This window comes from Niallia sp. WK069_GA_01 (genome assembly GCF_983173855.1).
Map to the genome: position 1 here is coordinate 230,686 of NZ_OZ470138.1, position 57,671 is coordinate 288,356.

A 57,671-nucleotide genomic window follows, 5' to 3' on the forward strand; every position below is an offset into this window, starting at 1 on the left:
GGATTGTTCTTTTATTTTGAAAGAGGATATTTTTTTAAAAGAGCTGCTAGTTCTACTGACTTATATAATGGTCAATAGAACTGACGGCTCTTAATCTAGAAAAGATTATTTGCTACTCCTTTATTACCTTTCAGAGCAAATACCATCCCACTTAGAATGATGAAAACTATACTACTCTAAAGGGTAATCAAATAATTTAATAAGTATATCCTTTCTAGACTACAGTTAGTTCAATAAACCTTTCTCCATAAAATGTAAGACCATTAGGCGAAAAAAATTGTTAATTATTCACTTCTAAAAGTCTCCTGTATAATGAAGCTCTTGGAACACTTGTAATTTCACAAATTTGATTTACAGTCATATTTCCATCCATATATAGCTTTACTGCATAATTCATTCCTGCGTGATTTTTATGATCCTTTTTTAACCGGCCTTTAAACTTTCCTTCTTTCTTAGCCAACTCAATTCCTTCACGCTGGCGCATCCGAATAAGATCTCTCTCTAATTGGTTAACACTAGCCATTACCGTAATTAAGAATTGGCTGTATGGATTATCTTCTGATAAATCGAGCCAAGTTTCCTTTAAGGATTTTAAGCTTGCCTTTTTATTTCGTATTTCATCGATTAATTCAAATAAATCCCGCGTACTAGGAGGTGAATCGGATTTAGTCTGTGACATAAATAATGTCACCTTCTTGTAAATCCTCTAACATTTTTTAAGTTGTTCGCAACCCTTTGCTACAGCGGATACTTTTCCTTCATATATAATATCCATTCCAATTTCGATCAGTTGCTAAAATTGCCTTGAAGGATTTTAGCTAGCCGAACTGACACGCCAATATCCATTAATCGGGCGATTTAAAGTTATAGGGATCACAGAAATGTTTAGACCTTCTTATAAAAATAATTCGTTTGAAAAATCTCTGGGAAAGGTCACTTAATACTGACATTAGAACTAGATTTAGACATAAGTAGCAAGGGATATATGATTAGAACATGATAGGATTGGAATTTGACAGTTTTGAACTGTTGTAATTACCATTCTAAAATAATCTAATCTTAAAATAAAAAGGAGGAAATCTCATGGCAATGGGCGGACGCAGAGGTGGACGTGCTAAACGTCGTAAAGTTTGTTTCTTTACAGCTAATGGCATTACAAACATCGATTATAAAGATGTAGATCTTCTTAAAAAATTCATTTCAGAACGTGGTAAAATTTTACCTCGTCGTGTAACGGGCACAAGTGCTAAATATCAACGTAAATTAACGATTGCTATTAAACGTTCACGTACTATGGCTTTACTACCATACGTAACTGGCGAATAATAAACAGCCAAAAACACTCATTGATTAATGGGTGTTTTTTTTATACGAAATGATAATGGACAAAATAACTCTTCAAGAAGTTCTATCTATATTAGACCTATCCTCCGCTTGTTTGAAGAAAGTGCCCTTGAAGTTTTCAACCAATAGATAGAGTAAATACCCATGCAAACAAAATTGGCACCAGAGTACATGAAAAGAAGCAGATTTAACTATTTTAGCAGGCAGAATACACGAAGATTCCTATGTGATTTGTGGGACAGGCGAAATCCCACAAAAAGCGAAGTGTATACTGACTACGGATCCATTTGAGAGCACCATTTTTTAGGTTAGCCTTAAAAAAGAAGGAAAGATTGAATGAACAGGCATTAGATAGTAGAATGTTTATATAACAGAGGGGAAGGTGTAAATGAGGAAAACAAAAATAATAACTGAAGGTGCAGTACTATTATCTATTTATGTTATACTGCTTTTAATTACGCTTTACATACCGATTGTTAATAACATAACAAACTTATTTTTAGCTTTACCATTTATTTTATTTAGAAGCAGGTTTGATAGAAAGGCAACAGCCTTATTTTTTGTTGCTGCAATTTTGCTTTCTTGTATTGTTGGTTCTATATATGCTGTTCCGCTAACGGTCTTATATGGGATAACAGGAGCGATATTAGGGGATTATATTATAAGCAATAAAAGCAGGATTCACATGATATTAGTTGCATCTATAGCGTTTTTTATTAATCTTGTTTTGTTCTATTGGGTTTCTGTTCTATTTTTTCAAGTGGACTATATAGACGAAATGCTTCAATTACTAAAAACAGCAGTGGATCAAAGTGAATCCATTATGAAAATGTTTAATCAAAATGAATCGCAAAAAGCGATCGACCAATTAGATGCTGCTGTTAAAGCGATTAAGTTTATTATTCCAAGTGCTATAATGATAGGTTCTCTTCTTTCTGTTTTCGTGATTCAAGCCGTTTCAGTTCCAATTATTAAACGATTTGGCATTCAAACAGAGCCTTGGCTGCCTATTCGATTATGGAGATTGCCTCATTACATACTATGGATTTTCTTAGGTGCAATTGGAATTTCTTTTTTTGTTCCTATGGAGGAAAACACAATTATGTACACGGTGTTTATAAATGTTTTTTACATACTACAATTGCTGATCGTTTTACAGGGAATATCTTTTCTTTTTTTCATATGCTTTCAATATGATGTACCAAAAGGTATTACAATCATTATAACGATCTTTCTATTTTTGAACCCTACCTTTTCATTTTTGTTAAAAATACTTGGTATTATTGATTTAGGTTTAGATTGGCGAAAATTTTTCTATCGTAAACGAATGAAGTAATTAAAAATGACATTTTATTAGGAGTTGAAAAAAATGCCTGCGTTTTTAGAAAAAGGATCACTTAGATATCCATTAATTTGTTTAATTGGTATAACAATGATCCTTCTTGGTATCCTCTCCTATTATAATTGGTTTTTTTCCTTAATTGGATTAGTTTTTTCTGTTCTTCCTTTTTATTTTATTTTAAGAATGGATATACGACAAAGGAAAGAAACGGAAGAATATATAACCACTCTTTCTTACCGGGTAAAGAAGGTAGGAGAAGAGGCATTAATGGAAATGCCAATAGGGATCATGCTGATAAATGATGAATATTATATCGAATGGACAAATCCCTTTTTAGCATCCTGTTTTACCGAGGATACCCTTGTTGGGAGATCATTGTATGATGTAGCTCCATCCGTCATACCATTAATAAAGCAAGAAGTAGAAACAGAAATTATTACGTTGCATGAGCGTAAATTTCGTGTCATTCATAAACGGGAAGAACGACTTCTTTACTTTTTTGATGTGACCGAGCAAACAGAAATTGAAAAGTTATATGAAGATGAACGATCTGCAATCGCTATTATATTTCTAGATAATTATGATGATTTAACACAAGGTATGGATGATCAAACAAGGAGCAGTATAAATAACAGCGTAACTTCTATTTTAAACAAATGGGCAACAGATAATGGTGTGCTGTTAAAAAGAATATCTTCTGATCGTTTTATAGCAATATTTAATGAGCATATATTGCAAAACCTTGAAAAGGGCAAGTTTACCATATTAGATGATGTCAGAGAAATGACGTCGAAACAGAATGTGCCTTTAACATTAAGTATAGGCGTTGGTTCTGGGGTATCTTCTTTGCCAGAGCTTGGAACGATTGCTCAATCCAGTCTTGACTTAGCTTTAGGAAGAGGCGGAGATCAAGTTGCTATTAAGCAAACAAATGGAAAAGTCAAATTTTATGGCGGCAAAACGAATCCTGTCGAGAAACGAACAAGGGTAAGGGCACGAGTCATTTCACACGCCCTTAAGGAGTTAATTATAGCGAGCGATAAGGTTATTATCATGGGGCATAAAAACCCTGATATGGACGCAATAGGCGCAGCTATAGGGATACAAAAAGTGGCGCAGATGAATCAAAAGGAAGGATTTATTGTCGTAAACTTCCAAGAAATTGATAATAGCGTAAAACGGCTTGTAGGAGAAATAAAAAGACAAGAAACATTATTTAAAAAATTTATTACACCAGAACAAGCGCTAGAAATGGCAACAGAAGATACATTATTAGTGATTGTGGATACACATAAACCGTCATTGGTTATTGATGAACGATTGCTAAATAAAATTGAAGATGTTGTGGTAATAGATCATCATAGACGAGCGGAAGAGTTTATTGAGAACCCGTTACTAGTCTATATGGAGCCATATGCATCATCTACTGCTGAGCTTGTGACCGAATTACTAGAATATCAACCGAAAAATGTTAAAATTGAGATGTTAGAGGCTACGGCATTATTAGCTGGAATTATAGTGGATACGAAAAGTTTTACTCTAAGGACTGGAGCAAGAACGTTTGATGCAGCTTCTTATTTAAGAGGTCAAGGAGCAGATACCGTTCTAGTACAAAAGTTTTTAAAAGAAGATATTGATAATTATGTCAAGCGTGCAAAACTAATCCAAAGCGTAAAGTTCTATAAGCCTGGTATTGCCATAGCAAAAGCAAAAAACAACGAAATTTATGATGGCGTACTAATTGCACAAACAGCAGACACCTTGCTCACTATGGATGGAATCATTGCAAGCTTTGTTATTTCTCATCGAGGAGACGGACTGATTAGTATAAGCGCTCGTTCCTTAGGAGATATAAATGTGCAATTAATTATGGAAAGTTTGGAAGGCGGAGGACATTTAACCAATGCCGCAACACAACTAACCAATATGACAATAGAAGAAGTAGAATCAATGCTTGAAGGCGCCATTGATGAATACTTTGAAGGGAGAAAATCAGAATGAAAGTAATATTTTTAAAAGATGTTAAAGGAAGAGGCAAAAAGGGAGAAGTAAAAAATGTTGCAGATGGATATGCCAATAATTTTTTACTGAAACAAGGATTAGCAGTGGAAGCAAATACAAGTGCGGTTAGTACGTTAAATGCGCAAAAGAAAAAGGAAGAAAAACTGGCAATTGAAGAATTAGAGGAAGCAAAACAATTAAAAGAAAAGCTTGAAGAGATTACAGTAGAGCTTACTGCTAAATCTGGTGAAGGCGGTCGGTTATTTGGCTCTATTACAAGTAAACAAATTGCCGAAGAGTTAAATAAAAAAAATAAAATTAAAGTAGATAAACGTAAGATTGAACTGCCAGATGCTATTCGTTCATTAGGCTATACAAAAGTACCTGTGAAACTTCATCAAGAAGTAACAGCAACACTTAATGTACATGTGAAAGAATTAAGCTAATATTGGAAGTACCATTTCTCTATAAAAATGTTAGAATAGAATAGTTCCGAAAAAATGTGATGCAGGTAAAACTGGTCACATTTTTTCATTTAAGCGTAATAAGTAGAATGAATGATTTGACGAAGAGTTTCCTTTTCTAAATAACGTCATTGGAGAATGATTCTTCACTAATATATACAAATGAGTAAACATCTACAGATAGATATCCATACAAACAAATTTGCTCGATGAAGAATGAAAATAAACAGGTTCCAATTTTTTAAAGCGCGTGTTTTTTCAATAAGGTTGGCGCAACTCTGACCCTTTTCCATATAAAGGAGGTTTTCTAGGATGAGTGAAGTATTAACAGATAGAGTTCCACCGCAAAATATTGAGGCAGAGCAAGCAGTGCTTGGAGCGATTTTTTTAGAACCACAAAGCTTAACAATGGCTTCTGAAATCCTTATACCTGAAGATTTTTACCGTGGTTCGCATCAACGTATCTTCTCTGTTATGCTCAAGCTTAATGATCAAGGCAAAGCAGTGGATTTAATTACGGTAACAGAAGAATTGGCTGCAGGGAATAATTTAGAGGATACTGGGGGAGTTAGTTATCTAAGTGAACTGGCAGGTTCTGTCCCAACGGCTGCCAATATAGAATATTATGCAAAAATCGTCGAAGAAAAATCATTGCTTCGCAGATTGATTCGCACGGCGACAGGAATTGCACAAGATGGGTTTACCCGGGAAGACGAAGTGGAAGCTTTGCTGGGGGAAGCAGAAAAAAGCATCTTAGAAGTAGCACAGCGTAAAAATGCCGGTGCCTTTCATAACATAAAGGATGTATTGGTCCGCACATATGATAATATTGAGGAAATGCATAATCGCAGTGGAGATATTACTGGTATTGCAACAGGCTTTGCAGAGCTTGATAAGATGACCGCAGGATTCCAGCGAAATGACCTTATCATTGTTGGAGCTCGTCCATCTGTTGGTAAAACAGCATTTGCTTTAAATATTGCACAAAATGTAGCTGTAAAGACGCAGGAAAATGTTGCGATATTCAGTTTAGAGATGGGAGCGGAGCAGCTTGTTATGCGTATGCTTTGTGCAGAGGGAAATATTGATGCACAGCGTCTTCGTACAGGCTCCTTAACGGACGAGGACTGGGGAAAATTAACGATGGCAATGGGAAGTTTATCAAACGCTGGAATATTTATTGATGATACTCCAGGGGTTAAAATTAACGATATTCGTTCAAAATGCCGTCGCTTAAAACAAGAGCATGGGCTAGGAATGATCTTAATCGATTATTTGCAATTGATTCTAGGGAGCGGCAGATCAGGAGAAAATAGACAACAGGAAGTATCGGAAATCTCCCGTTCTTTAAAAGCGCTAGCTAGGGAATTACAGGTTCCTGTTATCGCATTATCCCAGCTATCTCGTGGCGTAGAGCAGCGCCAAGATAAACGCCCAATGATGTCAGATATTCGTGAATCGGGAAGTATTGAGCAGGATGCAGATATTGTGGCCTTCTTATATCGTGACGATTATTATGATAAAGAATCGGAAAGCAAAAATATCATTGAAATAATAATTGCCAAGCAGCGTAATGGACCAACTGGAACTGTTCAGCTTGCTTTTGTGAAAGAATATAATAAATTTGTTAATTTAGAACGGCGCTTTGATGATGCAGGCATGCCACCTGGCGCATAATTCATTAAAATATGCAATTGGCCCCTCTTCTCTCTCTTTAAAGGAGAGGGGAGGGCTAGTTAAAATTTGATTTAAGATTCTTTATAAGGATAAAAAACGATTTGGTTTTTCTAATCAAAGTGGATACAATTGGTCCCTCTTTTTTATGCAGGAGAACATTTTTCTACGAGGCTAAATAAGGCGCCCTGTGCTTCGCTTTAAAATATGTGAATATTTTGTCTTTACAAACCCTTTGCTATATAACTATATTAGTAGAGTAATTACGAACATAAAATACAGTATTAAATTGATTGTTCGTGTTTTATTGACTTTTGCCTTAAAATTTTGATAAAATAGTTATGTTTGATAAAGAATATAAAATATAATAGTAACCTTTGGAGGTGCTTGGATATGTCATCAGTAGTGGTGGTAGGAACTCAATGGGGAGACGAAGGAAAAGGAAAGATTACAGACTTTTTATCTGAGAATGCGGAAATGATTGCACGTTACCAAGGCGGTAATAATGCAGGACATACAATTAAGTTTAATGGTGAAACATACAAATTGCATTTAATTCCTTCTGGAATTTTTTATAGTGAAAAAATCTGTGTAGTTGGTAATGGAATGGTTGTTGATCCAAAGGCAATTATCACAGAATTAAAGTATTTACATGATCGTGGTATTACAACGGACAATCTTCGAATCAGCAATCGTGCACATGTTATCTTGCCATATCATCTGAAATTAGATGAAGTGGAAGAAGAAAGCAAAGGCGCTAATAAAATTGGCACAACGAAAAAGGGAATTGGCCCTGCATATATGGACAAGGCTGCAAGAATTGGAATTCGTATGGCTGATTTATTAGACAGAGAAGTGTTTGAAGAAAAATTAATTCGAAACTTAGCAGAGAAAAACCGATTATTAGAACGCATTTATGAAACAGATGGTTTTAAAATAGAGGATATTCTTGATGAATACTATGAATATGGCCAACAAATTAAACAATATGTTTGCGATACATCTGTTGTATTAAATGATGCACTAGATGATGGCCGCCGTGTTCTTTTTGAAGGTGCACAAGGAGTTATGCTAGATATTGATCAAGGTACTTATCCATTTGTTACCTCTTCTAACCCAGTAGCGGGTGGAGTAACAATTGGTTCTGGTGTTGGACCTTCTAAAATCAAACATGTTGTTGGTGTATCAAAAGCTTATACAACAAGAGTGGGAGACGGACCTTTTCCAACAGAATTAGTGAATGAAATTGGAAATCAAATAAGAGAAGTTGGCCGCGAATATGGAACAACCACTGGCAGACCAAGACGTGTTGGCTGGTTTGATAGTGTTGTAGTTCGTCACGCACGCCGTGTTAGTGGAATAACAGATCTTTCTTTAAATTCAATTGATGTATTAACTGGAATTGAAACATTAAAAATTTGTGTAGCATACAAGTTTAATGGAGAAATAATCGAGGAGTTCCCTGCTAGTTTAAAAACGTTGGCGCAGTGTGAACCTGTGTATGAAGAGCTTCCAGGCTGGACTGAAGACATCACGAACTGCAAGTCTTTAAATGAGCTTCCGGCAAATGCTCGTCACTACTTAGAAAGAGTAGCACAGCTTACTGGTATCCCGCTTTCTATTTTCTCTGTTGGACCGGATCGTACACAAACAAATGTTGTGCATAGTCCTTGGAGACAATATTAATTTAAACGGATAGGATGTCTAAATAAGGGATGTTCTCCTTTATTTAGACATTTTTTTACGGGCTTTAAAAATATTATTTTAAAGCTCATAAAAAAAATATGCTAGTTTGATAAAAAAATCAAATTAACTATTGCTTTTTATTTGAAACCTATGATATTATAAAAAGCGTCGCAAATGACAATTTAACAAAGCAAATAACGAGCCATTAGCTCAGTTGGTAGAGCATCTGACTTTTAATCAGAGGGTCGGAGGTTCGAATCCTCCATGGCTCACCATTTCATGGCCCATTGGTCAAGCGGTTAAGACACCGCCCTTTCACGGCGGTAACACGGGTTCGAATCCCGTATGGGTCATTTTAAAAATATCTGGTCCGGTAGTTCAGTTGGTTAGAATGCCTGCCTGTCACGCAGGAGGTCGCGGGTTCGAGTCCCGTCCGGACCGCCATATTTTTTCTATATGCTTCGAGCATATTTTACATATATTTTTTTTAGTTTACAACAGACAAAAATAATAATATGGCTCAGCAGCTCAGTCGATAGATTATATTTGATTAAGTTGTGAAGCAAAGCAGCAACCTGATTTTTAGCTTTGAAGGAATACATCCAAAAGAAGAATCAGCTTGAAGGAAAAATCATAAATACAGAATAAATATCTTATTATGGCTCAGTAGCTCAGTCGGTAGAGCAAAGGACTGAAAATCCTTGTGTCGGCGGTTCGATTCCGTCCTGAGCCACTCTCAAAAATGACTATGAATATTCATAGTCATTTTTTTATATTTTTCACAAGATGTGTGTAAATAGCTGCTATTATGCTTTTTTATTCGGTCTCACCTTTACTCGGATTATACAAATCTATTACAAAATCAAGACAAAGGTTTTTTTTAAGATAACTTATGATAAAGTAAATTAGTATGGATTAAATAGTAAATTTTCATCCTTCATTTGTAATTGGGATAACCGTTTTGTTGTACAAAAAAGTATCCATGTTTTAAAATATAACAATAAGATATAAAAAAGCTACTATCTATTTTGAAGCGGAAAGGGGTATCTCTTTATGCTGGTAGATAAAAAAATATTAAATGATAAAACCCTCGCTTGTGAGGGTTTTTATACGTTTGATAAGGTGCTTGCGCTTTTCTTAGCGAACGTTCATTCATCAGTCTAACATGTACTGGAATTCGTTCAGATATACGAAAAAAGTGAATATATACAATTAAAATGGTAAAGTAGACTGTAGTAGTAAACAATAATAAATACATTGATATAGATACATTTAACCTAAAGGAGCAAAATGGTATGAACAAAAAGATTCTAGTCGTAGATGATGAGAAACCAATTGCGGATATATTACAATTTAATTTAAAAAAAGAAGGTTTCGAAGTTTATTGTGCATATGATGGCAATGCCGCTATTGAAAAGGTGGAGGAAATTAAGCCGGATTTAGTTTTGCTTGATATTATGCTCCCGCAACGTGATGGAATGGAAGTTTGTAGGGAAATAAGAAAAAAATACGAAATGCCAATTATCATGTTGACTGCAAAGGATTCTGAAATTGATAAAGTACTTGGTCTTGAACTTGGTGCAGATGATTATGTAACAAAACCATTTAGCACAAGAGAGTTAATTGCACGAGTTAAAGCGAATTTGCGCAGGCATCAACAAGTTCCATCGGCAGCTGAAGAAGAAAATGAAACAAACGAAATAGAAGTGGGATCCTTAATCATTCATCCAGACGCATATATTGTTTCTAAACGTGGGGATATGATTGAGTTGACACATCGTGAATTTGAGTTGCTTCACTATTTAGCGAAGCATATTGGACAAGTCATGACAAGGGAGCATTTACTGCAAACGGTATGGGGTTATGATTATTACGGAGATGTAAGAACAGTAGATGTAACAGTGCGGAGATTAAGAGAGAAAATAGAAGATAATCCTAGTCATCCAACATGGATTGTGACTAGAAGAGGTGTTGGCTACTATTTAAGAAACCCTGAACAGGAGTAATAATAAAGTGATGAAAAAAGTAAGTTTTTTTCGATCTATTCATTTAAAGCTAGTGATGATCATTGTCCTGCTTATTTTGATCTCGATTCAAATAATTGGAGTATATTTTGTACAAACGCTGCAGAGGACATTAAATAATAACTTTGAAGCATCTATTCAAGATAGAGTAAATATTTTATCTATTTATTTAGAAGAACAATTTACAAAAGAGCGATCGGTAGAAAACGGAGATCCTACGTTAGAGGATGATGTAAAAAGACTTTTAAGTGATGATAATAATTCCAATGATATTCAAGAGATTAGAGTGCTTGACCGTAATTCGATTATCATAGGAACATCCGATCCAGAAAATCAACATTTAATCGGGCAAAAAATGGTGGATAAGGAAGTAAGGAGAGTCATGACCAATCCTTCCACATCCGCTCTTAAGCCGATTAAATCAATTGATAATAACACAAAAAAGAGAATATCTGTATCGATTATTCCTATCAGACCTCAAGGTGGAGAAGCGATAGGAGCAATCTATTTAGTCGGAAAAATTGAAAATGTATTTACTCAAATGGATGAAATCAACCAAATCTTTCAAAGAGGTACCATTATCACACTAGTAGTGACCGCTTTATTAGGTGTATTGCTTGCTAGAACGATAACAAGGCCGATATCTGATATGCAAAAGCATGCATTTGCTTTATCAAAAGGGAACTTCTCTAGGAAAGTAAAAGTATATGGATTTGATGAAATTGGACAGTTGGCGATTACTTTTAATAATTTAACAAAGAAGCTTCAAGAGTCACAAGCTACAACGGAAAGTGAACGAAGAAAGCTGTCATCCGTACTTTCCTATATGACAGATGGAGTTATTGCAACAGATAGAAGAGGACGTATTATATTAATAAACGAACCGGCAGCCAAGATGTTGGATGTTTCACGTGAAACAGTATTATCCGAATCGATTATTAAGCTGTTAGGATTAGAGGAAAAGTATACGTTTGAAGAGCTATTGGACGAAAGAGATTCGGTTATTTTGGATTATAGCACGCATTACGAGCCATATATACTACGGGCAAATATATCTGTTATTCAAAAAGAAACAGGGTTTGTCAACGGTCTTATTACTGTACTGCATGATATTACAGAGCAGGAAAAAATAGATATGGAGCGAAAGGAATTTGTTGCGAACGTATCTCATGAGCTGCGCACACCATTAACAACGATGAGAAGCTATGTAGAGGCATTATCCGAAGGTGCGTGGAAGGATGAAGAATTGGCTCCTAACTTTTTAGAGGTAACGCAAAATGAAACAGAGCGGATGATACGTTTAGTAAATGATCTTCTGCAATTATCTAAATTAGATAGTAGGGATTATCAGCTAAATAGAGAATTAGTTGATTTTATTGTGTTCTATAATCGTATTATCGATCGTTTTGAACTGACAAAAGAGCAAAATGTGACATTTGAACGGAGGCTTCCTAAGCAGGCTGCTTTTGTGGAAATAGATGAAGACAAGCTAACACAAGTTTTAGATAATATTATCTCTAATGCACTGAAATATTCTCCTGAAGGCGGAAAAGTAACGTTCTCCATTAAAGACCAAGAGAAGCAAATCATTGTAAGTGTTTCTGATAATGGGGTAGGAATTCCAAAAGAAAATCTCGACAAAGTATTTGAGCGTTTTTATCGTGTAGATAAAGCAAGGACTCGAAAACTTGGCGGTACTGGACTTGGACTTGCTATTGCTAAAGAAATGGTAGAAGCACATGGAGGCAGAATATGGGCAACAAGTAAAGAAGGAAAGGGTACAAAGGTTTCATTTACTCTTCCCTATATTCAATCGGAAGAGGATGATGATTGGGTATGAGATATGAAAATATAAAGACAATGATATTATCCGTTCTTGTTTTATCAAGTATCCTTTTATATTATGTTTTATGGACACACCAAGGTAACTATGAACAATCAACAGATTCGTCCACAATAGCACCTGAGAAAATTGGTTTAACAAAGGAAGTTGGCGAGATCGTTAAGCCAGACAGTATTTATCAGCATTTAAACGGGGAGAACTATGGGGCGATTTCTTTAAAGGAAATAAATGATATAGTGAGTACCATAAAAAAATGGGAATTTACTAACTTAAAGAAAATAGATACAGAAAATATAGCTTCTTTTATTCAGCAGCAAGACCATAGTATGGAAATTCGATTTCCTGCCGAAGTACCTTTTAGTTTATATAAAAATATTTTAAATATAAAAGAAAATAACAATTTTGATTTTAATACGATTCTTATTTCTTATGATCTTTCAAAGAATCAAGAGGGGTCTGTCTATTTTATCTCCAGAACAAATGGAAAGGTATATAGAAGTACGGTTTCTGCAGCCTATATTGATGATTTGAAAAAATTCACAAATCATGTAACAGCAGAAAATAGTAGTTATACAACTTATTTTTCCTATAAAGTAACAGAAAATAACCTTATTTACTTGCCGAACAATAAAACGGATATGAAAAAGTATAAATATTTATACAAGACGATTGACTCGGCTAAATTAAAAAGGGCTCTTTTCAATGAGCCAAGTATTGTGCAGAAAAGCTTGTTTGCTAATCGGGAAGAATTTACTGATGATACAGGTCTGCTAAGAATCGATAAAGATACACATGTAGTATCCTTTTTAAAGCCATCTGGGGTTACGGCAAATTCAACTGTAGATAACCAGTTAATAAAAAATAGTATTGATTATGTGAATCAGCATGGCGGCTGGATCAATCAATTAAATCAATATCGCTACGTGGACAAAAATGACCGTCTTAGAAAAGCGCTATTTCGCTTGTATAATCCGGCAGGCTACCCGATTTTTAATTTAGAGAATAATGTATCAGAAATTCAAGTAATATGGGAAAACAATGATGTAAAAACATTTAGTACAAGCAATCTCTATACTTCTGGAACAGACTTTGATCCGGCTGAGACAAAATTAATGGAAGGAGAGGCTGTTTTAGATTATTTAGAGAATATAAAGGACTATAATAAAGAGAAGCTGCAGAATGTTTTGATTGGTTATGAGATGGTGGTAGAATCGCAACGTATTGTTAACTTAAAGCCATGCTGGTTTTATAAGTACAACGATAAATGGTATCAATTGAATGCAAGTGATGTAGGAGGCAAACACATTGGATTGGAGTAAAATTAAAACCATCTTTATTCTTGCCTTTTTAGCTCTTGATATATATTTAATCTATGAATATACAGGTCTGAAGGAATCGCAAAATTACTCTTTAGAAGAGGAAATTCCTGTTGAAAATACACTAGCCTCTTATGGAGTAACCTACCCACAGAATTCATCAAGGGATATACAAAAAGATCAGTACTTATCTGCTAAATCGAAAACCTTTAGTCAGGAAGAAGTGAAAAAGTGGGAAAAGGGACTTTTAAAAGGCCAAACGATCAGAATTGTTGGAAGTAATATTTTACAAGCAGAGTTGGAGAAACCACTAAGTCTTAGTGATTCATTTAAACAAGAGGATTTAACTGATTTTATCCAAACGCATATTTTAAATGGGGATCAATATCGTTATTGGAATAAAACAGACAATATCATTACGTATTATCAACAATATGATGGGAAAATATTGTATCAAAATGCAAATGCAAAATTGACCCTAATTTTAAATGAACAGAATAAAGTAGTTTCCTATCGACAAACATATCTGGATAATATTAAAGAAATTGAAGATAAAGAAGCCATTATTCGACCAGTGAATGCTGTATATACGCTATTTATGAATAGCTATATTAATAATGACAGCGAAGTGAAAAAGTTCGAGCTTGGTTATTATTCACCACAGTATGCTTCTACTATGCAGTATTCCTCTACACAAGTACTGACGCCTACATGGCGCATTGTAATGGACGATGGAGGAAGTCTGTTTGTAAATGCTTTTGATAACCAAATTATAAAAATAGATAGCGATCCTAGTAAATTGGAGTGAGAGAAAATGCATTTTAGTGTTCTCGCAAGTGGGAGTACAGGGAATGCAATTTATGTGGAAAGTGGGGAATATTCATTTTTAGTGGATGCTGGATTAAGTGGCAAACAAATGGAGTCATTGTTTCAACACATTGACCGGAAAATGAATACATTAACAGGAATTTTAGTAACCCATGAGCATAGTGACCATATTAAAGGGGTTGGAATCGTTGCTCGTAAATATAAATTGCCCATATACGCAAATGAAAAAACATGGAATGCGATGGATCCTTTAATTGGGGAAATTCCACTAGAACAGAAATTTCATTTTGATATGGAAACAGTAAAATCATTCGGCAATCTTTCTATCGAATCATTTGGCGTATCACATGATGCTGCAGAGCCAATGTTTTATGTTTTTCATGAAGGAGATAAAAAATTTGTGCTGATTACAGATACGGGATATGTCAGCGATCGAATGAAAGGCATCATTCACAATGCAGATTCTTATGTATTTGAAAGCAATCATGATGTTCAAATGCTACGCATGGGAAGATATCCTTGGAATATTAAAAGACGGATATTAAGCGATGTTGGACATGTCTGTAATGAAGATGCAGCAATTGCAATGAGTGAAGTAATTGGTGATCGAACAAAACATATTTACTTGGCTCACTTAAGCCAAGATAATAATATGAAAGATTTAGCAAGAATGTCTGTTAGTCAGACGTTGGAGAACCGGGGAATTTTGTTAGATGATAAGCTAGCATTAAAGGATACAGATCCGAAAATTCCTACGATATTGACGGCAATTTAACCGTTAAGATTTGGCCGAACATTTGGAAAAATAATCAGATGAAACCGAGACGATGGGATGAATCCTGTCGTTTTTTTATTGAGGAAATAATAAATGAAAGTGGAGAGTGGATAACATGGCGGTTTTGTCTGCATCTAGTCTTCGATGTACAGAACGTACTAGTGGCGATGAAGATATAAAAATGTGGCGTTTTTAACTGGCAATCGGCTAGCTCTTGTGAGTATTGTCTCATGCCTTTAAAAGTGCTTTTTGGATCTGGATACATTTTTTTTAAGCTGTTCAAGTCACTTGCACTTTTGTTCTGCAAGGAAGAGAACAGGAAGGCTTGGTTCTTATTTCTACTCTATCAAATTGGAAACCTTAAAATATTTCCATATTATTGCTTATGAAGGACAAAAAGAGCGGGAAAGAAGAAGAAAAAGTGCCTCATACGGCTTATGAAGGACAAAAAGAGCGGGAAAGAAGAAGAAAAAGTGCCTCATACGGCTTATGAAGGACAAAAAGAGCGGGAAAGAAGAAGAAAAAGTGCCTCATACGGCTTATGAAGGACAAAAAAAGCGGGAAAGTAAGAGAAAAAGTGCGTCATACGGTTTGTGAAGGACAAAAAGAGCGGGAAAGTAAGAGAAAAAGTGCGTCATGCGGCTTATGAAGGACAAAAAGAGCGGAAAAGAAGAAGAAAAAGTGCCTCATACGGCTTATGAAGGACAAAAAGAGCGGGAAAGAGGAAGAAAAAGTGCCTCATACGGTTTGTGAAGGACAAAAAAAGCGGAAAAGAGGAAGAAAAAGTGCCTCATACGGTTTGTGAAGGACAAAATAGCGGGAAAGAGGAAGAAAAAGTGCGTCACGCGACTTTTAATGATTATTTTATTTGTTAGCAATTATCGTGTTTGTTTTTTCGAAAATAAGGAAAAATAGATTAATGAACTTATTCCGTCGTTACGTAAACGGTAAGGATTAGGATAGATAATGTAAGCAGAAAGGAATGATGTGCATGCCTTACGGTGATTACGATGAGGATAATCGTCGGGAGAAACCAGTGAAAAAAAGAGGAGGTTACTTCTTTTCAGGACTTATTGGAGCTGTTATAGGAGCATTGCTTGTACTGTTGTTAATACCGCGGTTATCAGATTATGGTTTTCTTTCTGATGGGAAAGAAGCTGATCATGCTATTACAACAAATGAAAATGGCACAAAAAATGTATCGATAAATGTAGAGACAAATGTAACAAAAGCGGTCGATAAAGCGGCGGATACGGTTGTTGGAATCAGCAATTTGCAATCATCTAACTTTTGGAAAGATACAACGGCCCAAGAAGCAGGCACTGGTTCTGGTGTTATTTATAAAAAAAGCGGTGATAAGGCCTATATCGTAACCAATAATCATGTTGTCGAAGGTGCCACGGAATTAGAGGTAACCTTAGCAGACGGGCAAAAGATAAGCGCCAAACTCGTCGGCAGCGATGTATGGACTGATTTAGCGGTTGTAGAGGTCGATGCAAAAGAAATCAGCAAGATCGCTGAATTTGGCAACTCTGATGTGCTGAAAACAGGAGAACCAGTCATAGCGATTGGGAATCCGCTTGGGATTACATTCTCAGGGTCTGTTACACAAGGAATTGTTTCTGGATTACAACGGACGATTCCTGTTGATATAAATGAAGATGGGATAGAAGATTGGCAGTCTGAAGTTATTCAAACAGATGCTGCCATCAACCCTGGAAATAGTGGCGGGGCACTAGTTAATATTGAAGGGCAGCTTATCGGGATAAACAGCATGAAGATTGCTGAATCATCGGTAGAAGGAATTGGGCTGGCGATCCCAATTAATGCTGCCGAACCAATTATCGAGGATTTAGAACAATATGGAGAAGTAAAAAGACCATATATGGGAGTAGAACTACAATCAGTAAGCGATATTCCAGGATATTATCAGAAAGAAGCATTAAAGCTGCCGGATAAAGTCACAACAGGGGTAGCGATTAAAGCGGTAACTCCTAATTCTCCCGCCCAAAAAGCCGGATTAAAAGAATTGGATGTTATTGAAGAGTTAGATGGACAAAAAATAAGTGATTTAATGGGTTTACGAAAATATCTTTATAACAAGAAAAAAATCGGCGACACATTAACCATTAAATATTATCGAGAAGGAAAGCTGCAAACAGCAGATGTAGTGCTTTCAGAAGATAAGATGTAAAATGGATAGTTGCTGAAAAAATGATTTGTTTATATTCTGCAGGCAGGAAGGGATGATCCTTCCTGTTTTTTTAAAAGATAAGAAAGTATAAAATTTTTCAACTTAGATTAATGTCTAGCGCAAGCAGCCTAGCCCCAGTGAGTATTGCCTCCTGACTCTAAAAGTAAAAAGCCCTTTTGGAGTCAGGAGAACATTTTTCTTCTGGGCTTACCAAGGCGCTTGCGCTTTTCTTATTTGTTTTTTAAAAAAGTATTAATATGTAAAAACAGAAGAATAAAGAGGTTGTGCTAAGAAATTGCAAAGGAATAGTTGCAGTTTTTATTTGGAATGATAAGATGAAGTGTGGATAAGTTTAATCTTATAGAAAAAAGATGTTATCCACATAAAATAAAAGAAAAAGAAATGCAGTGGAAGCAAAAAGGAGTAGGGAAAATGATTTATAGTTGTGAAGAACATATAGATATAGCAATAGATACGGTAGTAAATGAGTACGAAACTTTTCCGATTTTAGAGAAAATTCAGGAAGAAGAAAAGTTATCAACAACCTGTGAATATTGTAAAAATAACGCAGTATATATGGTGGCAAACAAGTGATCTGCCACTAGATGTGGATTAAAAATGTGGATATGTGGATAAGTTTTGTGGATATGTTGTTCGTAAAGTGAGGAATACATGTGAATATCTCAATTATAACGGTTGGAAAACTAAAAGAAAAATATTTAAAGCAAGGAATAGCTGAATATACAAAAAGGCTGTCAAGCTATTCTAAAATAGAAATTATCGAAGTACCAGATGAAAAAGCCCCAGAAATATTAAGCGATGCTGAAATGATTCAAGTAAAGAAAAAAGAGGGAGAAAGAATCCTAGCCAAAGTTGCAGCCGATGCCCACGTTATTGCTTTAGCTATAGAAGGCAAACAAAAATCGTCGGAGGAATTAGCAGACACATTGGATAAACTCGCCACATACGGCAAAAGCAAGGTTGCTTTTATTATTGGCGGATCGTTAGGGTTAAGTGATGATGTATTAAAGCGTGCAGATGAGAAGTTATCATTCAGCAAGATGACTTTTCCTCATCAGTTGATGCGGTTGGTGTTGGTGGAGCAGGTTTATCGGGCGTTTCGGATTATTAGGGGGGAACCGTATCATAAGTAAATGAGGTTCTACCTACTGATGATTAATTGTTAATAAAACTAATCAGTTGTGATGGCAGTCAAGCTAAGAAATTAGTTTGGCTGTTTTTCTTTTTTGCTATGTATATAGATTTGGGAAATTGTTTCATCATTTGCTAATATAGAAGATAACAGGGAGTTCTTCAATGGAGGGAAGGAGTTAGCACCTTAACTGGGGAGATCTCACGGAATTCTAAAATTATACAGTTGTATAGGGTTTATAAGGCTGGTCAGTGGGAAGTCGCTTCGAGGCGTCCCTGCGACCAAGTACATGAATAGGAAGGAAGGGAACAACGATGGATTTCGGAACAGTTATGCAGGAGCTTGAAGCCCTCGGCAAGGAACGAACGAAAAAAATATACCTATCTAATGGTGCGCACGAGCCGCTTTTTGGTGTGGCTACAGGTGCTATGAAACCAGTTGCAAAGAAAATAAAAATAAATCAACGGTTAGCTGAAGAGCTTTACGCCACAGGTAACTACGATGCCATGTACTTTGCAGGCATTATAGCAGACCCAAAAGCTATGAATGAATCGGATTTTAATCGTTGGATGGATGGAGCATATTTTTATATGCTAGGTGATTTTGTAGTGGCAGTAACATTATCAGAGTCAGAAATAGCACAAGACGTTGCTGATAAATGGATTGTAAGTGGTAATGAACTGAGTATGTCAGCGGGGTGGAGTTGCTATTGTTGGCTATTAGGGAATCGCCATGACCATGAATTTTCTGAAAGTAAGATTTCCAATATGCTTGATATGGTGAAAAATACGATTCATGACTCGCCAGAAAGAACGAAATCTTCCATGAATAATTTTCTATACACCGTAGGGATTTCCTATTTACCACTTCATGAAAAAGCAGTCGAAACAGCCATAAAAGTGGGAATAGTGGAAGTCAAACGGGACAAGAAAAAAAGCAGTTTCCTAAACGCGTATGAAAGTATTCAAAAAGAAGTGGATAGAGGAAAGCTTGGTTTTAAACGTAAACATGTAAGATGTTAATAAGTAGTAGCAGCGCGAACTATGGAATCTGTTCCCCGCTACCAATTAAATGGAAATTCGTCTAGAAAGTGTTCTTTACTAATATAAGAGGAGGTATAATATGAAGCAACTTTATATAAAGCAGAAGGTATTCAGTCTAAGTGGAAAATTTACCGTAAAGGATCAGCAGGAGAAGGATATTTATTACGTAGAGGGCAGTTTTATGCAAATTCCAAAATCTTTCTCCATTATGAATACAACAAGAGAAGAAGTTGCGCTCATTACCAAAAAGGTGTTCAGCTTTTTACCGAAGTTTTTTGTTGAGGTTAATGGTCGAGAGGTGTTAACGATTAAGAAGGAGTTTTCTCTCTTTAAAGCACGATATACGATTGATGCGGCAGGCATTGAAGTACAAGGTAATTGGTGGGACATGGATTTTCAGATAGTACAGCATGGTAAAGTTGTCGGTAAAGTGAGCAAGGAGTGGTTCACTTGGGGAGATAGCTATAAGGTTCAAATAGTAGATGAAGAGATGGAACCCATCATCATTGCGCTCGTTGTCGCAATTGATTGTGTGAAGGCTGACCAAGCAGCTGCTTCCTCAGCAACGACTTAACGTAAGGATGTACAACATAAAATACTGACGGGTTTCTTTTAGAAAGTCAAAATGAAAAATAGTAGTTGAATGAACATCAAAAAGCAGGGAAACATGAACAAGAATCCTGCTTTTCATTATAGAGATTCTATGTAAATATTTCTTGGGGAAAATCAATTTACAAAACACTAGAAGCTTATTGAAAGTACATTTTGAGGTGATCGTATGAAAGAATATAAAAAATGCCAAAGCTGTGCCATGCCATTAAAAAAAGAGGAAGATCGTGGCACGGAGAAGAATTTAGATAAAAGTTTGATGTATTGTAAGCATTGCTATCAAGAAGGAGAATTTACGCAAAAGGATATTTCTGTAGATGATATGAAACAATTTGTAAAAGGTAAATGCATCGAAATGGGGTTTCCCAAGTTTTTATCAGCGATGTTTGTTAAGAACCTTCATAAATTGGAGAGGTGGAAATAGATATTTAATCTAATTTAAAAGAGTAGTTTACTTCATCTTGGTACTAAAATAGACAACTAGCGATGGTTTGTTTCTTCCAAACCATCGCTAGTTGTCCATTTTTATTTTCCCCACTCTTTAACCACTAACAATCACCAAACACAACCCTCGCTTGCTCTTTAATTGCTTCTATAACAATCTGTATGGAACGAATGGTTGTTTGGGATCTGCGAGCAACAAGATATATATGGCGTGTCGATTCTGGTTGGAGATCTAGCAGATGAACGCCTTCTACCTGCTCTGATACGGCTAGTTTCGGCAGAATTCCAATAGCAAGGTTTTGTGCAACCACTGTTTGTATGGTCGAATAGCTCTGAAAGATGTTCATAATATTTGGTTGAAATCCTGCAGTATGACACAGGTTTTTTGTATATTCTGCAAGATAGGTACCATCAGGCTCTAGTACCCAGTTCTCCTCCATAAGTTCCTCGATAGTGACGTGAGGATGGTCTGTCAGTGGATTTTCCTCACCGGCCAGTACCATCAGACGGTCCATTCCAAGTTCAATGAGGTTTCGATCGTTTTGCTTAAGCGAATGAGGCTTTTGAAAATAACCAACAACTGCTAGATCAAATTGATGGGAGTCAATTGCAGGAAGACTTGCATCAGGTTCCATTTCGGTTAATCGGATCTGAAGTTGAGGGAATATCTTTGATAATTTTGATACTGCTGGAATAACAATTGTACGCAAAGCACTTGAGAAGGAGGCAATCCTAACAGTTCCCTGAATGATGTCAGAAGTGTCATTTAAAGAGTTTTCAATTTGTTCCAGTTGATTAAGCACAGGTCTAACCTGTTTCACTAGAGCATGTCCTGCATGGGTCAATTGTACTCTTCGCCCAACTTTTTCAAACAGAATGGTATTGGTTTCTTTCTCTAAAAGATTAAGCTGCTGTGATACGGTTGCTGTGCTTATGTACATGATTTCAGCAACACGATGCATCGTTCCTAAGGTTTCGAATTGTACAAGTAATTGTAATCGCCAAGTGTTAAGCATTTGACTCCTCCTTTCAGCATAACTAAACATATTGTTAAGAAAAACTTGATTGTTTATTGTTTTATATTCATTAATAATAAACATTAAATAGCGGCAGAGCAAATGGAGGAAAGAGAGCGAGGAAGAGAAATGATGAATCCATATGAAAAAAGAGAAAATCCTTGGGAGGACGTAAAGCGACATGTTGGGAGGTATGGCGCACCATTTTTTATTCCAGAAATTATAGACCATGCGAAGGGGAGCTATCTATATACGGAAGATGGCAGAAAAATCTTAGACTTTACGTCTGGTCAGATGTCTTCAACAATTGGTCATTCTCACCCTGATGTGGTGGCAACCATTGGTGAAGCTGCTGGCCGACTTGATCATCTGTTTAGTGGCATGCTCTCAAGACCTAGCATTAACCTATGCACGCATATTGCCCAGACGGTAACGGATCCTCTAACGAAAGTCATTCCTCTATCAACTGGTTCGGAAGTAAATGAAGCGGCAATAAGAATGGCAAAGTTGGTTACAGGGAAGTTCGAGATTGTCTCTTTTAACCGATCCTGGCATGGTTTAACAGAAGCGAGTGCAGGAGCAACGTATGCTTCTGCTCGGAAAAGTGGTTTACCTGGCTCACCTGGGCAGTTAGCCATTCCTACCCCTTATGAATACCGTCCAGATTTTGTGGATGAAAATGGAGATCTTGATTGGCAAAAACAGCTAGACTATGGTTTTGCTATGGTTGATGCTCAATCTGTTGGGAGCTTGGCAGCATGCATTGTAGAACCGATTGTATCAGGTGGTGGCATCCTTGTTCCTCCAGCTGGATATTTGGCTGCGTTGAAGAAAAAATGTCAGGAGAGAGGAATGCTTTTAATCTTTGATGAGGCGCAAACAAGCTTTGGGCGAACAGGTCATTGGTACGGATTCCAGCATGACGATGTAACGCCAGACATTTTGACCTTATCCAAAACACTCGGTGCAGGGCTCCCTCTTGCAGCGCTCGTAACAACAGAAGAAATCGAGCAAAAAGCCCATGATAATGGTTTTGTATTTTACACATCCCATGTCAATGATCCACTTGTAGCAGCGGTTGGATGCACGGTCATGAATGTGATTGAACAGGAGAATCTCCTCGAGCAAGTCCGAGAAAAAGGCGAATATCTAGCCGCAGCACTCAGAAAGTTGGTGCAAACACACGAGGTTGTTGGCGACGCTAGAGGGCGCGGTCTGCTTCAAGGAATCGAGATTGTAAAGGATAAGGTGAGCAAAGAACGCTCAGAAGAGATTGGTGATCGAATTACGGCAAGATGCCTCGAGTTAGGTCTCCATATGAATATTGTCTGTCTTCCTGGTATGGGTGGGGTGTTTCGAATAGCGCCTCCGCTCACTGTAAGTTATGAAGAGTTGGACGAAGGGCTTTCCATTCTTAATCAAGCCATTACAGATGTGGAGAATACGTTATGAAACTACTGAAAATGAGCAACAAGCCACTTCAATTCAGGAGAAAATCAACTCTAATGGAGGAAATTCAAATGGTTCGGGAACATGATCCTTCTGTTACCTCGAACGTCCAAGTGGTTCTCACTTATTCTGGATTACATGCAGTTTGGTTTTACCGGTTATCCCATTTTTTGTGGAAGAGGAATCTTCATTTAGCGGCGCGGTTGATTTCTCAGCTTGCCCATGTGCTCACAGGGGTAGAAATTCATCCGGCAGCTACCATTGGAAAAAGACTGCTGATTGACCATGGAACAGGGATAGTCATTGGAGAAACAGCAGAGATTGGGGACAATGTTGTCCTTTATCATGGTGTCACACTTGGAGGAATAAGTAATAAGCCAGGAAGACGTCATCCGAAGATAGGGAATCATGTCTTTATCGGAGCAGGTGCCGCAGTGCTAGGAGCAATTACAATAGAAGATGGCGCAAAAATCGGAGCATTGTCTCTTGTTTTGAAAGACGTTCCAGCTCAACATACAGCAGTAGGCAATCCAGCAAGAATCCTATCGCCGAAATAGCTTTGCGAAAGGGGTGATTAGGTGTAGAGCAAAATCCATTATTGTTGCATTTTCAGCCATTATGACTGCATTTGTTGCGCCTAGGAACTACAAATTGGTGGATAAAATGAACCACTGAATGTGAGACTCCCCCTTTTCAAGGATTATCTTCATTTGGAGTATTTTCCGTGATAACTAAACAAAATAGATTAAAAAAGCCCGTATCTAGAACGTGTAGAGATACGGGTTTTTAATGGTGAATGGTGTAAAAAATTTCCTCATTTTGATTATTAATAGTATATGAATAATACGTATTGATAAGCTAAAGAATGATAAAAACCTTATTAATAGTACATCACGATAAACCCTAGCATAAGTAAATGATGTATTCTAGTAATCATTTTTATCTCCTATTTTTAGGAGAATAGAATAAAGCAAATTTATTTTGTCATTGACAAAACATGTAACTGCTATTAAAATAAACAACTGTTCGATAGTAGTCATACTTATCGAATAACTTAATAATTAGAAGGCTATGATTGCTATGGATTTTCTACTATAGCTGGAGCAGCTTCTGGAGAGACCGCGGAAATTTTGCGGCGCCGAAGGGTTCACAATCTCAGGCAAAAGGACAGAAGAGTACTGAATATTTATTTGTCATACTGATAATAGTTAGCAGACAAATACTATTTGTTATTCTTATGACCAGGAGATTGGAGGCTATCCAATCTCTTTTTTTTTTAAAAGATAAGAAAGTGAATCAATTTCATAAATTAAACCCTTAGAGCCGCAAGCTATCTGAGGCACAAAAAAAGGAGTACCTCCCCAAAATGTCGAAATAAGTAAGCACCACACAAACTTATGAGACTGGAGGAAGACTCCCTATGACTATTATACGACAAGGAAGCCTGTTTGGCCTACAAGAATTATATGATTTAGAACCTACCCAACGTTTTGAAGCTATTTTTTCTTCTATTGACATGGAACCAATCTTCGCTGTGGTAACGAAGAAATCACGTTTTGGAAGACCCGTTGAGTTGAATTATGTAGCGATGATTTGTTCACTCGTTGCTAGAATCACAGAGCGTATTCCATTTATTAAAGATTTAGTGAAAAGATTACAGAATGACATGATTTTTCGCCTCGATTGTGGCTTTTTAGTGTCCGATACTATTCCGTCAGAAGCAGCTTATTCCAGAATGGTCACCATCCTCAGTGAATCGAATGTACTTGAAAAAGTCCAAGGAACCTTGCTTCATCAAGCGATTTCAGAAGGCTTTATTTCCGATGATACAGTAGCCATTGACGCTACTCACTTTCTCGCAAAAGATGCAGCACCACCAAAGGAAGAACAACCGAAAAGTGAACCAAAAAAGCGTGGGCGTAAACCAAAAGAAGAACAGGAAAAATGGCTCATCGAAAAAGCGGAATGGAAAGCCAATCTGCCTCTTTTTGATAAAAAAATCGAAGATCAGTTAGCCATTCCTTTAGCCGAACTTCGAGCTGAAATTCCTCAAGATCCACAGTGGGGTGTGAAGAAAAACAGCGAAGGAAAAAACGTTTTTTGGTATGGATTTAAAGCTCATTTGGCTGTTGGAACATCCAGTCAATATATTCTTCAATCCCTTCTTTCATCGGCTAACTTGAATGACGGAAAGGCTGCGATTCCTTTATTAAAAGGAATTCACGAACGACTATCACTTTCTTCTTTACTCTATGAAACAATGGACGCTGGTTACGATTTTGAAGCCATTTATACGCAGATACATCGAATGGGTCATCGAGCTGTGATTGCTTATAATAAACGCAATGAACCAGAACCAATTGGTTTTGATAAGCATTTCGCTCCTACTTGTGTCCGTGAACATTCCTATCGTTATGATAGCTTTGATGGTAAATATGAAACACTAAAATACACACGTCCAAACGAATGTATGGACTGTCCATTAGCCAATGATGGTCTATGTCAAAAGGTGTATAAAGTAAAAATCACTACCGATTTAAGAAAATATACAGCGCCAGCACGTGGATCTCAAATATGGAATAAGATCTTCAAAAGACGCACGGCGGTAGAACGTGTGAATGCTTATCTTAAGGGATATTTTCAATTAAACAATGTTCGTTATCGTACAGGAAAAAAGGCTAAAGTCCATTTTGACCTCGTTACGTTAGTTTATAATGCTTCAAAATTAGCTGCAGATCGTCTGAATCAAATGTCCAATCAACACCAAGTTGCTTAATCAAAGTAAAAAAAATTAAAAGCATTTAAATTCTGCAAGTTTTTGATTTTTTAAAAGTTGGACTTATGAAATTGACTCAAGTATAAAATTTTTCAGCTTAGATTAGTGTCTAGCTCCAGCGCCTAGCCCTTGTGAAAGATAACCTCCTGCCTCTAAAAGTAAAAAGCACTTTTTGAGTCAGGAGAACATTTTTCTTCAGGGCTTACCAAGTCGCTTGCGCTTTTCTTAATTGTTGTGCATTTATTGCTCAATGTTTCACAAGAAAGGTTTATGGATTGTAAGGAGGAGAAAGAATTGGAACAACGAGAATTAAAGAGGGATTTATCTGATCGACATGTTCAATTAATCGCGATTGGCGGCACAATTGGTACTGGGTTATTTTTAGGATCCGGCAAAGCGATACAGCTAGCAGGTCCCTCTATCATCTTTGCTTACTTAATCGTAGGTTTAGCCATTTTTTTTGTTATGAGAGCGCTAGGAGAACTACTATTATCTAAAGAAGGTGCGCAATCTTTAACAGACATTGCCGAAACGTATCTTGGACCTTGGGCCTCGTTTGTTACGGGATGGACCTATTGGTTTTGTTGGATTATGACAGCTATGGCTGATATTATTGCAGTTGGTGTATATGTACAATATTGGTTTCATATCCCGCAATGGATACCTGCACTTATTTGCTTAGTCATTTTATTAGGACTTAATCTATTAACGGTAAAGCTTTTTGGCGAATTAGAATTTTGGTTTGCTTTAATAAAGGTAATTACCATTCTCTTATTAATTGCTATTGGGATTATTTTGTTAGTGATAGGATTCAAGACGGATGCAGGAGCGGTTGCGCTTCAAAATATTTGGCAATATGGAGGATTTTTTCCGAACGGAATTTCAGGCTTTTTACTTTCCTTTCAAATGGTTATATTCGCATATGTTGGGGTGGAATTAGTTGGGGTTTCAGCAGCGGAAACATCGGATCCAGCAAAAAATATTCCATCGGCTATTAATAAAATCCCATTAAGAATTTTATTTTTCTACGTTGGTGCCATTATTGTTCTATTATCTATTAACCCATGGATGGAATTAAATGCAACAGAAAGTCCGTTTGTTAAAACATTTAGTTTAGTCGGAATTCCGGTTGCCGCAGGAATTATTAATTTTGTTGTATTAACTTCAGCAGCTTCTGCTTGTAATAGTGGGATGTTTTCAACAAGCCGAATTTTATATAATTTAAGCAATAATGGCCAAGGACCATCTAAGCTTGCAAAACTGAATAAAAATCATGTACCAAGTAACGGATTATGGATATCTACACTTGTTCTAACAGTGGGAGCTCTTTTGAGTAAATTGATACCGGGACAAGCCTTTGGAATCGTGACAACCATTAGTGCTATTTGTTTTATTTGGGTATGGGGTGTTATTCTTATTTGTCATTTAAAATATAAAAAAACACAGCCGCAATTACATGCAAAATCAACATTTAAGGCACCTTTTACACCATTTATAAATTATGTTGTCTTAGCTTTGTTTGCTATGGTTCTCATTATTATGCTGTTTGCTAAAGAAACACGTCCAGCTTTATTATTGACACCGCTATGGTTTATTCTATTATTTATTTTATATAGGGCTAGAAGGAAAACGAACTAAATAGAATGATAGAACACAACAAGTTATGCTAGGGATTAGGGTAAAAACATATGATTAGTATAAGTAAATGAGGAATTAAGCTATACTCGCCTTCTTCCCAGCTTACAAACTAGCATTCTACTGAAAAAATGTTTTAAAGGCAAAAAAACGCTCCCCTTTTAAGTAAGCAGATTTTTATTAGTACACTGCTGCTTGAAGGGGAGCCTATTTTTTGAATCCAAGGTTATTTCTTAACTATTTTCCAGCGTTAGCTAGATGCTTTCTCTGTCTTAAGACTTCTGTTAGTTGGTTTAATGACTTGATCAAAACTTCCATATTTCTCTTGTACTAGTAAAAGGGCAATGCCTCCAATAATACTTGGCACTGCAAATGCCATAAAGGCTTGCTGCGGTTCTAAATTAGTCGCTAGCAAGAGACCGATTAACAGTGGTGCAAATATTGCTCCTATTCGTCCAATGCCAACCGTTACACTAATGCCTGTAGTACGTATTTCTTGTGGGTAGAATTCAGATATATATGGATTTACTAAGTTTTGCGTTCCGCCTGTGCAAGCACCACCAATGGCAATTAGTACATACAGTAAAAGCATATTAGACGTTAAACTAAGAGAGACAAAACAAATAGCCCCTGTTAAGAACATAAAGACAAGTACTTTTCGATGGCCCAATCGCTCCACTAAGTAACCGCCTAATAAGGACCCACCAATTTGCCCGACTCCTAACGCTAGGCTGAATGATAAACTGGAAGTAATTCCATATCCAGCACCTTGCATAATTTTAGGAAGCCATGTATTTAAACCATAGATCATCAGAAGACAGCTAAACACGACAGTCCAAAAAGCTAACGTACTAACAATTCGATTTTCTGAAAATAATTTTTTGGCTGGAAATCCTTTTGCCCGCTCTTTGACAGTCTCATATTCGAAATCGTCTGTTGGTTGATAGTTTCCTTTAGGATCTACCTTATTTAGAATACTCGCTATCTTTTCACCTCGGTTACGAAGGAGATAATAGGATAGTGATTCAGGAAATTGTTTAAGAAACAAAGGTAGAGTAATAAGCGGGATAACCCCTAGCCAATACAAAAATCTCCATCCTAAACTTTCCATTAAGTACATTCCTGTAAGAGAAGCCGCAATCATTCCTAATGAATAACCACAATACATTGTTGCAACTATTAATGCCCGTTTTTTTTTAGGGGAATATTCTGTCATCATGGCAATTACAGCTGGCATTAATCCACCCATCCCAAGAGCAGCAATAAAACGCATAATCGTAAAGGTCAGTGAATTTGGTGCTAAACCAGCACATAAGGAAAATACACTGAATAAAAGCATACAAATTGCTAATATTTTTTTACGTCCAATAATATCAGAAAGAGAACCGAGTACAAAAGAACCGATCATCATTCCGATTATAGAATAACTTCCAATTGCTCCGGCCTCTACAACCGTTAAATGATAATCCTTCATCATCAACGGTAATCCGATTCCATAAAGGGCAATGTCAAAACCATCAAATGCAATGGCAAAAAAACACCAAATAAAAACGAGTAAATGAAATTTATTAAACTTACTTTCAGCTATTACCTGAGAAGTTTGAACAACGCGCATGTCGTTCCTCCTTGTTTCTTTTTCTTTATCCTAAACTTTTCTTTATTTCCAAACTTCTTTGGAGATTTCTACGACATGGCGAAGTTTTTCCCATTGTTGTTCCTCTGTCAATAAGTTGCCTTCTTCCGTAGATGCAAACCCACATTGAGGGCTTAAGGCTAGCTGATTTAAATCAACAAATTGTGATGCCTCTTCAATTCGTTTTATAATGGTATCTTTGCTTTCTAATTCACCAAATTTTGAGGTGATTAAGCCTAAAACAATGTTTAAATCTGATCTATTTACATAACGAAGAGGTTCAAATCCACCTGAACGATCATTATCATATTCTAAGAAGAAACCATCGACATTTAGATGTCCAAATAATTGTTCTGCAACTGGTTCATATCCACCAGAAGAAATCCAGGTAGAGCGGAAATTCCCACGACAAATATGCATCGTAACCTTTAGATCATCTGGTCGGTCTGCTAGCGATTTGTTTAGTGTATCTAAATACATTTTGATTAGATAATCAGGATCTATTCCTTTTGAACGAAGTTGTTCTTTTTGTTCTTTTGAACAGAGATAAGCCCAAGAAGTATCATCAAGCTGAAGGTAGCGACAACCAGCATTATAAAATGCTTGCAATGCTTTTTTATATGTCTTAGCTAAATCATCAAAGAATTCTTCCTCGTCTTTATAAACGGACTTATCAATTTCTCCGCGAAAGTGAAGCATGCTTGGACTTGGAATGGTAAATTTAGCTGTATGGTTGCCAGCGGCTTGATGAAGATATTTATAATCTTCTATCATTGGGTGATTGCCAAAATCTAATTTACTTGCTACTTTAATTGCACGAGATTTTGTTTGTTTTTGATGAAATTGAATGCCATTTCCTGTCCAAAAGCCATTAACGCCAACTAAATTTTCTAAGAAATCAAAATGCCACCAAGCTCTGCGGAATTCTCCATCAGTAACAGCTTGCAGCCCAACTTCCTTTTGTTTTAAAACAATTCTTGCGATTTCCTCATCTTCAATGATGCGTAATTGTTCTAAAGAGATTTCTCCAGCAGCGCTCTGTAAGCGTGCTTTTTTTATTATATCTGAACGTAATAAACTCCCAACTTGATCCGCGCGAAAAATCGTTGAAGGAGTGTTAGATTTATTTAATGTACTCATAAAAATTCCTCATTTCTTTCTACTTTATATCTGATGTAAGTATCCTAACATGATTAGAGGGATATAGTGTAACTGATAAAGGTGATCAGTCGTTATAACTAAAAGCTATAACGACTGAAATTATCATGTATTTATTTTTTACCTATTCTCTAAAAAAGTCCCAAAAAGCAAAGGGAGCTATCTATAACTTAAACTCTCTTCAGGTTAAAATAGAAGAATAAAATAAAGATAGAAGTAAGTACATAAATCCCAGAGTGGAAAATATTTGACCGAAAGAAATATTCGACCAATAAAGATCATCCTTTAGAGCCACCGCAAGCGTTCAAAAAAACAGAGAGTGTAACGTCACAGAACAATACAACTCATGCAAAAAAACGCACTACGAACCACGGCACTTGAAAGAAGCAGGTTTCTAAAGTTTATAAGCAGGGAGCAGCCAGAATACACGAAGACTCCCGCGGGAATGCGAGAAAGACGAGACCCCGCAGCGCAAGCGAGGAGGCTCGACGCTCGCCCGCAGGAAAGCGAAGTGTATGCTGGCTGCGGACTAATTTAGATTCAGCATAGCTATTCACAGGATAGACAACCAGACTAATAAGAATTTGCTTCACGGCACATGAAAAGGTGCATGTTTCTATTTTGTTTTATGGAAAAAGTTTAAAGCAGAGAGCAGGTGGAATACACGAAGACTCCCGTGGGAAAGCGAAGAGTATACTGACTGCGGACTAATCGAGAGAGCTAAGCCCTCTTTCCACGGTAGCCTAAGAATAATAAACCTATTTAAAAAGGAAGAAAAAAGAGGTACGAAAGATGAAATTGCACCAGTTAAGATACGTTATAGAAGTTGTTATGTGCGGCTCCATTAATGAGGCTGCACGCAGATTATATATATCACAGCCAAGTCTGTCAAAAGCTATAAAAGAACTAGAAAAAGAAATGGGCATTACTATTTTTAATCGTACATCTACAGGCATCACACTCTCACCAGATGGAGCAGAGTTCCTAGGATACGCAAGACAAGTAGTAGAGCAAGCGGAACTACTAGAGCGACGCTATTTTAATACAGCTCCTTCCCAGCAATTATTTTCTATCTCCACACAGCATTACGCATTCGCCGTAAATGCATTCGTTGAAATGATAAAAAAACATGGAGGAGATAAATACCAATTTACTATGAGAGAAACTAGAACCTATGAAATTATTGAAGACGTTAAGAATTTACGTAGTGAAATTGGAATTTTATATATTAGCTCCTTTAATGAAAAAGTAATGATGCAGCTGTTAAAGGAGGAGGGAATTGATTTTCATATACTTTTTAAAGCCAACCCTCATATCTTTGTGAGTTCTCAAAATCCACTTGCGAAGAAGTCCTCTGTAACCTTAGAGGATTTAGAAGATTACCCACGCTTAAGTTTTGAACAAGGAGAGTTTAACTCCTTTTATTATGCAGAAGAAATTTTCAGCACCATTCCAAGTAAAAAAAGTATTCAAGTTAGTGATCGGGCAACGCTGTTTAACTTATTGATTGGCTTGAATGGCTATACGATATCCACTGGAATTTTAAGTGCGGATTTAAATGGTTCTAACATTGTATCTGTTCCACTGGAAGAAGGAGAAATCATTACTGTTGGTTGGGTAGTGCATAAAAAAACTCAATTGAGTCGAATGGCTAAATTATATTTAGAAGAGCTTAAGCTAATCATTGATTTCTATGCACCATGATACAGGTGATAAAGTGATAAAGATTAGAATAAAAAAGGAAAAAAGCTGTCTACAAAAGTTACTTTTGTAGACAGCTTTTTTAATAGATAGAATTTATTAATTACGAATAAGATAATCGAATGCACCTAAGGCTGCAGTAGCTCCAGAACCCATTGAGATAATAATTTGTTTATATGGAGTATCTGTGCAATCACCTGCGGCAAACAGACCAGGAACGGTTGTAGAACCGAACTTATCTACAACAATTTCACCCATCCGTGTGCGTTCAACCGTATCGCCTAACCAATCGGTATTCGGCACAAGTCCGATCTGAACAAATATACCTTGTAATTCGATATGGTGTTCTTCTTGTGTAGCACGGTCGATATAGGTAATACCATTGACATTATCTGTACCAGTTATTTCTTTTGATTGAACGTTCTTTAAGACAGTCACGTTTGGCAGACTATAAAGACGTTTTTGAAGAACCTCATCCGCTTTTAGTTCTGGCATAAATTCAAGTACTGTTACATGTTTCACAATACCTGCCAAATCAATTGCTGCCTCAATACCAGAGTTACCGCCGCCAATAACAGCGACATGTTTACCCTCAAATAATGGACCATCACAATGTGGGCAGTATGCAACACCTTTGTTTTTGAATTCCTGCTCACCAGGAACACCAACATTACGCCAGCGGGCACCAGTTGAAATAATAACAGTTTTACTTTTTAGAACGGCACCATTTTCAAGCTCAAGCTCAAAGAGATCCTTCTTTTCGATATGACTAGCACGTTGTAAATTCATAACATCGATATTGTATTCTTTCACATGTTCCTCAAGATTTGCAGCAAGCTTAGGACCTTCAGTAGCTTTCACACTGATAAAGTTCTCAATGCTCATCGTATCTTGGACTTGGCCGCCAAAACGTTCCGCAACAATACCTGTGCGCAAGCCTTTACGTGCCGTATAAATGGCAGCACTTGCTCCAGATGGACCGCCGCCGACAACAAGGACATCATATGGCTCTTTATCAGCAAACTCGGAAGCATCAGGACCATTGCCCATCTTCGCAAGAATTTCTTCAATGGTCATTCGACCACCACTAAAGAATTCACCATTTAGGAAAACGGAAGGTACGGCCATAACGTTTTTGCTTTCAGCTTCTTCCTTAAATGCTGCGCCATCAATCATTGTATGTGTGATGTTAGGGTTGAGAACACTCATCGCGTTAAGCGCTTGTACAACGTCAGGACAGTTATGACAGCTTAAGCTAATGAAAGATTCAAAGTGGAATTCACCACTAATATTTTTAATTTGATCAATAACTTTTTGATCAATCTTTGGTGCTCTTCCACTAACCTGAAGAAGAGCTAATACTAATGAAGTAAATTCATGTCCTAGTGGAATACCAGCAAATGTAACACCAGTATCTTCACCGCCACGATTTACACTAAAGCTTGGCGTTCTTGTTAGTTGCGCTTTCTCGACAGTGATTTTAGATGACATGGAAGCTAGCTCATCAACAAGAGCTAGCATGTCATTCGAAACTTTATCAGATCCTGCGCTTACTTTAAGAACGATATCATTTTCTAATAATTGAAGATATTGATTTAATTGTGTCTTAATTTCAGCGTCAAAAATCATTTATCGCACTCCTTATAACTTTCCTACTAGATCAAGGCTTGGTTTTAGTGTTTCTCCGCCTTCTTGCCATTTAGCTGGGCAAACTTCACCTGGATTATTTCGAACATATTGTGCTGCTTTGATTTTGTTCACAAGAATGCTTGCATCACGACCGATGCCACCTGCATTAATTTCAGCAGCTTGAACAAGGCCATCTGGATCAATGATGAAAGTACCACGATCAGCAAGACCTTCTTCTTCATTTAGAACATCAAAATTACGAGAGATTGTTTGAGAAGGATCACCAATCATAGCATATGTGATTTTACCAATTTTTTCGGAAGAATCGTGCCATCCTTTATGTGTAAAATGAGTATCTGTTGAAACAGAGTATACTTCAACGCCAAGTGCTTTCAGTGCAGCATATTCGTTTTGCAAGTCTTCTAGTTCAGTTGGACATACGAAAGTGAAATCTGCTGGGTAAAAACAGAATACGCTCCATTGACCTTTTAATGTTTCTTCCGTAACATCGATAAACTCACCATTTTTATAAGCTTTTGCGTTAAAAGGTTTTACTTCAGATCCGATAATAGACATAATAATTTTTCCTCCTAATATATATTGGTTTTTTTGAATCATTATAAATTGATTTTTTATTTATAATAATTATAATTATAAATTCATTATTAAATAACATTGATTTTTTGTCAAGAGAAAAGAACTTTTTTTATTAAATCGCATAAAGGGAGTTTGGAATTTATGATAAATAATGTTTCTCTTAATAAATCTTCCTTCGGTTAATAGTCCTCACTTACATAAGTAAGTATAGATTTTGAATCTTTATCGCTAATTACTATGCTGTTTGAACTTTCCTCTATTGTCATTCATCCAATATCTTTATCAATTGCTTAAAATATAGAACTTTTTTATCTTTTGGTTCTTTTTCCAAAAATATGTATGCAAAGTGTTAAAATTCTATGTTGTTTTTTTATTCATCATTCTTATTTAACTAGATGAATGATCGGAGTAAATTATCATTGACTCTTTTCAATTATATAACAGATTGAGCGTGAAGGATATCAAGAAGGGATAGACTGCGAATAAATTTCTACGACTAAAAACACAGACTAAATAAGATTTTTTCGTGTTATGGCAGATGTAATAATTCATCAATAAACAATCATAAAATGTTTGAAGTTAAAAATTCCCCTAGTATCGCCAATGCATGTGAGTTAGATGCTTAGTATGGGTGATAAATTTAACAGGTACTGCTTTTTTACAATCAGAATTTTTTGTAAAATTTTATTGTGTTTTGTCAGATTATATCATATTATAAACAATAATGATAATCATTATCACTTAAATAGTGAATATTTTATTTTAAGGGAGGTGAATTTTTGAATAGAAAGGATGCAAACAGATTAGGGATGGGAAACATCTATTATATCGTTATTTTTCTTTTATTATGCCTTATTATATTATCTGCTGTTTATTCTGTATCCATTGGACAGGTTAGTATCCCATTCAAGCAATCTATGGAGGTATTATTGCATTCATTGACAAATGGTAAATTTGGATCACTTGATACTATTGAAAGTGAATCCTATTTGAATATTATTCTACAAGTTAGAATGCCTCGAGTTATTTTTGCTCTCCTTATTGGCATGGGACTTTCATTGTGTGGAGCCGTTATGCAAGCTGTTGTGCAAAATCCTCTTGCTGATCCATATATCCTTGGCATTTCGTCGGGAGCTTCTCTAGGAGCAACATTTGCGATTCTTATTGGGTTTAGCAGCAGCGCGTTTTTGTCTCAATTTGGAATAGCATTTGGAGCCTTTGTTGGAGCAATGATCACTTCGATTGCTGTTCTCGTTTTATCAAGCATTGGTGGAAAAGCAACATCGGTAAAGCTTGTACTATCAGGAGTCGTCATTGGTGCGCTATGTAGTTCTTTTTCTAGCCTTATTATCTATTTTGCTAATAATGCAGATGGAATCAAAACAGTTACGTTTTGGTCTATGGGAAGCTTGGCTTCAGCTAGCTGGGATAAAACACCTATTATGGCAATTGTAATCTTACTTGGGTGCGGTTTGTTTCTTTTTCAGCATCGAGTCTTAAATACCATGCTATTAGGTGATGAATCAGCTATTACACTCGGAATTAACTTAAGTGTCTTTCGTAAATTTTATATGATCATTGCTGCTCTAATTACTGGAACAATGGTTGCATATGCAGGAATGATTGGTTTTGTAGGTCTTATTATCCCGCATATATCTAGAGGGATATTTGGTGCAGATCATAAACGATTAATGTTGGGAACATTGCTTTTAGGAGGCCTGTTTTTAATATGGGCTGACATTTTGTCAAGAACGTTAATACAAAATGTCGAGTTGCCTATTGGAATCATTACATCTGTCATTGGTTCGCCATTATTCATTTATATGATTGTGAAAAAAGGCTACAATTTCGGAGGGTGAAAAAATGGAATTGCTTGCAAAGGAAATAGAAGTGAAGATTGGCAAAAAAGAAATTGTGAAAAACATTTCAATTTTAGTGAAAAAGAAGCAGTTTGTAGGCTTAATTGGACCAAATGGATGTGGAAAATCAACGCTTTTAAAAGGGATTTATAAAAGTTTAGTTCCTCAAAAAGGCACCGTTTTATTAGATGATTTGAATGTCTTAAAAGCATCAGAAAAAAAGGTTTCACAGCGATTAGGGGTTGTTGGTCAATTTAATGAAATGAATTTTGATTTGACTGTACAGCAAATGGTGATGTTAGGTCGAACTCCTCATAAAAAAATGCTAGAGTCGGATAAACAGGAAGACTTTGCAATTGTTGAAGAAGCACTAACGAGAACGAATTTACTTGATTACAAGAATCGTAGTTTTTTATCTCTTTCTGGCGGTGAAAAACAACGGGTTGTTTTGGCGAGGACTATTGCACAGCAACCGAAATTTATGATTTTGGATGAACCGACAAACCATTTGGATATTCGTTATCAAATTGAAATTTTATCATGTGTAAAGGAATTAAATATTGGTGTTCTAGCAGCTCTTCATGATTTAGAAATGGCTGCTTACTACTGTGATTATATTTATGCGATAAAAAATGGCGAAGTGTATGCCCATGGTACACCTGAACAGGTGCTAACACCTGACACAATTGAAGCATTATATGAAATAAAGTGCCAAACATTTATTAATCCAGTCACGAATGGATTAGGATTTGCATACGGCATATAAATTAGGGGGATACGTAGTTGAAAAAGAAATTATTGCTAGGGATTGGTTTGGCAACAATGTTAACATTAACAGCTTGTGGAGGTGCTGCGAAAAAAAGCACCACAGATGAAGCGGATACGAAGGAGCATTATCCACTGACAGTTCAAAACTTCACAAAAGCAGAGGGCGGCACAGATTGGAAGAACAAAGATCAAGTGTTTGACAAAGCACCTGAACGAATAATGGCCAATACGCGACCAGCTGCCGAATTATTATTGCATCTAGGATTGGCGGACAAAATCGTTGGGGTAGGTGCAAATTTTGGAGCACCCGATAAATCAGTAGAAAAAGAATATGCGAAATTAAATATTTTAAGTGATGAGTATGTTGGAAAAGAAGTGACATTAGGAACAAACCCAGATTTAGTATACGGTCGAGGCGGTTTATTTGATAATGCAGATTGGGGTGTAGGGACAGTAGATACGATTAATGAGATGGGTGTAAAAACATATGTCCTTGAATCGTCTGTTACTGGCGGAACGTACAACTCGATTTACAAAGATATTGAGAACTTAGGTAACATTTTTAACGTACAAGATAAAGCGGAAGATTTTACAAAGGAATTAAAAGAGCGACAAGCAGCTATTGCTTCTAAATTAGCAAGTATCAAAGAAGAAAAAACATTTGCTTATTTACATATGAGTGATCCAAAAGAAGTATATGTTTATGCAGCAAATAAGGAAACATTCTTTAACGATTCCTTTAAAATGGTGAAATTAGATAATGTGTTTAAAGAGGAAGCGGGAGAAGTCAGTATTGAAATGCTTATTGCTGCTAATCCAGATGTGCTCATTATTCCTGATTGGGAAGATACAGCTGATAAGATAAAAGAAGGACTTTATACTAATCCAAAGTTATCTAGTATGAAAGCGATAAAAAACAAACAAATTTATGCAGTTGATTATAACTATATGTTTGGGTATGGCTATAACTCAATAGATGGAATGGAAATACTGGCAAAAGAAATGTACCCTGATTTATTTTAATAGATTTGTCCGCAAATTAAGTGGGAATATAGAATTCTATTAATAGTATGAAAGTGTTTTGTTCAATGGGATAATTTGAAATCACCAACTGATAATAATAATTAATATCAATTATTATTACAAATTCTGTAATACTTTCTGCTTATACCATGGGAGAATCTCTCATGGTATAAGTACTTTTTTACCAAGGAAAATCTTTATTCTCACGACTTTTCATGTTGCTTATATTGATTTTGACAAGTTCTTGGGGAGATTTGTATCAAAAGGAGGAAGATATAATCGTATGTTAAGGCAGTTTTTTTCCTATTATCGACCATATAAGTGGTTATTTATTCTTGATTTTACTTGTGCCATTTTAGCTGCTTTACTAGAGCTTACCTTTCCTTTAGCGATTAATAAAGTAATCGATGATTTATTACCTAAGGGTAACTGGATGTACATCATATGGGCATGTGTCGGTTTGCTGGGGATTTATATAATAACCTCCTTTCTTCATTATATTGTCACCTATTGGGGGCATATGCTAGGTATTAATATTGAAACAGATATGCGAAAAAAATTATTTAATCATGTTCAGAAGCTATCATTTCGGTTTTTTGATAATAACAAGACAGGGCATCTTGTTTCACGAATGACCAATGATTTAATGGACATTGGCGAAATTGCTCACCATGGTCCAGAAGATTTATTTATTGCGGTGATGACTTTAACTGGAGCTTTTGGTTTAATGCTATCGATTAATTGGCAGCTTGCTGTATGGACCTTCATTATTATTCCATTCTTAATCTGTCTATCTATTTTCTTTAGTGGAAAAATGTCTCGTGCTTTTCATCAGATGTTTGCGGATATTGCTGATTTTAACGCAAGAGTTGAAAATAACGTCAGCGGTATTCGTGTAGTAAAAGCCTTTGCTAATGAAGGGTATGAAATGGAGCAATTTGCAGTAAATAATGGAAGGTTTCGAACAACAAAACTGGTTACTTACAAGGTAATGGCTTGGAATGCATCCATAAGTCATTTGTTGATGAAAGTTGTTTCATTGTTTGTTTTGGGATGTGGCACTTGGTTTGTTATGAATGGACAAATGACTTTTGGAGAATTTATGGCATTTGTGCTTCTTTCCAATGTTTTTCTTACACCGATTAAACAAATTAATTCTGTTATTGAAACATATCCAAAGGGAATTGCTGGATTCCGGCGTTATTTGGATTTATTGAACACTGCACCTGATGAGAGAGATGCTCCGGATGCTTTGGAAGTTAGCTCCATAAATGGTGTTATTGAATACAAGGATGTAACATTTGGATATGAAGGAAAAGACAAGATACTAAATAATATTTGTTTTCAAGTTAATAGGGGAGAAACTATTGCACTTGTTGGTCCCTCTGGAGCTGGAAAAACGACGATTTGCAGCTTGCTTCCCAGATTTTATGATATTAAATTAGGCAGTATTGAGATTGATGGCCTTAATATTAAAGAGATGTCACTTCAGTCATTACGTCAGCATATTGGAATTGTACAGCAGGATGTGTTTCTTTTCGATGGAACTATTCGAGAAAACGTTGCCTATGGAAAGCTTCATGCAACAGATGAGGAAATATGGAGTGCAGTGAGGCGAGCTCAGATGGAGGAGATGGTTCTTAGTCTTTCAGATGGGTTAGATACATTGATTGGTGAACGGGGTGTTAAATTATCAGGAGGTCAGAAGCAAAGGGTTTCAATCGCTCGCATGTTTTTGAAAAATCCGCCTATTCTTATTCTTGATGAAGCCACCTCTGCATTAGATACGGAAACGGAAGCAGCCATTCAAAAAGCATTAAATGAATTATCTCAAGGAAGAACGACACTTGTCATTGCCCACCGTCTCGGAACAATTAAAAATGCGGATCGGATTTTAGTTGTAACAGAGGAAGGTATAAAAGAACAAGGAACGCATAAGGAATTGATTGAAGTTGGCGGTGCATATAGCAGACTTCATCATGCACAGTTTCAAATGGAGTAGCATGTATAATAGATGGAAAAAATTTTAAAACTGTTCATATTTAGAGAGATACCGATCAGAAGTATAGTTAGTTGAAGAACTTGGCGTTACACATAAAATCCATAAAGAGGCAACTAGATATCTAGTTGCTTTTTTTTACATATAAAACAATGCTAAAGAGAAAACTTGTAGATCCTCTGATGATTTCTTAGAATGTCAGATGGTTCATTCTTTGCTTCTATTCTGATCTTGTGAAATATTGTTTAGAGGAGATGCGTATTTCAAAAAACGTCTATACGATACCATCCATTTATTTTCTCAAAACAATAATAGGTTCATTTTCCTGTTTATCTGCTATCAAACCTTTTATGGTATTATATGATGAAGGATAGCAAGTCTAACAAAAAGGAAGAAGAGAACGCACTTTTCACATCCCTTTCAAGTATGTTTATTTTGCCAACACAACAAATTACTTACATAAAGCATGAAATCATAACGAAATAAATTTTACCTCTATTTCCCAGGAAAGATACAAAAAGGAATGTTATAGGAAAATAATTAATATTCTTTGAGGTTGTTTTCTTAAAATGTTTTTTAGTGAAGAAATAGAAAGTGGTCGTCTTAACAGCCAGGATATAAGTAGAATCCTACGGGAAAGTGAGGAGAGCGAAATTCTCGGAAAACCTAGCGTATCCTCACGATTTTTATCTTTTTTCCTTTCACTTGATGACAGCGAGGCCAGACCTATCCTGTGGAAGCAGAGGGATTAGGCTACAAGTTTAAAAGCAACAATCTGTACGAAAAACAGCTTTCTTTTTAAATAGTAAAAGATGAAATTAGATGAAATAAACAACAGTTATTGTGGAGAGGAGAGAAAAATGGAAAATATTAATAAGCGTATTGCAGAGATTTTTCCCGAAATGAGCAAGTCTTATCAAAAAATTGCTAAATATATTTTGGAAAACCCTAATACAGTTCCTTTTCTAACGGCTGATAAATTAGCAAAAGTAGTAGGTGTTGGTCATGCAACAGTCATTCGATTTGCTACATATTTAGGTTACTCTGGATACCCAGAATTACATCATGAATTGCAAAACAATGCCCAAAGACAGCTTACCTCGACTGAAAAATTCGCATTATCAAAGAAAGTGTATGTGGATGAAGACCAAGCAGTATATGATATTTTTTTAGGAGATATAGAAAATGTGAAAGCCACCATTGAAAAGCTAGATATGGATTCCTTTAAAAAAGCGGTAGAAGCTTTGGTGAAAGGAAAAAATATCTATATTGTAGCGAATAGAAGTGCAACCGCTTTAGGTGTTTTTCTACAATACTATTTACAATTTATTTTGGAAAAAGTGGAATTAATACATCTTATTGAAAATGCTTCCGAACATCTTTATGATCTGAGTAAAGAGGATGTTGTAGTTGGCATTAGCTTCGCTCGGTATGCAAAAAGTACGGTACAAGTATTATCCTATGCAAAAAAAAGAGAGGCAACCACTATTGCTATCACGGATAATCTGTTATCTCCTCTTATTCCTCATGCAGCTATTGTTTTAACAGCAAACAGCCAAATGTTAAGTTTTATTGAATCGCTTGTCGCACCTTTTAGTCTCATTAATGCATTAATTGTTGCTGTAGCAAAAGCAAGGCAAACAAATTTTCAAGATAAACTGGTTTTGTTGGAGGATATTTGGGAAAATTTAGATGTTTTTTATAAAAAGGAATAAACATAAGCTATAAATGGCTTATGTTGTTCAGGCTGTCGATAAACTTTGCTATATTCGGCTGTAACGGTTTAAAAATTATTCTTCTCCATTTTTTGTATTTTTGTTTGCTTGTTGCTCACAAAATCGAAATATTTCTTGCTAGTTGCTGCAAAATTTAATTTATCTTTTCTTAGAGGCTGAGACATAACTAAATAGATAATAGGTAAAGATGAACATTTACTAATTTAGCACTTAAATGGTTACTTCCTATACTGGTTATTTATGTTTTTAAACTAGTTAAGTATAAAAACTATGTTGTTCCATTACGCTACAGGCACTCGCTTTCCGCGGGGTCTCAGCCTTTCCTCTACTTCCCGCAGGAGTCCAGTGTCTTCCGCTCCATTCCACGTCGTTTTAAAGGCTATTTTCTAAAACCTAATTCTTTTACCAAGAAAAAAATGAAATAGATTGGAAAAATGGAGCAACCTGCGGGTGATTACCACAATCCTTCTTTTTTAAATGAAAAAAAACCCGAACCATGATACGAAATATTTTTTACATCTTCGTATCATGGTTCGGGTTTATCTTCGGTTGGGATACTTATGTCCCAGCTTCTTTTATTTTTTACAATAATGTTTAAAAGGCAAAATGGTGTTTCTATCTCCTCGCAATAGTTACTCTAAAGAAAAAAATTTCGATACTCCTCTTTCTTTTTTGGAATAGTCCGGTTATTATGAAATATATATTCCGTTTTATAATAATTATGAAATATTTTGTTTAGGAGTGAAAATATGAAAAAATTAAGATTTTCTTTAGCTGTTCAGATATTCATAGGATTAATACTTGGGATTATTGTCGGTGCTGTTTACTACGATAATCCATCTGTATCCACCTATTTACAGCCTATTGCTGATATATTTATGCACGCTATTAAAATGATCGTGCTGCCTATCGTCATTGCATCCATTATTGCAGGTATTGCAGGTGTTGGAGATTTAAAGAAGATAGGGAAGTTAGGATTTAAGACTGTTCTATATTTTGAAATTGTTACAACAGTTGCTATTATCTTAGGCTTATTGTTCGGGAATATTTTTCAGCCTGGAGCAGGGGTTGATATGGAGAACCTCTCTAAAAGCGATATTTCTTCTTATGTAGAAACAACAAAAAATGTGGAAGAACATAGTTTTATGGACACATTTGTTAATATTATTCCAACCAATATTTTTAATGCTTTTGCCCAAGGTGATATGCTGGCAGTTGTTTTCTTTTCCGTTTTATTTGGAATAGGCGTCGCTGCAATCGGAGAAAGAGGGAAGCCTGTATTAGCTTTTTTCCAAGGCGTTGCAGATACAATGTTTTGGGTAACAAACCAAATTATGAAAATAGCGCCATTTGGAGTATTTGCGTTAATTGGGATAACCGTTTCTAAATTTGGATTAGCTTCTCTTATTCCTCTTGGGAAGTTTGCATTGCTAGTGTATGCAAGTATGTTATTTTTAGTGGTAGTAGTATTTGGTTTAATTTGTAAAATAGCAAAAATCAAATTGGTTCCATTGTTGCGTTTAGTAAAAGATGAGCTTTTGCTTGCCTATTCTACAGCAAGCTCTGAAACAGTTTTGCCTAGAGTCATGCAAAAGCTGGAGTCATATGGATGTCCAAAAGGGATTACGTCCTTTGTTTTGCCGACAGGATACACGTTTAATTTAGATGGAGCGACGTTATATCAAGCGTTAGCATCGCTTTTTATCGCACAGATGTATGGAATTCATTTATCCATAGCAGAGCAAATTTCATTGATGCTTATATTAATGCTCACTTCAAAAGGAATTGCAGCTGTTCCAGGTACATCCTTTGTGGTATTGTTAGCCACTCTTGGTTCAGTAGGCATTCCAGTTGAAGGATTAGCTTTTATTGCGGGTATTGACCGTATCTTAGAAATGGCGCGTACTGCTGTTAATTTAACTGGAAATTGTGTTGCCACTGTTTTTATTTGCAAATGGGAAGGACAGTTTGATGAAAAAAAAGCAGAGGCATGTATTGATTCTTTGAAAAAACCTGAAGTAGCTTAAATGGAGAGTTATGGAATCATAGAATATAGATAATAAGGACAGTTACTATATGTAATGAAGAGCTTAGGAATTCATCCTAGCTCTTTTTTTAAAAGGTTAGAAAGGATAAAATTTTTCAACTTAGATGAGTGTTTAGCAATAAAAGGAATGGAAGAACCTGTCCTTATATTCATTAAATAGGTTTATAAATAGATTTACCTATTTTTTCACTTCTACTAGCTATTCATATTTCTTTATGAAATAAAATAAATCTAGTTTATGGGAAAGCAAAATAATCTTAGGTTTATTAAAATTCAAGCTGTAAACTAGTAAAATAGAAGCAAGTAACAAAATAATATGGTAACCTATATCAAAATAAGTTAGAAGAAGGTGAAAATATGGAAATGAAGCATTTGCTATATTTTATAGAAGTTACTCGTTCTGGCAGCTTTACAAGCGCGGCAAATAAATTATATATTACACAGCCAGCAGTCAGCAGAATCATTAAATCCTTGGAAGCAGAAATGGGTGTTTCTCTTTTTATTCGTTCCAGAAAAAAACTAGCGTTAACGGAGGCTGGTGGCATCCTTTATAAACATGCACTTGTATTTGACAAGCAATTTCAACTACTGAAGGAAGAAATGGATAATTTGCATAGCTTAAAAAAGGGGCATATACGAATTGGTCTCCCCTCCATTGTTAATTCCGTTTTTTTCTCCCAATTAATTGCTTCTTTTCATAAAGAATATCCAGAGATAACTTTTCAATTGGTAGAGGACGGATCAAAGCGAATTGAAGAAAATGTCTTAAATGATCAATTGGATCTTGGAGTCGTTGTAGGGCCGGAAAATCATGAGTTATTGGATTATTATTCTTTTGTTAACGAGGAATTAAAGCTGATTGTGCCTTATTCTCACCTATTTGCTAATAAAGAAGTGATTTCTTTGGCAGAACTTAAAGAAGAATCTTTTATCATGTTCAATCAAGATTTTTCCCTTCGAGAGCGTATTATTACAGCATGCAAGGATGAAGGATTTGAGCCAAGAATTATTTCAGAAACTTCTCAATTAGATTTTATTGAAGAGTTGGTAGCTTCTAACTTGGGAATAACATTATTACCAGAAAGTACATCTGCTGATTTGACTGCAGATGTAAGAGCCATAGATTTATCTAATCCTAAGATTAATTGGAATCTCTCGATTGTTTGGAAAAATGATAAGCAGTTATCCAAAGTATCAAGAGAATTTATACGTTTCTCTAAAGAAAAGTTATAAGAAAAGAAGCTGGGACATAAGTATTCCAGTCGAAGATAAACCCGAACCATGATACGAAGATGTGAAAAATATTTCGTATCATTATTTGTGTTTTTTATTCATGTAAAAAAGAAGGTTTGTGGTAATCACCCGTAGCCTGAATACACTTCGCTTTCCGTGGGGCTCGGCTTTTGCCAATTCGGTCCTTGGCCTGCAGGGTCTCAGCTTCCTCCCAGCGGAAAACGAGTGTTTGTAGCGCAATGGAACAACCTAGTTTTTATACTTAACTACTCAAACTTCGCACCATCAAATTCGTTTGCAAGTCTTGATGTTACTCGGTTTAGAACAATAAAATGGGAGGCTAGTTTTTTAAAAGGTGAGGAAGTATATATTTTTTGAAATGTGAAGGCTGTCTAGCTTCGCCGTACAGGATGTACAAGTGCCGGCGTTGCCACAGGACGTGGCGTATTTAGCCGGTCAGTGCCCTAGCCCCTGTGAAAGATAACCTCCAGCCTCTAAAAGTAAAAAACACTTTTTGAGTCTGGAGAACATTTTTCTTCGGGGCTAAACAAGGCGCTTGCACTTTTCTTATGGGGTTGCTTTCCACTACGGGTTGCTTCGCTTTCCGCGGGGTTATGCTTGAGCCTCCTCGGCGTTGCCTTGCGGGGTCTTTAGCCTTCCCACATTTCCCGCAGGAGTCTCCGCACCCTCCGTTACAAGCAACCTGTTTTAGAATATGTTCTTGTCTTCGAATTTTATGACAAGATATGATTGCAAATATAGTAGCGTTGATTTTTTTATGTTATTATCCAACGATGTTTTACCGAAATATTCCACTTTTAGCCTATTTCTATAAGATGGATGTTTTAACCAGTTCAACGACAGCAACTAATGGATCAAAACGGCTTGATTGGAGTGTAAGGTGCGAGACTCCTGTGGGATTAGCGGGTTAGATGAGACCTAAGCAGGCGCTTGCGTCGAGGAGGCTCATCACACGCCCCACGGAAAGCGAGCATCCTGAAACGAGAATCTTGCCCCTATTTATAAGGAATAAAGAACCAATCATCCTTTTCTAATTGCTCTAAACCACGTTATGCTAATACATGAAGAGGAATTTATACCTGCGAAGTTTGAGTTAACTATATGAAAAAACATAAATAACCAGTATAGGGAAGTAACCATTTACGTGCTAAATTAGAGCATGTTCGTCTTTACCTATTACCTATTTCGTTATATCTCAGCTTCTTTTTTAAAAAGGTATGTCTAGCATCGCCATACAGGATGTTCAAGTGCCGGCATTGCCGCAGGAAACGCAGGATGCGAGTCAATCGATGCTGCGTAGCCAGCCAGCGCCCTATCAACTTCAACGCTTCCCTCCCCTCGCTTTCGTTCTTTTTTCTGTTACTGTCAAGGACACTATCCCTTTTTGATTTCAATAATAAAGCATTTACATAACACTTTGTTATAAACTGCATGTATTATCTGCATTGTACTTTCTGTAAGTATGCGCATTATAATAATTAATATATAGATATGTATAAATATTATAGAAAAAAAGAATAAATAGGTGCAGGAATAAGGTGATAATGAATGGTACCAAAGAAAATGAAAGATACTCGTATTATTCAAAATGATCAAGTATTAATTAACGATTTAAATAACTATCATACTTTATTTGGCGGGGTATTAATGAAGAAGCTAGATGCCTGCGCAACGCTTTCTGCCCGCAGACATTCAAGAGTTACAGAGTGTGTTACGGCCTCGACCGATTCGGTCAATTTTATTGAGCCGATTCGGCAAAGTGATTCTGTTTGTATTGAATCCTTTGTTGCATATACTGGGAAAAGTTCAATGGAAATCTTTTGTAAGGTAATTGCTGAAGACATGGTTACGGCAGAACGAAAAATAGCTGCTACTGCTTTTTTAACCTTTGTAGCACTTGATGAGAATAAAAAACCGATTCTTGTGCCGCCTATCATCCCGGAATCAGAAGAAGAAATATATCTTTTTGAAACGGGAAGTGAAAGAGCGGAAATACGAAAACTCAAGCGAGAGCAGAATAGAAATATTGTAGAAAAACTATCTACTAAAAAGCCTTGGGATGAGTAACTTATAAATTGAAGGAGGACGTTACATGTTAGTAACATCCAGTTTTAGTGATTTAATGAAGGCAAAAGGCGAAATTGAAGAATTAAAAACTAGTATGCCAACTGTATATAATAAATTTCTGCATGTTATCCATTTAACACGACAAATGCACTTCAAATTTCAATATATGGGCTGTTTAATCGTCGATGAAGAGCCAAGTGAGTTTCTTCCTAATGTTCAAGATGATTATGTATTATCCTTATATAAAAGTGAAATAGATAAACTAAAAGTAGAAAGTAAATTTGTGGAATTAAGAAGAATATTAGTTGAATATAAAAACATTGGTTTCGCTACTATTTCACAATTAGTATTAGGGAAAAATCCGGAAATTTTAGTAGGACCTAAAGTAGTCCGATAAGATACGAAGTAAAAAAGACATCTAATGTTAATATGCGAATGGAGTCAAAGCAGCTAAATGAATAGCTGCTTTATTTGTTTTTAGCTTAATTCTTTTTATTGAGCTTATTCTTACCTGCTAGTTAAATGGCTGTATTCAATTTCATGAGGGGATATTCCAATATCATCAAGCTAAATTTCGATATATTGGAAAGATAAAAAACGAACGGATGCGCTAGGTTTTCTGAGGCGCACCTGTCTCGCAGTTCCCATAGGAGTCGAGCAATGCCTATCCAAACCAATATTTCTTACAATTATGATAAATCAAGTTGGTGACATTGGGGTATACTCTCAATATTTTATAAATATAAATTATTTGATGTTCATATTCAGTTCATAAAAGTGGGGTAATATGCTCTATATGAGCAGCAGATAGAAATATAGGCAACTGTTTTAGTTAAGAAATGAGAGGGTGAAAATCCGACTGAAGACGGAGGAATGACACTGCGTTAGTTCATTTTTAAATGGACTTATACAGATTATAGTTAGAAGAGAGGGAGGAATTACAATGAGCAATGAATATAGAAAGAAAGCTATGCCGAACAATGGTGATTTGGCTGTGGAAGCAAGTGGACTCGTCAAAACTTTTGGCGACAATCATGCGGTTGATGGAGTAAATCTGAATGTAAAAGCAGGTTCTATATACGGAGTGCTTGGTCCGAATGGGGCAGGCAAGACTACTACAATTAGAATGCTGGCTACATTACTGCGACCGGATGCCGGATCTGCACGTATTTTCGGGCATGACATAGTGAAAGAATCGCAGATCGTACGTCAACTGATTGGTGTCACTGGTCAGTATGCCTCTGTCGATGAGTCGCTCAGCGCTACCGAAAATTTAATTATCTTCTCCCGACTGCTAGGATTAGGGCGTGCAGAGGCGAAACAAAAGGCTGCTGAATTATTGGAAGAATTTAGTTTAACAGAAGCAGCAAAGCGTCCGCTGAAGAATTTCTCCGGTGGAATGCGTCGTCGGTTGGATCTTGCAGCAAGCCTCATTGCACAGCCGCCACTTATTTTTTTGGATGAACCGACTACTGGTCTAGATCCACGCACCCGCAATCAAATGTGGGATACGATTCGTCGATTGGTGAAAACAGGATCAACGGTATTATTAACAACACAGTACCTTCAAGAAGCAGATGAACTGGCTGACCGCATTGCGGTTATTGACCGTGGCCGGGTGGTAGCAGAGGGAACGGTGAATGAGTTAAAATCGTCTATTGGTACTTCGTCGTTGCAATTGAGCATCCAAAATCCACAGGACATCGCGAATGCTCGGCACACTGTTGAAAAAGTGCTTAAGGTCCAGTCAGCTGTCTCAGCAGAAGTCGGAAAGATTACCGCACCAATGGCAGATGCAGATTTAGTAACGGATTTACTTATCGCTCTTCGTGAAGAAAAAATTCAATTAGCGGAGTTAAGTGTACAGAAACCGACCCTAGACGAAGTGTTTTTGACCATCACAGGTCATGGTGTTAAAGAAGATTTATCGAAGACATCCAATGAAACTGGCAAAATAGGGGAGGTAAGAATATGAAAAGCATTTCTCTTAAGACAGCTGCTGAACGCCAATTGCAGAATAAAACGAGCTTTAGTCAGTCTGTACGCAATTCATTGACGATGGCGTATCGAGGGGTGTTAAAGATTCGGCGCACACCGGAGCAATTATTTGATGTTACACTCCAGCCCATTATCTTCACATTGATGTTTACGTACATCTTTGGTGGGGCAATCTCTGGAAATGTTCAGAATTATTTGCCTGTTATTATTCCTGGGATTCTCGTGCAGACGGTCATTACAACATCAATCGTGACCGGCGTCCAATTGCGCGAGGATATGGATAAAGGTGTGTTTGACAGGTTTAAATCATTGCCTATTGCTCGTATTGCTCCGTTGGCGGGAGCTTTGCTCGCAGACACTATTCGGTATACCATTGCAACCGTGCTTACCTTTACTATGGGCTACATCATGGGCTATAGACCTGAGGGAGGTTTAGGATATGTCGCTCTTGCTGCACTTCTTGTGATTGTTTGTTCTTGGGCAATCAGTTGGATTTTTGCCTTCTTTGGTGTAATTGCCCGTACTGCATCAAGTGTTCAGGGAATTTCGATGCTTGTATTGTTTCCACTAACGTTTCTATCCAATGCTTTTGTACCGGTTAAAACGATGCCTGATTGGCTCCAGTGGTTTGTGAATATCAACCCTATCTCACACCTTGTCACGGCTGTTCGCAATCTTGCTAATACAGGAACGATTGGCTCAGACCTCGCCATCTCCCTTATTGGAGCTGCGGTTATTGTGGCAATCTTTGCACCTATCACAGTTCGTGCTTATATGCGCCGTACTTAGATAAAAGAAAAATTTTACAAATGGAATAATCTATCACTAGTTAAAGTCTAATGTATACTGTCTTAGCTCTTCTTTTGTGTAGTGTGTTTGTTTTTAATCACACGGTACGAAGGAAGAGTTTTTTTGTACTTCCGGATATTTACATAATAATAGGAGAAAATTCCCCCTTTCAGATGAAGATAAGTCGGAGAGCCTATAATGATAATCTAGTATAAGTAAAATTTTCCTATTATTCTTTATAGTAGATTTGTATTCTCTTAACATTCCATTAACTTTGCGATTATATAATCACCTTAGTGGTACATGTAGTACTTGTTATTCTAGATCACTGAACAAAGGGGAGAATAAAAAACATGAAATTAAGCAAAAAAGTACTCGGAGTTACGTTAGCGAGCAGTTTAACTTTAGGTTCCATAGGAATGATCAGTGGAAAGGAAAAGGTAGAAGCAAAAAATAACCCACCAAAAGCAAAAAATGTAATTGTACTTGTAATGGATGGGGTAAGCTCAAGCACTACCACTCTTGCTAGATGGTATAAGGGGAAACCTCTAGCATTGGATGGGATAGTATCAGGTGGAGTCCGTACATACTCAGCTGAGTCAGCAATAACTGATTCAGCGCCAGCAGGCACAGCTCTTGCAACAGGCAATAAATCAAACGATAAATTTGTTGGTGTATTGCCAGAACTAGTGAAAACACCAGGGGTTGATCCTTCTCTTGCCGATGATGCTTATAAACCTGTGGCAAACGTATTAGAAGGTGCAAAAATCAGTGGGAAATCTACTGGTATTATTTCAACTTCTGAAATCCAACATGCAACACCTGCTGCCTTTTCTTCCCATGCAGAACATCGCAGTCAATATGATAATATTGCAGAACAACAAGTATATCAAAATATAGATGTGGTGTTAGGAGGAGGAAAGGACTCTTTACTTGTAGGGAAGGAAAAAAACAATCGTAAAGACGGAGAAAATCTATTGGAAGTAATTGAGGATAAAGGCTATGATATTGTAACAACCAAAGATGAGCTAGTAAAATCAAAATCTAAAAAACTATGGGGATCGTTTGCCCCTGCTGCACTGGCTTATGATATGGATCGTTCCCAAACAAATCCTAAAGAACCTACACTTGCTGAAATGACTAAAAAAGGAATAGCAACCCTTTCGAAAGATAAAGATGGCTTCTTTTTGTTTATCGAAGGAAGCAAACCGGATTGGGCAGCCCATTCCAATGATGCAATTGGCATGATTAGTGACACGCTTGCATTTGATGAGGCAGTTAAGGAAGCATTGGATTTTGCTAAAAAAGATAAAAATACCTTGGTCATCGCCGTTTCAGACCATGGAAACAGCGGAATTTCTATTGGAAATAAAAATACAGATGGAACTTACTCTTCTACACCAGTTTCTGCATATATAGAGCCATTGAAAAAAGCAAAAATGACGCTGGAAGGTGCTTTAAAGCAGTTAAGACCAGATAAATCGAATGTATTAGAAGTAGCAGCTTTATACGGAATTGATCACCCATCAAAAACAGAAAAAAAAGCAATTGAACAATCGGATGATTTGAGCAAAACGCTTGTACAGCTTCTTGCTAATCGGGCTAATCTTGGTTTTACAACTAGTGGACATACGGGTGAAGATTTATTTTTATACTCATATGGACCAGGACAACCGGTAGGTCTTGTAGAAAATAGGGATATTGCACATGCTGTTGCTAGTTCGTTAGGATTTAATTTAAAGCAAGTTTCCAACACACTGTTTATTGATGCAGAAGCAGCATTTAAAGCAATTGGAGCAAAAGTAAGCGTAGCTTCTTCTAATGAGCAAAACCCTGTTTTACTTATTAAAAAAGGAAAGAAAACAGCAGAATTTCCTGTTAATAAAAATATCGTTAAATTAAATGGAAAAGAAATAGAATTAGATAGTGTAACGGTACGGAGCAATGGAAAATTCTATGTATCGAAGGAAGCTGTTCAACTAGTTAAAAAGGCTAAATAATATATTCTTTTCTAAAACGCTTGTAATGAAGTGCCCTCAGTGGTTAGAAAACTAATCACTGAGGGCACTTTATTTTCCAAGCGTTTTTTATATTATTTCTTTAAGAGTTTACTAGTTGTTTTTTAAAAATTTTTCTCTTCTGATAATTACATATACTTCCAAAATGAAAATCTCCTATATATTGATGCATAGGTATCGTTTGTTAAGGGTACATAACAATACCAGCAACTTTTTGCGATAACATTTAAAACAAGTGGTAGTAGCATTTGTTTATAGTATGTATGAAAAATTTTATAAAGAAAGGTGAGAATAGGAATGAGTGAACAAACAAAAAAAGGTATTCAACTAGTAAAAGGTATTGCTCCAAATGTGGATGCGGAGGCCTTATTAAACGATAAAAGAAAAGTCTTTCTATTTGGTTCTCCAAGTTATACAAACATGGGAGATCAGGCGATTGCGTATGCAGAAGAAAAATTTATAAGAAATCACTTTCCTTACTATGAGTATATTGAAATTATGGATTATGCAACAGATGAAGGAATCGACTTAGTAAAAGAAATAATCAAAGAAAATGATATGGTTGGTTTTACAGGTGGCGGTAACTTAGGAAGTCTCTATCTCGATATAGAAGAAGACAGAAGAAAAGTAATTGAAGCTTTTAAAGAGTACAAAACTATTTCATTTCCACAATCTGTTTATTTTGAAGATACGGAAGAAGGTAGGAAAGAGAAGAAGAAAACGCAGGATGCCTATCATCAAAACTCCCATTTAACAATAGCGGCAAGGGAGTCACAAACACTGGATGTAGTGAAGGACACATTCCAATCAAATTATATATATACCCCTGATATGGTGTTGTCATTAAATATAGAGCCTAAAGATATCAAAAGGGATGGGGTGCTCTTTCTTTTAAGAGAAGATAAAGAGAAAGTAACAGATGAAGGTTTTGTATCTGAATTAATGAATTGGGTAGAAAAAACAACCTTTGTGGAACGAGCAGATACCGTATTAAACGAAGTAGAAATGATTGATTATAAGGATAGAGAAAAATATTTTTTGAAAACGCTTGATAGAATTGCCTCGAGTAAATTAGTTATAACAGATCGTCTGCATGCAATGATCTTTTCTATTATTACCAAAACCCCTTGTTTAGTATTTGGTAATAGTTATGGGAAAGCAAAACATTCTTATATGGATTGGCTCGAGGAATTAAATTTCATTGAATATACAGATGAACAAGATATTGATCAACTAGAACAAATCGCAGATCGCTTGCTTAAAGCGAAACCAAACAGTATTGATTTATCAAAAGATTTCCAGCCGCTGAAAGATTTTTTTGCTGTCTGATTAGATAAATTACTATTTTTCAAGACTGTCGACAAAAGCAGGAGAATAGTTGACAGTCTTGTCAAAATATATGGCCAATAAAAATCTTTCATACACTACCACCACATAAGAACTTGCTTAATTAATGGTGCATATAATATGCCTAATTGTTGTACTTAATATAATCTCCCAAATTGAACACTTCTTCATCTTTAGAATTTTAATTATTGTAGGATTTTCTTTTAATTTTAGTTTTAGGAAAAACTACTACTCTTCCATCGTTGATAAGTCACCTGTTGGAAGTCCCAGTTCCCATGCCTTTAATACACGGCGCATAATTTTTCCACTTCTTGTTTTCGGTAATTTTTCGCAGAACTCAATCTCTCTAGGTGCTGCATGTGCTGCCAAGCCAGTTTTCACAAATTGGCGTATTTCTTCTTTTAATTCATCAGACTCAGCGTAGCCATCAACAAGTGAAACAAATGCTTTAATAATCTCTCCTCTAATGGAATCTGGTTTTCCGATTACGCCTGCTTCTGCAACAGCAGGAAACTCAATTAACTTACTTTCTACTTCAAAAGGGCCTACTCGTTCCCCAGCTGTCATAATGACATCATCTACACGACCTTGGAACCAAAAGTAGCCGTCATCATCTATATAAGCAGAATCTCCAGATACATACCAATCATTTAAAATAAAATAGCTTTCGTATTTTGCTTGATTGTTCCAAATGGTATGCATCATAGATGGCCAGCCTTTTTTGATGGCTAGATTCCCCATTTGATTAGGCGGCAGAATATTTCCTTGATCATCCAGTATGGCTGCTTCTATGCCTGGGATTGGTTTTCCCATCGATCCAAGCTTAATATCCATACATGGAAAATTACAAATAAGCTGTGCCCCTGTTTCTGTCATCCACCAGGTATCATGAATTCGATGATGAAACAAATCCTGTCCCCATCGAATGACTTCAGGATTTAACGGTTCTCCTACACTTAAAATATGACGTAATGAGGACAAGTTATATTTTTGGACACTCTCTTCTCCAGCTCTCATTAACATGCGAAAAGATGTTGGGGCACTATACCAAACTGTTACTCCAAATGTCTCAATCGTTTTATACCAAGCATCTGGACTAAACCGTCCGCCAATAACAATATTAGTTGTTCCAGTTAACCACGGACCAAATATGCCATAAGACGTACCAGTAACCCACCCAGGATCTGCCGTACACCAATAAATATCATCTTCTCGTAAATCCAATACCCATTTCGCCGTTTGATAATGCTGAATCATGGCAGAATGAGCATGTAAAACCCCTTTAGGTTTGCCGGTTGATCCAGAAGTGTAGTGGAGGATCAATCCATCTTGGAGATCTACCCATTTTATCTCTAACACATCAGAAGCATCATAGAAAGACTTTTGGAAATCCACCAATTTCCCTTTCTCCTCGACATTTTTTCCTACAATAAAAATCGTTTCAAGTGCTGGCAATTCGTCTATTGGAATACGATTCACTAACTCGGATGTGGTAATTACTATTTTTGCCGCACTATCTTGCAGGCGATCCTTTAATGCGCTCTCCATAAAGGCTTCAAATAAAGGGCCAACAATAGCCCCTAATTTAATTGCTCCGAGTAGGACAAAATATAATTCGGGAGAACGAGGCATAAAGATAAACACGCGATCTCCTTTTGCCACCTTTCCTTTTTCTTTTAAAACGTTTCCTGCTTTATTCGATAATTTTTTCAAATCATGAAATGTGTAAGTTTCCTTTCTGAAACTATTCTGATAACAGAGAGCTACTTTGTTTTTTCGAAAACTTTCAGCATGTCGATCTATGGCTTCGTAGGCTATATTTACTTTTCTAGTCTGATGCCATGAAAAATGCTCTTCTGCATGCTTCCAATGAAAATGCTGATACATCTCTTCATAGTTTTTTAAATTATAATTCTCTCCGAAAGATGGTAACGTTTTCATTTTTATTTGCTCAACTCCCCAAATTCAATGGATTTTGAAATAAAACACTATATACACAATTTTAATGGTGACATTCCGGTTTTATTCCTATTTTTCAAAAAGTAAAACAAAAACAGCTATAGGTTATTCCGTTTATCTTCAGCATTTCAGAAGCGGAGAGTTGTTTATTCCTCGGTATAAAGGATAAACTAAGATTATAGGTTAAATAAGGAAAGAAGCAACTTGGTCTATCATTATACTATTATTAAGCTGTTTTCTAATTTGTTTTATTGTTTATGCTTCAAGCAGGGAGCAGTCAAAATATACGAAAACTCTTATGGGAATTGCGAGACAGGTGAGATGATAGCACATAGCTTTAGCTCCGAGGAGGAACAAGTGTAGCCCTATGGAAAGCGAAATGTAGTCTGACTTGGGACTATTTAAGAGTGCACCTATTTTCAGGGTAAACATGGAGAATTTTATGGTATAGTTAAACAAAACGAATATTTGAGGGAAGCTACGATGGTGAAACAAGAAAAAAAATCAAGATACTTTGCAAAAATTTCATTAGGAGTTATGGGAGCAGGATTTCTCATAAGCATTCCTTTTCAAGACACACTTATTGGTCGGTTGTTACAAGGTGGCTTTGAGGCAGGACTAGTTGGAGGGTTGGCAGACTGGTTTGCTGTTACAGCTCTTTTTCGTCATCCTCTTGGCATTCCAATTCCACACACAGCATTACTTCCAAAAAACCGTGATAAAATGATCAAGGCTCTCGTCTCCATTCTTGAAAATGATTGGCTGACAAAAGAAAGCATTCAAGGAAAGATCAAACAAATTAAAATGACGGACAAATTAATGCAGGCTGTAGAGAAGGAATTGGAATCAGATAAATTTAATAAAGGGATTCAGTCCATTCTTCATCAAGCGATTACCTATGTTAATCCTGAAAAAATTGCTCCGTTTATAGAAAAAGAGTTAAAGAAATATATTCTTTCTTTAGATGTGACTAATTTTCTTTCATCCATTGTAAATCAGGTTTTGAAAAGAAAGTTGGATGAAAAGGGATTGGATTACGTTTTAGTGGAGACGGAGAAGTGGTTAGAAAAGGATGATACAAAAGCCAAAATTGGTGTAATGGCAAAACAAATGCTAGACAATACCGAAGCTGATGGATTTTTAAAAATGGCTCTTCATTCATTCAACAATTTAATTAACGCAGAAAAACTTGGGAATATACTTCAGCCATTTCTTCTTAAAAGAATTGTTCTCTTGCGTGAGGCTGATAATCCATACAGGCATTTGATTCTTTCACGCATTCGCAAAGAGTTGAATAGTATTCAGGATAAAAAAGAGTTAGTGGATGATCTAAATAATTGGTTAGAGGAAACAGTGAATAGTTGGAGTGCAGCGGATCAAATTACAGCAATTTTAAAGCAATTCCAGCATAAACTGATTCTCTTAGCGCATGATAAAGCATTTATAAATCAATATGTACTTTCATTTATTAAAAACTTCCTAGATGAAATAAAAGAAAACCCTGAAAAAATCAATCAAATAGAAAATTGGATTCAAAAACAAATTTTTTATTTAATCGAGAAAAACCATTCTAAAATTGGGGTTCTTGTAAAAGAAAATCTAGAAAAATTGGATAATAAAACGCTTATCGATATAATGGAAAACAATGTAGGGAAAGATTTGCAGTGGATTAGAGTGAATGGAGCCGTTTGTGGTTTTATAATTGGTATCATCTTAACTATATTTAAAGCATTTGTATAAAATTTTGAAATTGATACTTCCTGTAAAAAATAAATACAAGAAAAGAAGCTGAGACATAAGTATTCCAGCCGAAGATAAACCCGAACTATGATACGAAGATGTAAAAATATTCCTTATCATTGTTCGGGTTTTTTTCATGTAAAAAAGAAGGTTGGTGGTAATCACCCGCAGCCTGCATACACTTCGCTTTTCGTGGGGCGTGCGATGAGCCTCCTCGGCACAGGCGCCTGCTTAGGTCTCATCTAACCCGCTAATCACACAGGAGTCTCGCACCTCCCACCCCGCGGAAAGCGAAGCAACCCGTAGTGGAAAGCAACCCCCATAATAAAAAACAAACCTCCCATTTTATTGTTCTTAAACCGAGTAATATCAAGACTTGCAAACGAATTTGAAGGTGCGAAGTTTGAGTTAACTTGATTAAAAAACATAAATAACCCCGTATAGGGTTTTCTTCTGAGCTGTTCAAGGAGTTTGCCCTTTTGTTCTGTAAAAATAAGTATCTTTCTATTATCTTATATATTTTATTTATTACTATTCTGATAAAATAAAATATAGGGAAGCTTAGCTTCGAATCATTAGAGTTTATTTATACTTAAAGTAGTTAATAAACAGAAGTTATTCATATTCCAATTTAGCTTTAAATACTATACTATTAATATAATTAAATGAAAGGTAAAGGCGGGCACCTAATGGGAAGTAACGTGAAATTCGGTATACGTTCTAAGATTATCCT

General features: G+C 36.3%; 43 protein-coding genes, 4 tRNA genes, 1 pseudogene and 1 riboswitch (1 of these 49 running past the window's edge). Of the genes and pseudogenes, 41 read left to right on the top strand and 7 right to left on the bottom strand.

The annotated features are described in order from the left end of the window. Window positions 1–280 precede the first annotated feature (280 nt). Window positions 281–850, bottom strand: a pseudogene (locus tag AC5LWL_RS01205) (recombinase family protein). A gap of 239 nt (window positions 851–1,089) precedes the next feature. Between AC5LWL_RS01205 and rpsR the strand changes: the two are divergent. The 21 genes from rpsR to AC5LWL_RS01310 all read left to right on the top strand — a co-directional run bounded on the left by rpsR (window position 1,090) and on the right by AC5LWL_RS01310 (window position 20,720). Beyond that, window positions 1,090–1,326: a 30S ribosomal protein S18 gene (gene rpsR, locus AC5LWL_RS01210; protein ID WP_493432643.1), complete on the top strand. Its 237-nt coding sequence runs from the start codon at window positions 1,090–1,092 to the stop codon at window positions 1,324–1,326. A gap of 406 nt (window positions 1,327–1,732) precedes the next feature. Further along, window positions 1,733–2,680, top strand: coding sequence for a YybS family protein (locus AC5LWL_RS01215; RefSeq protein WP_493432644.1), 948 nt, complete (start codon window positions 1,733–1,735; stop codon window positions 2,678–2,680). Between the two features lie 33 nt (window positions 2,681–2,713). Then, complete coding sequence (locus tag AC5LWL_RS01220; protein ID WP_493432645.1) at window positions 2,714–4,687, top strand: DHH family phosphoesterase; 1,974 nt, start codon at window positions 2,714–2,716, stop codon at window positions 4,685–4,687. Beyond that, a complete protein-coding gene (gene rplI, locus AC5LWL_RS01225; protein WP_493432646.1) occupies window positions 4,684–5,133 on the top strand; it encodes a 50S ribosomal protein L9 in 450 nt (149 codons plus the stop codon). Before AC5LWL_RS01220 ends, rplI begins: the two co-directional genes overlap by 4 nt. 330 nt (window positions 5,134–5,463) lie before the next feature. Beyond that, window positions 5,464–6,828 carry a replicative DNA helicase gene (gene dnaB / locus AC5LWL_RS01230; protein WP_493432647.1) on the top strand — a complete coding sequence of 455 codons (1,365 nt, stop codon included), beginning with the start codon at window positions 5,464–5,466 and terminating at the stop codon, window positions 6,826–6,828. Between the two features lie 390 nt (window positions 6,829–7,218). Continuing rightward, window positions 7,219–8,511, top strand: coding sequence for an adenylosuccinate synthase (locus tag AC5LWL_RS01235; RefSeq protein ID WP_493432648.1), 1,293 nt, complete (start codon window positions 7,219–7,221; stop codon window positions 8,509–8,511). A gap of 199 nt (window positions 8,512–8,710) precedes the next feature. Further along, window positions 8,711–8,786 (top strand) — tRNA-Lys (locus AC5LWL_RS01240). Window positions 8,787–8,792: 6 nt separating this feature from the next. Then, a tRNA-Glu gene (locus AC5LWL_RS01245) sits at window positions 8,793–8,864 on the top strand. Window positions 8,865–8,878: 14 nt separating this feature from the next. Next, window positions 8,879–8,955, top strand: a tRNA-Asp gene (locus tag AC5LWL_RS01250). 216 nt (window positions 8,956–9,171) lie between these two features. After that, a tRNA-Phe gene (locus tag AC5LWL_RS01255) sits at window positions 9,172–9,244 on the top strand. 562 nt (window positions 9,245–9,806) lie between these two features. Continuing rightward, window positions 9,807–10,517, top strand: a complete 711-nt coding sequence (gene yycF / locus AC5LWL_RS01260) for a response regulator YycF (RefSeq protein ID WP_493432649.1) — start codon at window positions 9,807–9,809, stop codon at window positions 10,515–10,517. 10 nt (window positions 10,518–10,527) lie between these two features. Beyond that, window positions 10,528–12,375: a cell wall metabolism sensor histidine kinase WalK gene (walK, locus tag AC5LWL_RS01265; protein ID WP_493436509.1), complete on the top strand. Its 1,848-nt coding sequence runs from the start codon at window positions 10,528–10,530 to the stop codon at window positions 12,373–12,375. After that, on the top strand, window positions 12,372–13,697 hold the full coding sequence (locus tag AC5LWL_RS01270) for a YycH family regulatory protein (protein WP_493432650.1): 1,326 nt from the start codon (window positions 12,372–12,374) through the stop codon (window positions 13,695–13,697). Before walK ends, AC5LWL_RS01270 begins: the two co-directional genes overlap by 4 nt. Then, complete coding sequence (locus AC5LWL_RS01275; protein WP_493432651.1) at window positions 13,684–14,502, top strand: two-component system regulatory protein YycI; 819 nt, start codon at window positions 13,684–13,686, stop codon at window positions 14,500–14,502. The genes AC5LWL_RS01270 and AC5LWL_RS01275 overlap by 14 nt, the downstream gene beginning before the upstream one ends. A 6-nt stretch (window positions 14,503–14,508) precedes the next feature. Beyond that, the gene (locus tag AC5LWL_RS01280) at window positions 14,509–15,297 is read left to right on the top strand and encodes an MBL fold metallo-hydrolase (RefSeq protein WP_493432652.1); all 789 of its coding nucleotides are present in this window, start codon (window positions 14,509–14,511) and stop codon (window positions 15,295–15,297) included. A 991-nt stretch (window positions 15,298–16,288) separates the two neighbouring features. Continuing rightward, complete coding sequence (locus AC5LWL_RS01285) at window positions 16,289–17,491, top strand: S1C family serine protease (protein WP_493432653.1); 1,203 nt, start codon at window positions 16,289–16,291, stop codon at window positions 17,489–17,491. 432 nt (window positions 17,492–17,923) lie between these two features. Then, window positions 17,924–18,085 carry a CxxH/CxxC protein gene (locus AC5LWL_RS01290; RefSeq protein ID WP_493432654.1) on the top strand — a complete coding sequence of 54 codons (162 nt, stop codon included), beginning with the start codon at window positions 17,924–17,926 and terminating at the stop codon, window positions 18,083–18,085. Between the two features lie 80 nt (window positions 18,086–18,165). Beyond that, on the top strand, window positions 18,166–18,645 hold the full coding sequence (gene rlmH / locus AC5LWL_RS01295) for a 23S rRNA (pseudouridine(1915)-N(3))-methyltransferase RlmH (RefSeq protein ID WP_493432655.1): 480 nt from the start codon (window positions 18,166–18,168) through the stop codon (window positions 18,643–18,645). A gap of 313 nt (window positions 18,646–18,958) precedes the next feature. Next, on the top strand, window positions 18,959–19,666 hold the full coding sequence (locus AC5LWL_RS01300) for a DNA alkylation repair protein (RefSeq protein WP_493432656.1): 708 nt from the start codon (window positions 18,959–18,961) through the stop codon (window positions 19,664–19,666). Window positions 19,667–19,766: 100 nt separating this feature from the next. Then, entirely contained in the window at window positions 19,767–20,261 is a 495-nt protein-coding gene (locus AC5LWL_RS01305) for an LURP-one-related/scramblase family protein (RefSeq protein ID WP_493432657.1), read from the top strand. Between the two features lie 204 nt (window positions 20,262–20,465). Further along, complete coding sequence (locus AC5LWL_RS01310) at window positions 20,466–20,720, top strand: zinc ribbon domain-containing protein (RefSeq protein ID WP_493432658.1); 255 nt, start codon at window positions 20,466–20,468, stop codon at window positions 20,718–20,720. Between the two features lie 124 nt (window positions 20,721–20,844). Here the strand turns inward: AC5LWL_RS01310 and AC5LWL_RS01315 are convergent, their stop codons facing one another. Beyond that, window positions 20,845–21,756 (bottom strand): LysR family transcriptional regulator, encoded by a 912-nt coding sequence (locus AC5LWL_RS01315; protein WP_493432659.1) that lies wholly within the window; start codon window positions 21,754–21,756, stop codon window positions 20,845–20,847. 129 nt (window positions 21,757–21,885) lie between these two features. Here AC5LWL_RS01315 and AC5LWL_RS01320 point away from each other — a divergent pair, with 129 nt between their 5' ends. From AC5LWL_RS01320 to AC5LWL_RS01335, 4 genes are all read left to right on the top strand, one after another. Then, entirely contained in the window at window positions 21,886–23,208 is a 1,323-nt protein-coding gene (locus AC5LWL_RS01320; protein WP_493432660.1) for an aspartate aminotransferase family protein, read from the top strand. A gap of 53 nt (window positions 23,209–23,261) precedes the next feature. Beyond that, window positions 23,262–23,762 carry a serine O-acetyltransferase gene (gene cysE, locus AC5LWL_RS01325; RefSeq protein WP_493432661.1) on the top strand — a complete coding sequence of 167 codons (501 nt, stop codon included), beginning with the start codon at window positions 23,262–23,264 and terminating at the stop codon, window positions 23,760–23,762. A 543-nt stretch (window positions 23,763–24,305) separates the two neighbouring features. After that, window positions 24,306–24,386: riboswitch (glycine riboswitch) on the top strand. A 239-nt stretch (window positions 24,387–24,625) separates the two neighbouring features. Then, the gene (locus tag AC5LWL_RS01330; protein ID WP_493432662.1) at window positions 24,626–25,981 is read left to right on the top strand and encodes a transposase; all 1,356 of its coding nucleotides are present in this window, start codon (window positions 24,626–24,628) and stop codon (window positions 25,979–25,981) included. Window positions 25,982–26,275: 294 nt separating this feature from the next. Further along, window positions 26,276–27,619: an amino acid permease gene (locus AC5LWL_RS01335; RefSeq protein ID WP_493432663.1), complete on the top strand. Its 1,344-nt coding sequence runs from the start codon at window positions 26,276–26,278 to the stop codon at window positions 27,617–27,619. Between the two features lie 247 nt (window positions 27,620–27,866). On the opposite strand, the gene AC5LWL_RS01340 is transcribed toward AC5LWL_RS01335, so the two are convergent. Both AC5LWL_RS01340 and AC5LWL_RS01345 read right to left on the bottom strand, forming a co-directional pair. After that, complete coding sequence (locus tag AC5LWL_RS01340) at window positions 27,867–29,231, bottom strand: MFS transporter (protein ID WP_493432664.1); 1,365 nt, start codon at window positions 29,229–29,231, stop codon at window positions 27,867–27,869. A 42-nt stretch (window positions 29,232–29,273) separates the two neighbouring features. After that, window positions 29,274–30,389 carry a 5-methyltetrahydropteroyltriglutamate--homocysteine S-methyltransferase gene (locus AC5LWL_RS01345; protein ID WP_493432665.1) on the bottom strand — a complete coding sequence of 372 codons (1,116 nt, stop codon included), beginning with the start codon at window positions 30,387–30,389 and terminating at the stop codon, window positions 29,274–29,276. Window positions 30,390–31,199: 810 nt separating this feature from the next. Between AC5LWL_RS01345 and AC5LWL_RS01350 the strand changes: the two genes are divergently transcribed. After that, complete coding sequence (locus tag AC5LWL_RS01350; protein ID WP_493432666.1) at window positions 31,200–32,111, top strand: LysR family transcriptional regulator; 912 nt, start codon at window positions 31,200–31,202, stop codon at window positions 32,109–32,111. A gap of 96 nt (window positions 32,112–32,207) precedes the next feature. Here AC5LWL_RS01350 and ahpF read toward each other — a convergent pair whose 3' ends face one another. Beyond that, window positions 32,208–33,737, bottom strand: coding sequence for an alkyl hydroperoxide reductase subunit F (ahpF, locus tag AC5LWL_RS01355; protein WP_493432667.1), 1,530 nt, complete (start codon window positions 33,735–33,737; stop codon window positions 32,208–32,210). A 12-nt stretch (window positions 33,738–33,749) separates the two neighbouring features. Next, window positions 33,750–34,313, bottom strand: a complete 564-nt coding sequence (ahpC, locus tag AC5LWL_RS01360) for an alkyl hydroperoxide reductase subunit C (RefSeq protein WP_493432668.1) — start codon at window positions 34,311–34,313, stop codon at window positions 33,750–33,752. An 830-nt stretch (window positions 34,314–35,143) separates the two neighbouring features. Between ahpC and AC5LWL_RS01365 the strand changes: the two genes are divergently transcribed. The 13 genes from AC5LWL_RS01365 to AC5LWL_RS01425 all read left to right on the top strand — a co-directional run bounded on the left by AC5LWL_RS01365 (window position 35,144) and on the right by AC5LWL_RS01425 (window position 53,221). Further along, the gene (locus tag AC5LWL_RS01365) at window positions 35,144–36,193 is read left to right on the top strand and encodes a FecCD family ABC transporter permease (RefSeq protein ID WP_493436510.1); all 1,050 of its coding nucleotides are present in this window, start codon (window positions 35,144–35,146) and stop codon (window positions 36,191–36,193) included. 4 nt (window positions 36,194–36,197) lie between these two features. Beyond that, a complete protein-coding gene (locus tag AC5LWL_RS01370) occupies window positions 36,198–36,959 on the top strand; it encodes an ABC transporter ATP-binding protein (RefSeq protein ID WP_493432669.1) in 762 nt (253 codons plus the stop codon). Between the two features lie 17 nt (window positions 36,960–36,976). Continuing rightward, window positions 36,977–37,984, top strand: coding sequence for an ABC transporter substrate-binding protein (locus AC5LWL_RS01375; RefSeq protein ID WP_493432670.1), 1,008 nt, complete (start codon window positions 36,977–36,979; stop codon window positions 37,982–37,984). Window positions 37,985–38,267: 283 nt separating this feature from the next. Beyond that, complete coding sequence (locus tag AC5LWL_RS01380; RefSeq protein ID WP_493432671.1) at window positions 38,268–39,986, top strand: ABC transporter ATP-binding protein; 1,719 nt, start codon at window positions 38,268–38,270, stop codon at window positions 39,984–39,986. A gap of 857 nt (window positions 39,987–40,843) precedes the next feature. Next, a complete protein-coding gene (locus AC5LWL_RS01385) occupies window positions 40,844–41,698 on the top strand; it encodes a MurR/RpiR family transcriptional regulator (protein WP_493432672.1) in 855 nt (284 codons plus the stop codon). A gap of 770 nt (window positions 41,699–42,468) precedes the next feature. After that, complete coding sequence (locus AC5LWL_RS01390; protein WP_493432673.1) at window positions 42,469–43,746, top strand: cation:dicarboxylate symporter family transporter; 1,278 nt, start codon at window positions 42,469–42,471, stop codon at window positions 43,744–43,746. Window positions 43,747–44,123: 377 nt separating this feature from the next. Continuing rightward, window positions 44,124–44,999, top strand: a complete 876-nt coding sequence (locus AC5LWL_RS01395) for a LysR family transcriptional regulator (protein WP_493432674.1) — start codon at window positions 44,124–44,126, stop codon at window positions 44,997–44,999. A gap of 1,569 nt (window positions 45,000–46,568) precedes the next feature. After that, entirely contained in the window at window positions 46,569–47,087 is a 519-nt protein-coding gene (locus AC5LWL_RS01400) for an acyl-CoA thioesterase (RefSeq protein ID WP_493432675.1), read from the top strand. A gap of 25 nt (window positions 47,088–47,112) precedes the next feature. Further along, a complete protein-coding gene (locus AC5LWL_RS01405; RefSeq protein ID WP_493432676.1) occupies window positions 47,113–47,484 on the top strand; it encodes a hypothetical protein in 372 nt (123 codons plus the stop codon). A 546-nt stretch (window positions 47,485–48,030) separates the two neighbouring features. Then, window positions 48,031–49,062 carry an ATP-binding cassette domain-containing protein gene (locus tag AC5LWL_RS01410; protein ID WP_493432677.1) on the top strand — a complete coding sequence of 344 codons (1,032 nt, stop codon included), beginning with the start codon at window positions 48,031–48,033 and terminating at the stop codon, window positions 49,060–49,062. Next, window positions 49,059–49,874, top strand: a complete 816-nt coding sequence (locus tag AC5LWL_RS01415) for an ABC transporter permease (RefSeq protein ID WP_493432678.1) — start codon at window positions 49,059–49,061, stop codon at window positions 49,872–49,874. Before AC5LWL_RS01410 ends, AC5LWL_RS01415 begins: the two co-directional genes overlap by 4 nt. A gap of 353 nt (window positions 49,875–50,227) precedes the next feature. Continuing rightward, window positions 50,228–51,874: an alkaline phosphatase gene (locus AC5LWL_RS01420; protein WP_493432679.1), complete on the top strand. Its 1,647-nt coding sequence runs from the start codon at window positions 50,228–50,230 to the stop codon at window positions 51,872–51,874. Between the two features lie 315 nt (window positions 51,875–52,189). After that, window positions 52,190–53,221: a polysaccharide pyruvyl transferase family protein gene (locus AC5LWL_RS01425; protein WP_493432680.1), complete on the top strand. Its 1,032-nt coding sequence runs from the start codon at window positions 52,190–52,192 to the stop codon at window positions 53,219–53,221. Window positions 53,222–53,467: 246 nt separating this feature from the next. On the opposite strand, the gene acsA is transcribed toward AC5LWL_RS01425, so the two are convergent. Beyond that, window positions 53,468–55,180 (bottom strand): acetate--CoA ligase, encoded by a 1,713-nt coding sequence (acsA, locus tag AC5LWL_RS01430; RefSeq protein ID WP_493432681.1) that lies wholly within the window; start codon window positions 55,178–55,180, stop codon window positions 53,468–53,470. A 501-nt stretch (window positions 55,181–55,681) separates the two neighbouring features. Here acsA and AC5LWL_RS01435 point away from each other — a divergent pair. Next, window positions 55,682–56,938 carry a DUF445 domain-containing protein gene (locus AC5LWL_RS01435; RefSeq protein WP_493432682.1) on the top strand — a complete coding sequence of 419 codons (1,257 nt, stop codon included), beginning with the start codon at window positions 55,682–55,684 and terminating at the stop codon, window positions 56,936–56,938. Window positions 56,939–57,627: 689 nt separating this feature from the next. After that, window positions 57,628–57,671, top strand: partial view of a CHASE3 domain-containing protein gene (locus tag AC5LWL_RS01440; RefSeq protein ID WP_493432683.1) — the 5' portion only. It continues 2,728 nt past the right edge of the window; the window shows 44 of its 2,772 coding nt (coding positions 1–44); the start codon lies at window positions 57,628–57,630; its stop codon lies beyond the right edge, outside the window.

Coding starts and splice junctions, on each gene's coding strand:
- AC5LWL_RS01380 (WP_493432671.1), top strand. CDS start 38,268: ATGTTAAGGCAGTTTTTTTCCTATTATCGACCATATAAGTGGTTATTT.
- AC5LWL_RS01340 (WP_493432664.1), bottom strand. CDS start 29,231: ATGCGCGTTGTTCAAACTTCTCAGGTAATAGCTGAAAGTAAGTTTAAT.
- AC5LWL_RS01310 (WP_493432658.1), top strand. CDS start 20,466: ATGAAAGAATATAAAAAATGCCAAAGCTGTGCCATGCCATTAAAAAAA.
- AC5LWL_RS01370 (WP_493432669.1), top strand. CDS start 36,198: ATGGAATTGCTTGCAAAGGAAATAGAAGTGAAGATTGGCAAAAAAGAA.
- AC5LWL_RS01300 (WP_493432656.1), top strand. CDS start 18,959: ATGGATTTCGGAACAGTTATGCAGGAGCTTGAAGCCCTCGGCAAGGAA.
- AC5LWL_RS01435 (WP_493432682.1), top strand. CDS start 55,682: ATGGTGAAACAAGAAAAAAAATCAAGATACTTTGCAAAAATTTCATTA.
- AC5LWL_RS01410 (WP_493432677.1), top strand. CDS start 48,031: ATGAGCAATGAATATAGAAAGAAAGCTATGCCGAACAATGGTGATTTG.
- rpsR (WP_493432643.1), top strand. CDS start 1,090: ATGGGCGGACGCAGAGGTGGACGTGCTAAACGTCGTAAAGTTTGTTTC.
- AC5LWL_RS01350 (WP_493432666.1), top strand. CDS start 31,200: ATGAAATTGCACCAGTTAAGATACGTTATAGAAGTTGTTATGTGCGGC.
- walK (WP_493436509.1), top strand. CDS start 10,528: ATGAAAAAAGTAAGTTTTTTTCGATCTATTCATTTAAAGCTAGTGATG.
- AC5LWL_RS01220 (WP_493432645.1), top strand. CDS start 2,714: ATGCCTGCGTTTTTAGAAAAAGGATCACTTAGATATCCATTAATTTGT.
- AC5LWL_RS01400 (WP_493432675.1), top strand. CDS start 46,569: ATGGTACCAAAGAAAATGAAAGATACTCGTATTATTCAAAATGATCAA.
- AC5LWL_RS01385 (WP_493432672.1), top strand. CDS start 40,844: ATGGAAAATATTAATAAGCGTATTGCAGAGATTTTTCCCGAAATGAGC.
- AC5LWL_RS01390 (WP_493432673.1), top strand. CDS start 42,469: ATGAAAAAATTAAGATTTTCTTTAGCTGTTCAGATATTCATAGGATTA.
- AC5LWL_RS01425 (WP_493432680.1), top strand. CDS start 52,190: ATGAGTGAACAAACAAAAAAAGGTATTCAACTAGTAAAAGGTATTGCT.
- AC5LWL_RS01320 (WP_493432660.1), top strand. CDS start 21,886: ATGATGAATCCATATGAAAAAAGAGAAAATCCTTGGGAGGACGTAAAG.
- AC5LWL_RS01280 (WP_493432652.1), top strand. CDS start 14,509: ATGCATTTTAGTGTTCTCGCAAGTGGGAGTACAGGGAATGCAATTTAT.
- AC5LWL_RS01345 (WP_493432665.1), bottom strand. CDS start 30,389: ATGAGTACATTAAATAAATCTAACACTCCTTCAACGATTTTTCGCGCG.
- AC5LWL_RS01235 (WP_493432648.1), top strand. CDS start 7,219: ATGTCATCAGTAGTGGTGGTAGGAACTCAATGGGGAGACGAAGGAAAA.
- acsA (WP_493432681.1), bottom strand. CDS start 55,180: ATGAAAACGTTACCATCTTTCGGAGAGAATTATAATTTAAAAAACTAT.
- rplI (WP_493432646.1), top strand. CDS start 4,684: ATGAAAGTAATATTTTTAAAAGATGTTAAAGGAAGAGGCAAAAAGGGA.
- ahpC (WP_493432668.1), bottom strand. CDS start 34,313: ATGTCTATTATCGGATCTGAAGTAAAACCTTTTAACGCAAAAGCTTAT.
- ahpF (WP_493432667.1), bottom strand. CDS start 33,737: ATGATTTTTGACGCTGAAATTAAGACACAATTAAATCAATATCTTCAA.
- AC5LWL_RS01405 (WP_493432676.1), top strand. CDS start 47,113: ATGTTAGTAACATCCAGTTTTAGTGATTTAATGAAGGCAAAAGGCGAA.
- AC5LWL_RS01315 (WP_493432659.1), bottom strand. CDS start 21,756: ATGCTTAACACTTGGCGATTACAATTACTTGTACAATTCGAAACCTTA.
- AC5LWL_RS01215 (WP_493432644.1), top strand. CDS start 1,733: ATGAGGAAAACAAAAATAATAACTGAAGGTGCAGTACTATTATCTATT.
- AC5LWL_RS01415 (WP_493432678.1), top strand. CDS start 49,059: ATGAAAAGCATTTCTCTTAAGACAGCTGCTGAACGCCAATTGCAGAAT.
- dnaB (WP_493432647.1), top strand. CDS start 5,464: ATGAGTGAAGTATTAACAGATAGAGTTCCACCGCAAAATATTGAGGCA.
- AC5LWL_RS01330 (WP_493432662.1), top strand. CDS start 24,626: ATGACTATTATACGACAAGGAAGCCTGTTTGGCCTACAAGAATTATAT.
- AC5LWL_RS01285 (WP_493432653.1), top strand. CDS start 16,289: ATGCCTTACGGTGATTACGATGAGGATAATCGTCGGGAGAAACCAGTG.
- AC5LWL_RS01305 (WP_493432657.1), top strand. CDS start 19,767: ATGAAGCAACTTTATATAAAGCAGAAGGTATTCAGTCTAAGTGGAAAA.
- AC5LWL_RS01290 (WP_493432654.1), top strand. CDS start 17,924: ATGATTTATAGTTGTGAAGAACATATAGATATAGCAATAGATACGGTA.
- yycF (WP_493432649.1), top strand. CDS start 9,807: ATGAACAAAAAGATTCTAGTCGTAGATGATGAGAAACCAATTGCGGAT.
- AC5LWL_RS01420 (WP_493432679.1), top strand. CDS start 50,228: ATGAAATTAAGCAAAAAAGTACTCGGAGTTACGTTAGCGAGCAGTTTA.
- cysE (WP_493432661.1), top strand. CDS start 23,262: ATGGAGGAAATTCAAATGGTTCGGGAACATGATCCTTCTGTTACCTCG.
- AC5LWL_RS01270 (WP_493432650.1), top strand. CDS start 12,372: ATGAGATATGAAAATATAAAGACAATGATATTATCCGTTCTTGTTTTA.
- AC5LWL_RS01395 (WP_493432674.1), top strand. CDS start 44,124: ATGGAAATGAAGCATTTGCTATATTTTATAGAAGTTACTCGTTCTGGC.
- AC5LWL_RS01365 (WP_493436510.1), top strand. CDS start 35,144: ATGGGAAACATCTATTATATCGTTATTTTTCTTTTATTATGCCTTATT.